A 55,635-nucleotide genomic window follows, 5' to 3' on the forward strand; every position below is an offset into this window, starting at 1 on the left:
GCTCATCAGATGTCCTTACCGGAGCGCTTGGCCACGCGCACACGAACGGTGCGCTGGCGGCCGTCACGCTCGACCTCTTCGGTGCGGTACCCGACGCGGGTGCCCTTCTTGGTCTCCGGGTCGACGACCATCACGTTGCTGATGTGGATCGGGGCCTCGACGGTCTCGATGCCACCGGTCCGCGTGCCGCGCTGCGACTGGCCGACCTTGGTGTGCTTCGTGACGCGCTGGACACCCTCGACGATCACGCGATCGCTGTCGGTGAGCACCTCGAGCACACGGCCCTGCTTGCCCTTGTCCTTGCCGGCGATGACGACGACGAGGTCGCCCTTCTTGATCTTGGCCATGGTCAGAGCACCTCCGGAGCCAGCGAGATGATCTTCATGAACCGCTTGTCGCGCAGCTCGCGCCCGACCGGGCCGAAGATGCGGGTACCGCGCGGCTCACCGTCGTTCTTGAGGATCACGGCGGCGTTCTCGTCGAACTTGATGTAGGAACCGTCCGGACGACGGCGCTCCTTGGCGGTGCGGACGACGACCGCCTTGACGACGTCGCCCTTCTTGACGTTCCCGCCCGGGATGGCGTCCTTGACGGTTGCGACGATGACGTCGCCGATTCCGGCGTAGCGACGGCCCGAGCCACCGAGAACACGGATGCAGAGAATCTCCTTCGCACCCGTGTTGTCGGCGACACGAAGTCGCGACTCCTGCTGGATCATGTAATGAACTCCTGTCGTCGAGCCGGTTCTCGCGCGGGGCGAGCCTTGCCGAACGGATAGCTGTCAGTGCCGGGTCCCTCGCGGGTGAACCGGCCAGACCTGGCGGTGGACCCGCCGGACCTGTCCTCACTGGTTGCCGCACCGCGGTGCGGCACGAGAGGGTGCGTGGCGGGCGGACGTCGCCGCCCGCCACGAACCTGCCGTGCGGCGTGGCTTACTTGGCCTTCTCGAGGATCTCCACGAGCCGCCACCGCTTGGTCGCGGACAGCGGGCGGGTCTCCATGATGAGCACGAGGTCGCCCACGCCGGCAGAGTTCTGCTCGTCGTGCGCCTTGACCTTGCTCGTGCGGCGGATGACCTTGCCGTAGAGCGGGTGCTTGACCCGGTCCTCGACCTCGACCACCACGGTCTTGTCCATCTTGTCGCTCACGACGTAGCCGCGACGCGTCTTGCGGTACGCGCGCTGCGCGGTCGCCTCGGCGACCTCGGGCGCGTTGGTTGCGTTCTCGCTCATTCCAGCCTCACTCACTCGGCGCTCGGCGCGGTACGGATGCCGAGCTCGCGCTCACGCAGGATCGTGTAGATCCTCGCGATGTCGCGGCGGACGGCCTTGAGGCGCCCGTGGCTCTCCAGCTGGCCGGTGGCCGACTGGAAGCGGAGGTTGAAGAGCTCCTCCTTGACCTTCTTGAGCTCGGCGACGAGAGTCTCGTCGTCCATGGCGTCGAGGTCGACGGGGGCGAGCCCCTTCGTTCCGATTGCCATCAGTTGCCACCACCCTCGCGCACCACGAAACGGCACTTCATCGGGAGCTTGTGGATCGCGCGACGCATGGCCTCGCGCGCCAGGGGCTCCGGGACACCGGCCAGCTCGAAGACGATGCGGCCGGGCTTGACATTGGCGACCCACCACTCGGGCGAGCCCTTGCCGGAACCCATGCGGGTCTCGGCGGGCTTCTTGGTCAGGGGACGGTCCGGGTAGATGTTGATCCAGACCTTGCCGCCACGCTTGATGTGGCGGGTCATCGCGATACGAGCAGCCTCGATCTGCCGGTTCGTCACGTAGGCGGGCTCGAGAGCCTGGATGCCGTACTCGCCGAACGAGATCTGCGTGCCACCCTTCGCCGCGCCGGAGCGCGACGGGTGGTGCTGCTTGCGGTGCTTGAGCCTGCGCGGGATCAGCATGACTCAGGCCTCCGTTCCGGTCTCAGGGGCCTTCGCCTCGACCGCAGGAGCGGACTGCTCTGCCGCGGCCGGCGCGTCGGACCCGGGGGTCCGCTCGCCCGAACGCTCGGGACGACGGTCGCCACCGCGACGCTCGCCACCGCGACGGTCGCCGCCGCGCTCTCCCCCACGCGGGCCACCACGGCCCTGGCGCGGAGCGGCCGTGGCCTGCTGCGCGGCGAACTCCTTCTCGGTGACGTCGCCCTTGTAGATCCAGACCTTCACGCCGATGCGGCCGAAGGTCGTGCGGGCCTCGAAGAAGCCGTAGTCGATGTACGCGCGCAGCGTGTGCAGCGGGACGCGTCCCTCGCGGTAGAACTCCGAGCGGCTCATCTCCGCGCCGCCGAGGCGGCCGGAGACCTGCACGCGGATGCCCTTGGCACCGGCGCGCTGCGCGGACTGGATGCCCTTGCGCATGGCACGACGGAACGAGACACGGCTCGCGAGCTGCTCGGCGATCCCCTGGGCGACGAGCTGAGAGTCGATCTCGGCGTTCTTCACCTCGAGGATGTTGAGCTGCACCTGCTTGCCCGTGAGCTTCTCCAGCTCGCCGCGGATGCGGTCCGCCTCGGCGCCACGGCGACCGATGACGATGCCCGGGCGCGCCGTGTGGATGTCCACGCGGACACGGTCACGGGTGCGCTCGATCTCGACCTTGGAGATGCCCGCGCGCTCGAGACCGGTGCTCATGAGCTTGCGGATCTGGACGTCCTCGCGGACGTAGTCGCGGTACCGCTGTCCGGGCTTGGTGCTGTCGGCGAACCAGCGCGACCGGTGGTCGGTGGTGATGCCGAGGCGGTACCCGTGCGGGTGAACCTTCTGTCCCACTATCGGGCACTTCCCTTCGTGTTCTCGCGCGGAGCGATCACCACGGTGATGTGGCTGGTGCGCTTGAGGATGCGGTTCGCACGGCCCTGGGCGCGCGGGCGGAAACGCTTGAGGGTCGGGCCCTCGTCGACGAACGCCTCACGCACGACGAGCTCCTGCTCGTCGAACGCGACGCTCGCGCGGTCCGCCTTCACCCGGGCGTTGGCGATCGCGCTCTCCACGACCTTGCGGACGGGCTCGCTCGCCGCCTGCGGTGCGAACTTCAGCACCGCGACGGCCTCGGAGGCCTGCTTGCCACGGATGAGGTCCACGACGCGCCGGGCCTTCTGGGGCGTGACACGGACGAACCGCGCCTGCGCCTTGGCTTCCATTGCTGTCCTGCCTTCTTGTGTGTTGACCGTCATTCGACAATCCAGTCGTCATCGCGACCCTCGCGGGTCAGCGGCGACGACCCTTCTTGTCGTCCTTCACGTGGCCGCGGAAGGTCCGCGTGGGAGCGAACTCGCCGAGCTTGTGGCCGACCATCGACTCGGTGACGAACACCGGCGTGTGCTTGCGGCCGTCGTGCACGGCGAAGGTGTGACCGAGGAAGTCGGGCGTGATGACCGACCGACGGGACCAGGTCTTGATGACGTTCTTGGTCCCCTTCTCGTTCTGCACGTCCACCTTCTTCTGAAGGTGGTCGTCGACGAAGGGGCCCTTCTTCAGGCTACGAGGCATGTCTCCAGGCTCCTATCAGCGCTTCTTGCCGGTACGGCGACGACGCACGATCAGCTTGTCGCTCGGCTTGTTCGGTCGGCGGGTACGTCCCTCCGGCTGGCCCCACGGGCTCACCGGGTGACGACCACCGGAGGTCTTGCCTTCACCACCACCGTGCGGGTGGTCGATCGGGTTCATCGCGACACCGCGGACGGTCGGGCGCTTGCCCTTCCACCGCATACGGCCGGCCTTGCCCCAGTTGATGTTCGACTGCTCGGCGTTGCCCACCTCGCCGACCGTCGCGCGGCAGCGCAGGTCGACGTTGCGGATCTCGCCGGAGGGCATGCGGAGCTGCGCGTACGGCCCGTCCTTGGCGACGAGCTGCACCGACGCACCGGCCGAGCGGGCGATCTTCGCGCCGCCACCGGGCTTGAGCTCGATGGCGTGGATGACCGTACCGGTCGGGATGTTGCGCAGCGGCAGGTTGTTGCCGGGCTTGATGTCCGCGCCGGCACCGTTCTCGATGACGTCGCCCTGCTTGAGCTTGCTCGGCGCGATGATGTAGCGCTTCTCGCCGTCCGCGTAGTGCAGGAGCGCGATGCGCGCGGTGCGGTTGGGGTCGTACTCGATGTGCGCGACCTTCGCGGGCACGCCGTCCTTGTCGTGACGACGGAAGTCGATCACGCGGTACGCACGCTTGTGGCCACCACCCTTGTGACGGGTGGTGATCCGACCGGAGCTGTTGCGGCCGCCGCTCTTGGAGAGCGGGCGGACCAGAGACTTCTCCGGCTGCGAGCGCGTGATCTCGGCGAAGTCGGCGACGCTCGAGCCGCGGCGGCCGGGCGTCGTCGGCTTGTACTTACGGATTCCCATGGGGATCTGTCCTCAATCTGCTCTCGTCGGCTCAGCCGAAGATGTCGATCGTGCCCTCGCGGAGGGTGACGATCGCACGCTTGGTGTCCTTGCGCTTGCCCAGGCCGAAACGCGTCCGACGCGTCTTGCCCTTGCGGTTGATCGTGTTCACCGAAGCAACCTTGACGGAGAAGATCTGCTCGATCGCGATCTTGATCTCGGTCTTGTTGGCCCGCGGGTCCACGACGAACGTGTACTTGCCCTCGTCGAGGAGGCCGTAGCTCTTCTCGGAGACGACGGGCGAGAGGATCACGTCGCGGGGGTCCTTGGTCACGGTGGTCACTTCGCAGCCTCCTCGGCAGCAGTCTCGTCCGCCTCGGTGGAGGTGGCGACGGCCTTCGCGGAGCGACCCGTGGCCGGGCCGGTCAGGAACGCGTCGAGCGCGCCCTGCGTGAAGACGACGTCGTCGGAGACGAGAACGTCGTAGGTGTTGAGCTGGTCGGCCACCAGGAGGTGGACCTGCTCGACGTTCCGCAGCGACTTGGCGGTCAGCTCGTCACCACGCTCGGTGACGACGAGGACGTGCCTGCGCTCGGAGAGCTTGGCGAGCGTCGCGACGGCGGTCTTCGTCGACGGCAGGCCGTCGACACCGAAGCCGGTCACCACGTGCACGCGGCCGTGACGCGCCCGGTCCGAGAGGGCACCGCGCAGGGCGGCCGCCTTCATCTTCTTCGGGGTGCGCTGGTCGTACGAGCGCGGCGTCGGGCCGTGGACGACGCCACCGCCGGCGAACTGCGGCGCGCGGATCGAGCCCTGACGGGCGCGGCCCGTGCCCTTCTGCTTGTACGGCTTGCGCCCACCACCGCGGACCTCGCCGCGGCTCTTGGTGTCGTGGGTGCCCTGGCGTGCAGCAGCACGCTGGGCGACGACGACCTGGTGGATGAGCGGCACGTTCGTCTCGACGTCGAACACCTCGGCGGGGAGCTCGGCGGTGCCGGCCTTCTTGCCCTTGGGGTCAAGGACGTCAACGGTCAGAGCGGCCATGTTGTTCACGCTCCCTTCGCGGCGCTGCGCACGAGGACGACGCCGCCCTTGGGGCCGGGGACGGCGCCCTTGACGAGCAGCAGCCCCTTCTCGGCGTCGACCGCGTGGACGGTCAGGTTCTGGGTGGTCTGCTGGACGTTGCCCATGCGGCCGGCCATGCGCATGCCCTTGAAGACGCGCGACGGGGTCGATGCCCCACCGATCGAGCCGGCCTTGCGGTGGTTGCGGTGCGCACCGTGCGAGGCGCCGACGCCGGAGAAGCCGTGACGCTTCATGACACCGGCGGTGCCCTTGCCCTTGGTCGTACCGGAGACGTCGACCGTTGCGCCGGCCTCGAAGGCGTCGGCGGTGATCTCCTGTCCGAGCGTGTACTCGGACGCGTCGGTGGTGCGGACCTCGGCCACGTGACGGCGCGGCGTGACGCCGGCCTTCTCGAAGTGGCCCTTGAGCGGCTTGGTGACCTTGCGCGGGTCGATCTGGCCGTAGGCGAGCTGCACGGCGGAGTAGCCGTCGGCGTCCGTCGTGCGCACCTGCGTGACGACGTTGGTGCCGACTGCGACGACCGTGACGGGCACGAGGCGCCCGGCCTCGTCCCACAGCTGCGTCATTCCGAGCTTCGTGCCGAGCACGGCCGTGACCGCGCGGGCGTTCTGCTGGGGGGTAGTCATGATGTCCTCCAGCCTCAGAGCTTGATCTCGATGTTCACGTCCGCGGGCAGGTCGAGACGCATGAGCGAGTCGACGGCCTTCGGCGTGGGATCGATGATGTCGATCAGCCGCTTGTGCGTGCGCATCTCGAAGTGCTCGCGGCTGTCCTTATACTTGTGAGGCGACCGGATGACGCAGAAGACGTTCTTCTCCGTCGGCAGCGGCACCGGACCCACGACCGTTGCACCAGCGCGCGTCACCGTGTCGACGATCTTGCGCGCCGAGCTGTCGATGACCTCGTGGTCGTAGGACTTGAGCCGGATGCGGATCTTCTGTCCCGCCATGGCGTCGTCTGACTCTCTCTCTCGAACCGCTAGCTGTCCGACCCCCGCGCTCGGGCGTGTCGCGTATTCGCGACGCACCAGGGCGCACACGCCCTGAAGGCGTAGGGGCCGTTGGATATGTGACCACCACCCGCGCACCGTGCTCACGCACGACGCCGCGGTACCGGACCACAACGTTTGTCGAGCCTGGCCGGAACGTGTGTTCCGCGGGGACTCGATCCGTATCGACACAGAGAGCTCAACCCGCAGACCCGGGAGAGGTCCCGGGGTCCTGGCCCTCGCCGAGCGAGGGTCGGTTCAACACACTGTTCGACACATGAAAGAGCGCACCCGTAACAGGCAACCTGAACAGTCTGCCACACGTACCGCCGTCCGTCCAAGTCGGGCCCCACCTGGCCCCGTGACGTGCGCGACCCCGCCGCGCCGTCGACCCTGCCCGCGCGCGCCTACGCGCGGGCAGGTCACGCCTACGCGCGGGCAACACGCGGGGGAAGTACCCACGCGCCGGGCACGACGGTACGCATGACACGCCGGACGCGGGCCGCTCGTCTCAGCCCTCGCACGGTCGCATCTGCTCAGGCCAGCGGGACGCCCGCGCGCTCCAGCAGCCGGGCGAACCTGACCAGGTCGAGCGCGTCGTCCCAGGTCCAGCGGAGCATCCCGAGCCCGAGCCGCCGGACGCGGTCCTCCCGACGCTTCTCGTCCCAGACCACGTCGCCGGGCTCGCGCGCTCCGAGAACCACCCCACGTGTGTACTTGACCCTGCCGTCGAACTCACCCACGAGACCGAGCTCGTGCCAGAGGAAGTCGACCCGTCCGATGTGCCCCTCGCTGTCGCTGAGGTCCACCTGGAGATCGGGCAGGAGCGCTCCGAGCTCGATCATGCGTGCCCGGCTCAGCGACTCACCCGGCGACTCGAGCCGGGGGTCGACGTACGCGAGCACCCGCGCCACGTCGTTCCGACCCGATCGTGCCGGGTGCTCGTCGAGCGCTCGTGCGAGGGACGATCCCGTCGCGAGGTCAGAGCGAACCGCATGGTCCGCGGCGACGAGCGCCGTCGCGAACCGCTCCGTCCGCGCGAGGTCGACGACGGTCCGAGGTCCGTCCGTCGTCGTGCACTCCCCCACGACGAGCGTCCCCGGCTCCCCGCCGTCGCAGTGACGGACGATGCCGGCCGTCGAGCGGCCGCCCGTCGCACGCTCCCGGTAGGTGTGCACGGCGTGCGGCCACGCCCCGACGCGCGGCAGTCGCAGGAGTGCCCCGGCGGACGCGTGCGAGAAGACCTGTCCCTCCAGCGTCAGGGCGGCCGCCCGGACGCGCAGGAGGTGTCGCGTGGCATCGTCCGCGCGCTGCCAGGCCTCGGCGGTCGCGTAGGCACCCCAGCGCAGACGGACGAGCCGTCCGCGCCGGCATGCCCGGGAGATCACCTTGCGACCGGCACCGAGCCTCTCGATGTCGCGGGTGAGCACGATCCCGTCGCGGAGGCCGGCGCACACCGAGAGGATCTCGTCGTCCGCCGCCGCCGTCCCCGCCCGGTCGCTCCGGGACAGAGACCGGACGTCGGGCCGGTCCCGGGCCTCGCCGCCCACCGGCGAGACTCTGGACCGTCCATCCGCGAGGGTGCGTGTATGCGTCATGAACCCACTGTGGCCGAGGCCGGGAACCACCCCGCGGTTTTCCACATCCCGGGCGTATCGGTCGCTGGATCAACGCACGACGACGCACGCGCACCTTTGTGCCCGACGCCCGGGGACGTCCCTCCGCGCCGGGCGCGCGCGTAGGCGCGTGGCGGCCACGCGTAGGCGCGCACAGCCCGAGCACGGACGAAGGCCCGGCCCCGCGAACGGGACCGGGCCTTCGACGAGATGCTGCGCAGCAGCGTCAGATCACTTGAGGATCTTGGTGACGCGGCCCGAGCCGACGGTGCGGCCACCCTCGCGGATGGCGAAGCCGAGGCCATCCTCCATGGCGATCGGCTGGATCAGCTCGACCGTCATCTCGGTGTTGTCGCCGGGCATGACCATCTCGGTGCCCTCGGGCAGCGTGATGACGCCGGTGACGTCCGTCGTGCGGAAGTAGAACTGCGGACGGTAGTTCGAGTAGAACGGGTTGTGACGGCCGCCCTCGTCCTTGCCCAGGATGTAGACCTGCGCCTCGAACTGCGTGTGCGGGGTGATCGAGCCCGGCTTCACGACGACCTGGCCGCGCTCGACGTCCTCGCGCTTGATGCCGCGCAGGAGCAGACCGGTGTTGTCGCCGGCCTGAGCCTGGTCCATCTGCTTGTGGAACGTCTCGATGCCCGTGACCGTGGTCTTCTGGGGCGCGCGGATGCCGACGATCTCGACGTCCGAGTTGAGGTCGAGCGTGCCACGCTCCACCTTGCCGGTGACGACCGTGCCACGACCGGTGATCGTGAAGACGTCCTCGACCGGCATGAGGAACGGCTTGTCGAGCTCGCGGACGGGCTCGGGGACGTTCTCGTCCACGGCCTCCATGAGCTCGACGACCTTCTGGGTCCACTCGGGGTCACCCTCGAGGGCCTTGAGGCCGGACACGCGCACCACGGGGGCGTCGTCGCCGTCGTAGCCCTGGGCGGAGAGGAGCTCGCGCACCTCCATCTCGACGAGCTCGAGGATCTCCTCGTCGTCGACCATGTCGGACTTGTTGAGCGCGACGAGCAGGTACGGCACGCCGACCTGGCGGGCGAGCAGGACGTGCTCGCGCGTCTGGGCCATCGGACCGTCGGTCGCGGCGACCACCAGGATCGCGCCGTCCATCTGGGCGGCACCGGTGATCATGTTCTTGATGTAGTCGGCGTGACCCGGGGCGTCGACGTGCGCGTAGTGGCGCTTCGGCGTCTCGTACTCGATGTGCGCGATGTTGATCGTGATACCGCGCTGCTTCTCCTCGGGAGCCGCGTCGATCTCGTCGAAGTTGCGCTGCACGTTCGCCGGCAGGTCCGGGTACGTGTCCGCAAGCGTCTTCGAGATGGCCGCCGTCAGCGTCGTCTTACCGTGGTCGACATGACCGATGGTGCCGATGTTGACGTGCGGCTTGGTCCGCTCGAACTTGGCCTTAGCCACTGGGGTCCTCCTGGGACTTGGGTAGATGTGCCGAACGTTGCGAATGTCGACCGAGAGATCCTACATCCGCGGGGCGTTGCGGTTTCCTACAGGTTGATGGTTGTGCGGGTCTTCGACCTGTGGGGACTCACTCGCCCCGGGTCTTCTTGATGATCTCTTCGGCAACGTTCCGAGGAACCTCGGCGTAGCTGTCGAACTGCATCGAGTACACGGCGCGACCCTGGGTCTTGGACCGGAGGTCACCGATGTACCCGAACATCTCTGACAACGGTACGTGGGCCCGGACGACCTTCACACCCGTCGCGTCCTCCATGGACTGGATCATTCCACGACGTGAGTTCAGGTCGCCGATGACGTCGCCCATGTACTCCTCGGGCGTACGCACCTCGACCGCCATCACCGGCTCCAGCAGAACCGGGTCCGCCCGCTTGACGCCCTCCTTGAGGACCATCGAGCCGGCGATCTTGAACGCCATCTCCGAGGAGTCGACCTCGTGGTAGGCGCCGTCGAGCAGCGTCGCCTTGACCCCGACCAGCGGGAAGCCGGCGAGCACGCCGAGCTCCATCGCGGACTGGATGCCGGCGTCGACGCTGGGGATGTACTCACGCGGGATGCGACCACCGGTGACGGAGTTGGTGAACTCGTAGAGCTCGCCCTCGGAGGTGTCGAGCGGCTCGAAGGTCACCTGGACCTTGGCGAACTGCCCGGAGCCACCGGTCTGCTTCTTGTGCGTGTAGTCGATCTTCTCGGTCTTGCGACGGATCGTCTCGCGGTAGGCGACCTGCGGCTTGCCGACGTTCGCCTCGACCTTGAACTCGCGACGCATGCGGTCGACGAGGATGTCGAGGTGGAGCTCGCCCATGCCGCCGATGACGGTCTGGCCGGTCTCCTGGTCCAGCTTCACGCGGAAGGTCGGGTCCTCCTCGGCGAGCTTCTGGATCGCCGTCGAGAGCTTCTCCTGGTCGGCCTTCGTCTTCGGCTCGATCGCGACGTCGATGACGGGCTCGGGGAAGGTCATGGACTCGAGGATCACGGGCGCGTCGAGCGCGCTCAGCGTGTCACCGGTCGTGGTGTCCTTCAGGCCGATGAACGCGTAGATGTGACCCGCGGCGGCCTCGTCGACCGGGTTCTCCTTGTTGGAGTGCATCTGGAAGAGCTTCCCGATGCGCTCCTTCTTGCCCTTGGTCGAGTTGAGCACCTGAGCGCCCTGCGCGACCTTGCCGGAGTAGACGCGGACGTAGGTGAGCTTGCCGAAGAACGGGTGCGTCGCGACCTTGAACGCGAGCGCGGAGAACGGCTCGGTCGCGTCGGGGTGACGCTCGACGATCTTCTCCGCGTCCTTCACGTCGTGACCCTCGATCGCGGGGACGTCGAGCGGCGACGGCAGGTAGTCGATGACCGCGTCGAGCATGGGCTGCACGCCCTTGTTCTTGAACGCCGAGCCGCACAGCACGGGGAAGGCCTCGCCCGCGATGACGAGCTTGCGGATCCCGGACTTGATCTCCGCGACCGTCAGCTCCTCGCCCCCGAGGAACTTCTCGAGGAGGTCGTCGTCGGCCTCGGCGACGGCCTCGACCAGCTCCGCGCGGTACCGCTCGGCCTTCTCCTGGAGATCGGCGGGGATCTCCTCGGTGTCGTACGCCTCGCCGAGCTTCGTCTCGCCGTGCCAGACGAGCGCCTTCATCTCGAGCAGGTCGACGACGCCCGTGAAGTCGTTCTCGGAGCCGATCGGCAGCTGGATGACCAGCGGCTTCGCCTTGAGGCGGTTGATGATCGTGTCGACGGTGAAGTAGAAGTCCGCACCGAGCTTGTCCATCTTGTTGACGAAGCAGATGCGCGGCACGTTGTACTTGTCCGCCTGGCGCCACACCGTCTCCGACTGCGGCTCCACACCCTCCTTGCCGTCGAAGACGGCGACGGCGCCGTCGAGCACGCGCAGGGAGCGCTCGACCTCGACCGTGAAGTCGACGTGGCCCGGCGTGTCGATGATGTTGATCTGGTTGTTCTTCCAGTAGCAGGTCGTCGCGGCCGACGTGATCGTGATGCCGCGCTCCTGCTCCTGCTCCATCCAGTCCATCGTCGACGCGCCGTCGTGCGTCTCACCGATCTTGTAGTTCACACCCGTGTAGAACAGGATGCGCTCGGTGGTCGTGGTCTTACCGGCATCGATGTGGGCCATGATGCCGATGTTGCGGACCTTGTTCAGGTCGGTCAGCACGTCAAGTGCCACGGTCTGTTTCCCTCGCTAGGTGGGTTGAGTCGGGGGCGCTGCTCGGACCGGGGTGGCCGGCCGGAGACCCGCCGACGGCCCCGGGGACCCGGAGGTCCCCGAGGCCGGTCGGGCGGACTACCAGCGGTAGTGGGCGAAGGCCTTGTTGGACTCCGCCATCTTGTGCATGTCCTCGCGACGCTTGACCGCGGCACCGAGGCCGTTGCTCGCGTCGAGGATCTCGTTCATGAGGCGCTCGGTCATGGTCTTCTCGCGACGGGCGCGCGAGTAGTCCGTGAGCCAGCGCAGCGCGAGGGTCGTCGAGCGCGCGGGACGCACCTCGACGGGGACCTGGTAGGTCGCGCCACCGACACGGCGCGAGCGGACCTCGAGCGCGGGGCGCACGTTCTCGAGCGCACGCTTGAGGACGACGACCGGGTCGCCGTCGGTCTTCGCCCGGACACCCTCGAGGGCGCCGTAGACGATCGACTCGGCGGTGGACTTCTTGCCGTCGAGCAGCACCTTGTTGATGAGCTGCGTGACGACGGGCGACCCGTAGACGGGGTCGATGATGAGCGGCCGCTTCGGGGCCGGGCCCTTGCGAGGCATCAGCTCTTCTCCTTCTTGGCGCCGTACCGGCTGCGGGCCTGCTTGCGGTTCTTCACGCCCTGCGTGTCGAGCGCGCCGCGCACGATCTTGTAGCGCACACCCGGGAGGTCCTTCACACGACCGCCGCGCACGAGCACGATGGAGTGCTCCTGGAGGTTGTGGCCGACGCCGGGGATGTAGGCCGTGACCTCGACCTGGGAGGAGAGCTTCACGCGAGCGACCTTGCGCAGCGCGGAGTTCGGCTTCTTCGGGGTGGTGGTGTACACGCGGGTGCACACACCGCGCCGCTGCGGGGAACCCTTGAGGGCGGGAGTCTTGGACTTCCCCACCTTCGAGGTCCGCCCCTTGCGGACGAGCTGCTGGATCGTAGGCACTACGTCTCCGTGTCTTCTCGAGCTGTACCGGGGCTATCCCCGATGGTGGTCGTGCTGGCTCCTGGAGCCGATCGCACGAGGCACCCGCAGCGCTCGACACGCTGCAGCAGCCACCTACCACCGGCTCGATGGTCCGTGCCCGTCCTCGCGCGCTGTGCGCCGCGAGAACCGGATCCGGAGTGCCCGGGCACACACATCGGCCCGTCCGGAGACCGCCACGCGGCGGTGCGACGATCGCTCGCTTGCACCGTCCCGCCAGGGACATCACGGAGGGCCCGACGGCGCGGGCACGGTTTATCAGGCTACCTGCCGCCCGGCAGGTAGTCAAAGGTGCAGGTCGGACGACCGCGGACGGTCCGCCCGGACGCCGGATGCCCGACGGCGGACCCGCGCACGAGGTGCGGGCCGCCGTCGGGCATCCGTGGGAGCGGGGACGTCAGCGGTAGTCGCCGAAGTCCAGGTCCTCGAGCGGGATCGCCTCGCCGGAGCCCATGCCGAGCGCCGGGAAGTCGATCTCGTCGTAGCCGAAGCTCGGGTAGAGCTCCGTCTTCGCCTGCTCGGTCGGCTCGACCTGGACCTTGGTGTACCGGGGCAGACCGGTGCCCGCCGGGATGAGCTTACCGATGATGACGTTCTCCTTGAGCCCGAGGAGCGGGTCGCGACGACCGCTCATCGACGCCTCGGTGAGCACGCGCGTCGTCTCCTGGAAGGAGGCCGCGGAGAGCCACGAGTCCGTCGCGAGCGACGCCTTCGTGATGCCCATCAGCTCCGGACGGCCGGAGGCCGGCTGGCCACCCTCCGCCACGGTCCGGCGGTTGGCGTCCTCGAACCGGCCGCGCTCGGCCAGCTCGCCCGGCAGCAGCGGGGCGTCGCCGGAGTCGAGGACCGTGATCCGGCGCAGCATCTGCCGGACGATGACCTCGATGTGCTTGTCGTGGATGTCCACGCCCTGGGAGCGGTAGACCTCCTGGACCTCGTCCACCAGGTGCTTCTGCGTGGCGCGCGGGCCGAGGATGCGCAGGACCTTCTTGGGGTCCACCGCACCCTGCACGAGCTGCGTGCCGACGGAGACCTGGTCCCCGTCCTGCACGAGCAGGCGCGCACGCTTGGTCACCGGGTAGGCGATCTCCTCGGAGCCGTCGTCCGGCGTGAGCACCAGACGGCGCGAGCGCTCGCTGTCGTCGATCGCGATGCGGCCGGAGAACTCCGCGATGGGCGCCTCACCCTTGGGGGTGCGGGCCTCGAAGAGCTCCGTGACACGCGGCAGACCCTGCGTGATGTCGTCCGCGGACGCCACACCACCGGTGTGGAAGGTACGCATCGTCAGCTGGGTGCCCGGCTCACCGATCGACTGGGCCGCGATGATGCCGACGGCCTCGCCGATGTCGACGAGCTTGCCCGTCGCGAGCGAACGCCCGTAGCACTTGGCGCACGTCCCGACGCGCGACTCGCAGGTCAGCACGGAGCGGACCTTCGCGTCGCGCACGCCCGCCGCGATGGCGGCGTCGATGAGGACGTCTCCCGCGTCGTCGCCGGCCTTGCCGATGACGTTGCCGTCGGCGTCGACCAGGTCGGACGCGAGGGTGCGCGAGTAGACGCTCGTCTCCACCTTCGGGTGGCGCACGAGCTTGTCCCCGAGCTCCTCGGCGATCGGCATCATCAGGCCACGCTCGGTGCCGCAGTCCTCCTCGCGGATGATGACGTCCTGCGACACGTCCACCAGACGACGCGTGAGGTAGCCCGAGTCGGCGGTCCGCAGCGCGGTGTCCGCCAGACCCTTGCGGGCACCGTGCGTCGCGATGAAGTACTCGAGGACGGACAGGCCCTCGCGGTAGTTGGACTTGATCGGGCGCGGGATGATCTCGCCCTTCGGGTTCGCCACGAGACCGCGCATACCGGCGATCTGACGGACCTGCATCCAGTTACCACGAGCGCCCGAGCCCACCATGCGGTACACGGTGTTGCGGTCGTTCGACTCCAGGTTCGCGCGCATGACCGACGCGACCTTGTCCGTCGCCTGGGTCCAGATCTCGATGAGCTCCTGACGGCGCTCGTCGTCCGTGATGAGACCACGGTCGTACTGCTGCTGGACCTTGAGCGCACGCTCCTCGTGCTGCTCGAGGATCGCCGCCTTCTCCTTGGGCGTCGCCACGTCGGAGATCGCGATCGTCACGCCGGAGCGGGTCGCCCAGCGGAAGCCCGCGGCCTTGAGCGCGTCGAGCGACGCCGCGACCTCGACCTTCGGGTACCGCTCCGCGAGCTCGTTGACGATGGCCGAGAGGCGCTTCTTGTCGACGACCGAGTTCACGTACGGGTAGTCGACCGGGAGCGTCTCGTTGAAGAGCGCACGACCCAGCGTGGTGTCGAACAGGATCGGCTGTCCCTGCTCCCAGCCCTCGGGCGCCTCGAAGCCGGAGACCGGCGGCACGAGGTCGGTCGTGCGGATCTTCACCTCGGCGTTCAGGTCCAGGGTGCCCTGGTCGAACGCCATGATCGCCTCGGCGACCGAGGCGAACGACCGGCCTGCGCCCTCGGCATCCTTCTTGTCGCTCGTCAGGTGGTACAGGCCGATGATCATGTCCTGCGAGGGCATGGTCACCGGACGGCCGTCCGACGGCTTGAGGATGTTGTTGCTCGAGAGCATGAGGATGCGGGCCTCGGCCTGCGCCTCCGCGCTCAGGGGCAGGTGGACGGCCATCTGGTCGCCGTCGAAGTCCGCGTTGAACGCGGCGCAGACGAGCGGGTGCAGGTGGATCGCCTTGCCCTCGACGAGCTGCGGCTCGAAGGCCTGGATGCCCAGGCGGTGCAGCGTCGGCGCGCGGTTGAGCAGCACGGGGTGCTCGGTGATGACCTCCTCGAGCACGTCCCACACGACCGGGCGCGCACGCTCGACCATGCGCTTCGCGCTCTTGATGTTCTGCGCGTGGTTGAGGTCCACGAGCCGCTTCATGACGAACGGCTTGAACAGCTCGAGCGCCATCTGCTTGGGCAGGCCGCACTGGTGGAGCTTGAGCTGCGGGCCGACGACGATGACCGAACGGCCCGAGTAGTCGACGCGCTTGCCGAGCAGGTTCTGACGGAAACGACCCTGCTTGCCCTTGAGCATGTCCGAGATCGACTTGAGCGGGCGGTTGCCCGGTCCCGTGACCGGGCGACCACGACGGCCGTTGTCGAACAGCGAGTCCACGGCCTCCTGGAGCATCCGCTTCTCGTTGTTGACGATGATCTCCGGCGCACCCAGGTCGAGCAGACGCTTGAGGCGGTTGTTCCGGTTGATCACGCGGCGGTACAGGTCGTTGAGGTCGCTCGTCGCGAAGCGGCCACCGTCGAGCTGCACCATGGGGCGCAGGTCCGGCGGGATGACCGGGACGGCGTCGAGCACCATGCCCGTGGGCGAGTTCGTCGTGGTGAGGAACGCGTTGACGACCTTGAGGCGCTTGAGAGCGCGCGTCTTGCGCTGGCCCTTGCCCGAGCGGATGGTCTCGCGCAGGGACTCGGACTCCGCGACCAGGTCGAAGTCCTGGAGGCGCTTCTGGATCGCCGCTGCGCCCATCGAGCCCTCGAAGTACGTCCCGTAGCGGTCCTGGAGGGCGCGGTACAGCATCTCGTCGCCCTCGAGGTCGGCGACCTTGAGGTTCTTGAACCGGTCCCAGACCTGGTCGAGGCGGTCGAGCTGCGCGTCCGCGCGCTTGCGGATCTGCGTCATCTCGCGCTCGGCCGAGTCGCGCACCTTGCGGCGCGCGTCGGCCTTGGCACCCTCGGCCTCGAGCTCGGCCAGGTCGGCCTCGAGCTTCTGGGCGCGGTTGTTGATGTCGTTGTCGCGGGCGTCCGCGATCTCCTTCTTCTCCAGGTCGATCTCGTTCTGGAGGTTGGGGAGGTCTTCCTGACGGCCCTCGACGTCGACCGACGTGATCATGTACGCCGCGAAGTAGATGACCTTCTCCAGGTCCTTCGGGGCGAGGTCGAGCAGGTAGCCGAGGCGCGACGGCACACCCTTGAAGAACCAGATGTGCGTGACGGGCGCGGCGAGCTCGATGTGGCCCATGCGCTCACGACGCACCTTCGAGCGCGTCACCTCGACGCCGCAGCGCTCGCAGATGATGCCCTTGAAGCGCACGCGCTTGTACTTGCCGCAGTAGCACTCCCAGTCCCGGGTGGGGCCGAAGATCTTCTCGCAGAAGAGTCCGTCCTTCTCGGGCTTGAGGGTGCGGTAGTTGATGGTCTCGGGCTTCTTGACCTCACCGTGCGACCACGCACGGATGTCGTCGGCCGTTGCGAGGCCGATGCGCAGCTCGTCGAAGACGTTGACGTCGAGCAAGGTGTCCTACTTCCTTCGTCTGCCGGGCGTCCGGTCCTGGGGCGGGACCGGTGCCGGCGCGGTGGAGACGGGGTGGTGAGGGGACGTGGTGGGAGCGGTGCCCGGCCGCCAGGGCCGGGCTGCCGCTCCCACCCGCCCGAGATCAGATCTCGTCGACGCTGGAGGCAGCGTTGGGACGGCGGGACAGGTCGATCCCGAGCTCCTCGGCGGCGCGGTACACGTCGTCGTCGGACTCCTTCATCTCGATCTGCACGCCGTCGCTCGAGAGCACCTCGACGTTCAGGCACAGAGACTGCATCTCCTTGAGGAGCACCTTGAAGGACTCCGGGATGCCCGAGTCGGGGATGTTCTCGCCCTTGACGATGGCCTCGTAGACCTTCACGCGGCCGGGGACGTCGTCGGACTTGATCGTGAGGAGCTCCTGCAGCGTGTAGGCCGCGCCGTAAGCCTCGAGAGCCCACACCTCCATCTCGCCGAAGCGCTGACCGCCGAACTGCGCCTTACCACCCAGCGGCTGCTGCGTGATCATCGAGTACGGGCCGGTCGAGCGCGCGTGGATCTTGTCGTCGACCAGGTGGTGGAGCTTGAGGATGTACATGTAGCCCACGGCCACCGGGTCGGGGAACGGCTCGCCGGAGCGGCCGTCGAACAGCAGCGCCTTGCCGTCGCCGCCGACCGTCCGCACGCCGTCGCGGTTCGGGATGGTCGACGAGAGCAGACCGGTCAGCGCGTCCTCGTGGACGCCGTCGAACACCGGGGTGGCGACGGGACGGCCGGGCTCGGACGACGCCGCGATCTCGGGGACGTTCTCCTTCCAGGAGAGGTCCTTGCCCTCGGCCAGCGAGATGTCCCAGCCCTGCTTGGCGACCCACCCGAGGTGGGTCTCGAGCACCTGGCCGACGTTCATGCGGCCGGGCACGCCGAGCGGGTTGAGGATCACGTCGACGGGCGTCCCGTCCGCGAGGAACGGCATGTCCTCGACGGGCAGGATCTTCGAGATGACGCCCTTGTTGCCGTGACGGCCGGCGAGCTTGTCGCCGTCCGTGATCTTGCGGCGCTGCGCGATGTAGACGCGCACCAGCTGGTTCACGCCGGCGGGCAGCTCGTCGCCGTCCTCACGGTTGAACTCGCGCACGCCGATGACCGTGCCGGACTCGCCGTGGGGCACCTTGAGCGAGGTGTCGCGCACCTCGCGCGCCTTCTCGCCGAAGATGGCGCGCAGCAGGCGCTCCTCCGGGGTGAGCTCGGTCTCGCCCTTGGGCGTGACCTTGCCGACCAGGACGTCGCCCGCGCCGACCTCGGCGCCGATGCGGATGACGCCGCGCTCGTCGAGGTCCGCGAGGACGTCCTCGGAGACGTTCGGGATGTCCCGCGTGATCTCCTCCGGGCCGAGCTTGGTGTCGCGCGCGTCGACCTCGTGCTCCTCGATGTGGATCGAGGAGAGCACGTCGTCCTGCACGAGACGCTGGCTGAGGATGATCGCGTCCTCGTAGTTGTGGCCCTCCCACGACATGAACGCCACGAGGAGGTTGCGCCCGAGGGCGAGCTCGCCCTCGTCCGTCGCCGGGCCGTCCGCGAGGACGGAGCCGACCTCGATGCGCTGGCCCTCGTCGACGAGCACGCGCTGGTTGTAGCTCGTGCCCTGGTTCGAGCGGCGGAACTTCGCGATGCGGTAGCTGCCGGTCGTGCCGTCGTCGTTCGCGGCGAGCACGAGGTCGGCCGAGACCTCGGTGACGACACCGGGCTTCGTCGCGACGACGACGTCGCCCGCGTCGACCGCCGCGCGCCACTCCATGCCGGTCCCGACGAGCGGGGCCTCGGAGCGGACCAGCGGCACGGCCTGGCGCTGCATGTTCGCACCCATGAGGGCGCGGTTGGCGTCGTCGTGCTCGAGGAACGGGATGAGCGCCGTCGCGACCGAGACCATCTGGCGCGGCGAGACGTCCATGTAGTCGACCTGCGCGCCGGGGACGATCTCGACCTCGCCACCCTTCGTGCGCACGAGCACGCGCTCGTCCGCGAAGGTGCCGTCGGCGGTGAGCACCTGGTTCGCCTGGGCGATGACGTGGCGGTCCTCGTCGTCGGCCGTGAGGTACACGACCTCGTCCGTGACCTTGCCGGCCGTGACCTTGCGGTACGGCGTCTCGATGAACCCGAACGGGTTGATGCGCCCGTAGGAGGCGAGCGAGCCGATCAGACCGATGTTCGGGCCTTCCGGCGTCTCGATCGGGCACATGCGGCCGTAGTGCGACGGGTGGACGTCACGGACCTCCATGCCGGCGCGGTCGCGCGACAGACCACCCGGGCCGAGGGCCGAGAGGCGACGCTTGTGCGTCAGGCCCGCGAGCGGGTTGTTCTGGTCCATGAACTGCGAGAGCTGCGACGTGCCGAAGAACTCGCGGATGGACGCCACGACCGGGCGGATGTTGATGAGCGTCTGCGGCGTGATCGCCTCGACGTCCTGCGTCGTCATGCGCTCGCGCACGACGCGCTCCATCCGGGACAGGCCCGTGCGGACCTGGTTCTGGATGAGCTCGCCGACGGCGCGGATGCGACGGTTGCCGAAGTGGTCGATGTCGTCGGTCTCGACGCGGACGTCGATCGCCTCGCCGGCGCGCTGACCGGGCATGGTGGCGTGGTCGGCGTGCAGCGCGGCGAGGTACTTGATCGTCGCGACGACGTCGGAGACCGACAGCGTCGAGTCCGAGAGCGGCGCGTCGATGCCGAGCTTCTTGTTCGCCTTGTAGCGGCCGACCTTCGCGAGGTCGTAGCGCTTGGAGTTGAAGTAGAAGTTCTCGAGCAGCGCGCGGCCGGCCTCGACGGTCGGCGGCTCGCCCGGGCGGATCTTGCGGTACAGGTCGACGAGCGCCTCGTCCTGCGTGTGGACGTGGTCCTTCTCGAGCGTGTCGAGCACCGAGGGGTAGTCCGCGAACTGCTCGCGGATCTCCGACTCGGTCAGGCCGAGCGCCTTGAGCAGCACGGTGACGGACTGCTTGCGCTTGCGGTCGACACGCACGCCGACGGCGTCGCGCTTGTCGATCTCGAACTCGAGCCAGGCACCGCGCGACGGGATGATCTTCGCGGAGAAGATGTCCTTGTCGCTCGTCTTGTCGGCCGTGCGCTCGAAGTAGACGCCCGGGGAGCGGACGAGCTGCGAGACGACGACGCGCTCGGTGCCGTTGATGATGAAGGTGCCGCGCTCGGTCATGAGCGGGAAGTCGCCCATGAAGACCGTCTGGCTCTTGATCTCACCGGTGTTGTAGTTGACGAACTCCGCGGTGACGAACAGCGGCGCGGCGTACGTGAAGTCCTTCTCCTTGCACTCGTCGGCCGTGTACTTCGGCGGCTCGAAACGGTGGTTGGAGAACGACAGGGACATCGAGGACCCGAAGTCCTCGATCGGCGAGATCTCCTCGAAGATCTCCTCGAGCCCGGACGTCGACGGGACGTCCTGGCGGCCGGCGGCGGACGCCGCGGCGACACGCGACTGCCAGGCCTCGTTGCCGAGGAGCCAGTCGAAGCTCTCGGTCTGGAGGCCCAGCAGGTCGGGGACCTCGAGGGGCTCGTAGATCTTGGCGAAGGAGACGCGACGCGACGCGGTACGGTTCGCGATGGCGTCGGCGGACGGAGCAGAAGGGGTGCGCGAGGCAGCCAAGAGGGGTCCTTCCCTGCAGATCGAAAGAACGCTGCGCCGCCGGGCTGGTCATGATCACCGCCGCCACGACACCTCGCGGACGCGCACGTACGTCGTCGAGGGGTCGGGGGTATCTGAGGTCACGGGCACAGGACAGCGCAAAGCGTGAGCATACCCCCTGCACGCACTGCAACACAACCCGGGGCGTGCGCTGCCCTCCGATCCGACGCCTGGGCGTCGGATCGGTATTCGAGCGGGCACCGTCGCCCGCCATCTGCTCGAGACCTGACCCGCACCGCGGTCCGACCTGCTGCCGTCGACCGCGCTGTCCTGCGTCGTCGACCCGCACATGGTGGCACACTCGCGGCCGTTCCGGGAAGCCGGTGCGCCCACCGGTGCCCGACGACGGACCCTGCGACGGGCGCCCGGGCGCGCCACCGCCGTCGGGAACCCCGAGACACGACGAGGCCCGCACCCCTCGCGGGGTGCGGGCCTCGTGCGGCGTGCCGACCGGTCCCGTCAGGACGGGACCGGCGAGATCACTTGACGGTGACCGTGGCGCCGGCGCCCTCGAGGGCAGCCTTCGCCTTGTCCGCGGCGTCCTTCGCGACAGCCTCGAGGACGGGCTTGGGGGCGCCGTCGACGAGGTCCTTGGCCTCCTTCAGGCCGAGGCTCGTGAGGGCACGCACCTCCTTGATGACCTGGATCTTCTTGTCGCCGGCAGCCTCGAGGATGACGTCGAACTCCGTCTTCTCCTCGGCCTCCTCGGCGGCGGCACCGCCACCGGCGGCAGCCGGGGCAGCAGCGGCGACGGGGGCGGCGGCGGTGACCTCGAAGGTCTCCTCGAAGGCCTTCACGAACTCGTTGAGCTCGATGAGGGTGAGGTCCTTGAACTGCTCGATGAGCTGCTCGGTGCTGAGCTTCGCCATGATGGCGTTCCTTTCGGTCGGTGCTCGGCATCGGCCCGTGCGGGCCTGCCAGAAGCGGGGTGTGTGCTTGCGCTGCGTCGATCACGACCCGGGACGAGCCCGGGCACGGGATCAGGCGGCAGCGCCCTCCGATTCCTGCTTCTGACGCAGGGCATCGATGACGCGGGCGGCCTGGGCGGTGTTCGCGGTGAAGACGTACGCGGCCTGGAACAGCTTGGCCTTCATCGCGCCGGCCGCCTTGGCCAGCAGGACCTCGCGGGACTCGAGGTCCGCGAGCTTCGTGACCTCCGCGGCGGTCAGGGGGCGCCCGTCGAGGACACCGCCCTTGATGACCAGCGCGGGGTTCGCCTTGGCAAAGTCACGCAGACCCTTGGCAGCCTCGACCGGGTCCCCGGTGACGAAGGCGATTGCCGACGGACCCTGCAGGTCGGCGTCGAGTCCCTCGACACCGGCCTCCTTGGCCGCGATGGCGGTCAGCGTGTTCTTCACCACGGCGTAGGTTGCGTTGCCGCTGAGCGACCGACGCAGCTGCTTGAGCTGCGCGACGGTGAGCCCGCGGTACTCGGTCAGCACGGCAGCGTTCGAGTCGCGGAACTTGTCCGAGATCTCGGCGACTGCGGCTGCCTTGTCCGGCCTCGCCATGGCAATCCTTCCGGTGGTGGTACCACCGGCGTCGTCCCGGAACGAGAAAGAGCCCCGCGCAGGCGCGGGGCTCGTAGTCGCACGCGCGGCGGGGCCGGGCGGACGTCGTCGATTCGCTACCTGCGCTGGCCTCCACCTCGGGGGTGGGACTTCGGCCTTCACGTCCCGCAGAGGAGTCTGCAGGCAGCGTCGGACGACCGGCGGTCTTGGGTACACGCCCATCGTACGGGACGACGGCGCGTGGTCCAAACCGTCGTCGTCGTGCGGTCGCGCGGTCAGAGGACCAGAGGGCCGAAGCAGACGAGCGGGACCGGCTCCGGCTCGTCGGCGACCGCACGGGCGAGCGCGATGCCCGGCATCGCGCCGTCGCGCAGCTCGGCGTGCAGCGCGGGCATGACGCGCGCCGCGACGTCGTCGCGCAGCGGGGCGACGCTCGCGATCACCGCGCGGGCACCCAGGCGCAGCAGGACGCTCGTCAGGCCGAGTGACTCCCCGCCGATGCGCGAGGTCGACAGTCCCACCTCGCACGCCGACAGCACGACGACGACACCGCGCAGGTCCGTGCCGTCGAGCTCGTGGGCGAACAGCGGGCCGTCCGCGAGCCGCAGCGACGAGAAGAGCGGGTTGTCGGACTCGTGGCTCCCGTGAGCCGCGAGGTGGACGACGCCCGCGGACGCGAGCCCGCCGAGGACCGCCGCGCACGTCGCGTCCTCGCCCGCGAGCGACTCGGACCCCGCCCAGACCGACGCGACGAGCTTTGCCTCCGCCGTCGAGAACCGCAGGCCCGGTCCGGCGACGACGAGCGCGGCGTCGGTGCGTCGCGTCGGCTCGCCGACGCGCAGGTCCACCCACGAGTTGGCCCACGTGCGCTTGCCACGCCGTGACGGGAGCGACGCCCACGGGACGGCGAGCAGGACGGCGCGCGCGGCGACGTGCAGGTCACCGTCGGCCTCGAGCGGGGCCACGAGCACGTCGTCGAGCGTGGCGAGCGTGCGGGACAGGGACCCCACCGCCGCCTCCCGCATGGGGACGGGGATGAGCACGTTCGACAGGACGGTGTAGTCGGCCCGCGCGCGTCGCACGAGCTCGGCGACAGCGTCCCGGCTGCCGAGGCGGACGAGCCGAGACCCGGCGCCGGAGACCCGGACGGCGTGGATGTCATCTCCCACGACGAGGAGTTCAGCAACGACCGCGCCAGAGTCGCTCGCGTCGAGCGCGGTTCGCACGCTGCGCTCCGTCGCGGGGTGCGGGATCGCCGCCCCTCCCCCGTGCTGCCACGCACGGCGACGTGCATCGTCCTGAAGACGACGGGCCGCCCTCAGATGACCCTGCCGTCGGGCGAGCTGGTCCGGGTCCGAGGGCGCGCCCAAAGCACGGGCTGCCTCGACCTCCTGGCGCGACGACGCGAGGAGGTCCGCGAGGACGGGGTCCGAGGGCGGGCGCACGCGCCCCGACCCCGCGAAGGCCGCGCGACCACGCTCCACGGCGTCGAAGATCGTCGCCGGACGGCGCGTACTCAGCGCCGACGCCACGTCGACGTTGCCGAGCCGGACGCCGTGCACCGCGGAGGCCGTGACCGCGTCGACCGACCCCAGCCGCGCTCGGTGCTCGGCGAGCGCCGCCTGCCCGCGGCGCACGGCCCGCACGCCGGCACGGCGGTCCCCGGCGGCAAAGGCGAGCTGGGCGAGGACGGACTCGTGCTGCAGTCGCACCGGCAGCGGAGCGCGATCGAGGTTCGCGGGCACGGCCTCGAGGACCTCTCGGGCCGCGGGCACGTCCCCCGCCATCACGAGCCACTCCACGGCGAGCAGCCGCGCCGGGATCACCACGCCCAGGCCGGCGACGTCACCCATCGTCGCGCCGTCGCGCGCGACGTCGGTCGCCCACCCCGCGTGGCGCCGCGCGGTCGCCGGGGTGACACCGGCGACGCGGTGCTCGGTCAGCGCCGCCTGCAGCTCGGCGACCCGTGCGCGGAGCATCCACGGCGTGTTGCCGAGGCGCTCGAAGCGGCGCGACGACGACCGCGCGAGACGCTTCGCATCGGCGAACCGCCGTAGGCCGAGCACCGCCCGCGACCGCACGAGCTCGACCTCCGCAAGGTCACGCACCATGCGGTAGCGGGAGAGGTGTTCCCGCGCCTCACGCAGCGCCTCGTCCGCCTCGGTGAGCAGCCCCGCGTCGAGGAGCACCTGCGCCCGGTCGATCAGCCCGACGGCGGCGTGCCGCTCCGGCGCCTGCTCAGCGGCCTCGTCCATCGCCCGCAGAGCTGCCGGCAGGTCGCCCTGCAGGTACATGACCCAGCCGAGGTTGTGCGCTGCCATCGAGGCGTACATGTCGTTCTCGATCTGGTGAGCGAGCTCGAGACACGCCCCGAAGTCGTCCGCGGCCGAGGACAGTCGGCCGAGGTCGGAGTGCAGGCTCCCCCGGTTCATGTGGACGACGGCACGGTCGCGCTCGCTCTCCGGCGGAAGGAGCTGCACGGCCTCGTCCATGGCCCCCAACGCTGCCTCGAGCGAGCCCGTCCGGTGCAGCACGAGGCCGCGCTGCCCGAGCACGACGGCCCGCAGCGCGTCGTCGTGCTCGACGGCCGACGCCGCTTCGGCCAGTAGGTCGAGCGCCCGCTCGACGTCACCGCGCGACTCGAGGTGACAGACCGCCAAGCCGATCCGAGCGCGGACGACGAGCTGGGTGAGCTCCGTCGTGCCGGAGCTCGCGGCACCCGTCGCCGCACCCGTGCACCACTCGAGCACGGCGTCGAAGTCTCGGCGTGCCGCGTCGTGGCGCCCACGGGAGTTCAGGCCGAGGGCACGCTCGAGGCGGGCAGTCGCCGCCCCGAGCGTGGAAACCCCCACCGCGCACACCCCCGTCCCCGTCGGGACGGACGACTCAGCTCTTGTCGTGCGCTCCCGGCCGCTCGATGCCTACCGTCGCCGTGACGGCCTTCCACGCCGCGTCGACGCGTTCTGCCACCCGGTCACCGAGGGTACCGCTCTCACGGCCGAGCGGACCGGTCTCGAGGATCGCACCGATCTCGGCCGCCAGCACCGGGGCCGCGAACGACGTGCCGCTCCAGGTCCCGAACCCGCCCTCGAAGCTCTCGGGGTCGATCGTCCTGCGCACACCCCCGAACCTGGTGTCCGGGAGCTGGCGCGACGGGGTGGTCGGGCCGTTCAGCGTCGTCGGGAACGTGCTGACGATCGCCGCGCCGGGGCGCAGCGTCGTCACCCACGGTCCCTCGTTGGTGAAGAGTGCGGTCGAGTCGTCCGGGTTGCACGCACCCACGGTGAGGATCGGCACGTAGTCGTGGGACAGCTGCTCGCCCTCGACGAGCACCGTGCTCGCCGTTCCCGAGACCTGCGGCGCGAAGGCCGCGGGGTACATCGGTCGCGTCGAGCCGTCGTTGCCCGCCGCCACGACGACCACCACGCCCGCCTGCCGCAGCGCACGCAGGAGCGAGCGGAGAGGACCGTCGTACGCGACGTCCTCGGGCTGCTCGTGGTAGTAGCCCATCGAGAGGACCGCGACGTCGACCGGGAAGTACCCGTCGATGCCTCGCATCCCTCGCAGGTGGAACCTGAGGAGCCTGCGCAGGGACTGCAGCACGTCCCACTCGGGGACCGTGCCGGAACCACCGAAGATCCGGAGCGGCAGGATCGCCGCGTCGGGCGCCATCTGGTGGACGACGCCGGCGATGAAAGTGCCGTGCCCGGCGATCGGGTCCAGCGGACCGGTCAGCGGCGCAGAGGACGCTCCGCCGTGCTCCGCGTCGTCGGCCGGACGCGGAGCGATCGGGTACGTCCCGATCGGGCGGCCGTCGAGCGTCGCGGACCGCAGCACGACGCCGTTGCCGTCCCCGCGGGTCGGGTCCTCGGGGAAGTAGTCGCCGAACCACGGGTGGGAGCCGACACCGGTGTCGAGCACGGCGACGACCGGCCGGCGACGACCGGACTCGTCCACCAGAGGGGAGTCGCCCGCGGGCCGCCGGACCGGGGGGCCGCCGAGCCGGCGCACGGGGGAACGGCCTCCGGTTCCCGCCTGGCCGTACTCGGCGAGCCCTCGCACGGGAAGGGGCGTCGAGTAGGGCAGCGGCGTCGAGTACGGGAGCGGCGTGGAGTACGGCAGCGGGGTGGAGTACGGCAGCGGCGTGGAGTACGGCAGCGGGGTCGAGTACGGCAGCGGCGTCGAGTAGGGCGTCGCCGTCATGACGTGGTCGAGCGTGATCGTGGGACCGTCCGGGTCGTCCGGGTCGAGAAGGCCACCGAGCTGCTCGACGAGCTTCCAGGCGTCGGGCACCTCGTCGTGGTCGTCCGGGACGAGCCGCAGCGCGAATCCGTACGCGTCGTCGTCCGCGTGCTCCGGTCCCTCGTCCGCCACGTCGCCCAGCGCGCGGGCGACGGAGAGCGGGGCCCGGTCGCCCGCCGTGTCGAGGGCGACCGACCACCCGCGCCCCCGAGCAGCATGCTCGACGGGATGCGGTGCGCCGTCGCTCTCGGCGAACCCGACGAGCTCGTCGACGTCCGCGCGGCCTGCGATGCGCTCACGCAGCGCTCGGGGCGGCGGACCCTGCACGATCAGCCGGTCGGCGACGTACCAGGTCGGGCTGAGCGGCGGACGCCCACGGCGCGGACGGACGTCGATCGGGTCGAGGAACCGCATCGCGCGGCCGGCGTACGCGTCGCCGCCGGGGACGGGAAGGTCGGAGGACTGGCTCACGGGTTGACTCCAGGATCGTCGGTGTGGATGCGTGCCGACGTGTGACGACGTCGTCGCGCGCTCGGGAGGTCGTACGGCAGGTCGTCGCGGCGGCAGACCGGGGGGACGTCATCGTGCCGCGGACGACGGGTCGCCCGCGGCACGACGGTGCTACAGCTCGACGACCGGGGTGCTCACGGCGCCGCCGGTGCCGTCGGCGCGGCGCACGACGAGGCTCGCCGGCCCACGGTCGACGGCCTCGAAGACGAACCGGCCGTCGTCGTCGCTCGCGATCTCGCTCACGGTGCCGGGCCGGTGCAGCTCGACGCGCAGCGCCGTCGCCGGGGCAGCCCAGCCGTCGATGCGGATGCGCCCGTCGTCGGTCGCGGACAGCGAGATCATCACCGTGACCGACTCGGACGTGAACGTGATGGTGCGCGCCTCGACCGGCGGCGCGTCGCCGCGCACCGACATGGCGGGGACCTGGACGTACTCCAGCTCCATGACCTCGGCCTCGAGGCCGGCGAGCGTGATCGCGAACAGCGACCGCTCGACGAGGCCGGCGGGCACGGGGTCGATCTCGTCCGTGATCCGTGCGAGGTCGGCGAGGAGCGCGAGGTCGACGGCGTCGAGAGGCTCGTCGGGGCTGTGCTGCGGCTCTGTGCTCATGATTGTTCCCACGATTCCCCCTGGACGTCGATGATGTCGCGCAGCTTGGCCAGGCAGCGGCCGCGCGTGGATCCGATGCTGCCGACCGGCATGCCGATCGCGGCCGAGATGGCCTTGTAGTCCGGTCGGTCGGCGAGCGACACGAGGCGCAACAGCTTCTGGCAGCGCTCGGGCAGCTGCTCGAGGGCGTGCCAGAGCCCTCGGTCCCGCTCGTTGCGCAGCACCTCGACGTCCGGCGTCGGGTCGCCCGACGGGAGCTCCGGGACGCCCTCGTCGGTGTCGTCGGGGAGCTCGGTGCGCCGTCGGGCCTCGTCGCGGTGCTTGCGCACGGCCTCCCAGGCCGCGCGCTTGGCCGTGATGAGGAGCCACTTGAGGACGGCGTGGGGTTCCTTGATCGTCAGGGCGTTGCGGACGAGCGCGACCCACACCGTCTGCACGATGTCGTCCGCCTGCTCGCGCTCCACGCCCTGGGCCCGCACCGTGTGCCACAGCAGCGGCGTCGCCTCGCGGACGAAGTCACCGAGCGCGTGCGGGCGGCCGTCGCGGTACTCCAGCAGGGCGAACGCGCCCCGGTCACCGAGGCTCAGCTCGGGTTCACCGGTGTCCGCGAGCTCGTCGGTCGGTCTCGTCATGGGGGGCACTGTCCTCGGCACGCTCGTCCGGTCAGGCATCAGCGGGGGATCCCCGGAAACTCCTGATCCTACGGCGGGGCCGGTCGGGTCGACAACCATCGTCACTGGTCACACCCCTCGCGGCTCGCGCGGCTGGGTCCCATCTCGCTCCTTCGGCGGTACGGAGGGGAGTGCCGTCCGACACTCCTCCACCGGGACGAGAGGGACATGCCGCGCGTCTGATACATCCTGGTGCCACCCACTTTCACCGGCTTGCGTACCCGGGCCCTGGTATCGCGACCCATCCACCGGCGCGGCCGTTCCGAACCTCGACCGACGCGCGGACCTCCCGCGCACCGGAAGAGAGCGGGTAGCACCATGTCCTCGTCCCCGAACCGACTTCTCGCCGCCGTCTTCGGCACCGTCTACCTGCTGGTGGGCGCCGCCGGTTTCGTCGTCACGGGCGGGGTGGGCTTCGCCGAGACCGAAGGCAAGAACCTCCTCCTGTTCGAGGTGAACCCCCTGCACAACATCGTCCACCTCGGGATCGGCGCGGCTCTCCTGCTCGCGTCCCGCTCGGTCGCGGCAGCCAAGGCAGTCAACGTGTCCGTCGGCGCGGTCTACCTGCTGGTCGGCGTCGTGGGCCTGTTCCTGGTGGGCACGGGCGCGAACATCATCGCCCTCAACGGCGCAGACAACGTGCTGCACCTCGCCAGCGCGATCCTCCTGCTGGGGGTCGGCCTCGCCGCCGACAAGGCGGGAGACCGCACGTCGAGCTCGTCGAGCGCGGCGACGGCCTGACGGTGTCGGCGTTCCTGCCCCGCGTCCTGCTCGCCTTCGGGCTGCTGGGCGCGGGGCTCGTCAATCTCGGCCTCGTCCGGGGGACGCTCCCGGCGCCGGCGGGCGTCCTCGCACTCCTGCTCGGCGCCGCGGAGGTCAGCGGGGCGCTCCTCGTGCTCGCCCGGTCCGAGCTCGTGCACCGCGCGGCGACGGCACGGGTCGTGACCGGGGGCCTGGTGGTGGCGAGCGTCGCGCAGGTGGCGCTCGCCGTCGGGCCGGGGAGCCGGTTGGGGCCCGCCGTCGCGGCTGTCGCGATACTCCAGCTCGCCGCAGCGAGCGCGGTCGGGGTCGTGGGTCGGCCGCCGCCCGACGACGTCCCTGCGACCCCCGGCTCCTCCGCACCTCCCGCGCCCCGCGCCGACGGCAGGCCGCGAGCGGCGACGGCCCTGGCGGTGCTGTTCGTCGGCGCGATCGCGGTCTCGGCGGTCACGACGGTCGGCCTCTCGGCGACGGAGGCCGGCGAGCACGCCGTCCCGCACGGCGACCACGACCTCCCGGACCTGCCAGGTCTCCACGGGCACCGGCCCTGAGAGCGTGCGCCGCGACGACGTACGCGTTCTCCCGTAGGCGAGACCGCCGAAGTACCGGGGTTCCCCTCATGCCGCACGGGGGCACGGGCTCCTAGCGTCGAGGCGACCCCTGCACCCACCGCGGGTGCGGACCGGCGTGCCGCGACGTCGCGGCACGCCCGAGCACGAGGAGCACCTCCGTGAGAACTCATCCCTCCGGCCGCGCGCGCGGCCGCTCCGGCGCCCGCCGCAGCGTCGACCACCGTGGCCGCCGCCGCGCCGTCGGGCACGCAGTGGCTCACCGGCTACTGGCACAACTTCGACAACGGGTCCGTGACGATGCGCCTGTCGGAGATCCCGCAGGCGTACAACCTCGTCGCCATCGCGTTCGCCGACAACCTCGCCGGGACCCCTGGCGGCATCACGTTCAACCTCGCGAGCGCCGAGCTCGGCGGGTACACCGAGGCGCAGTTCAAGGCCGACGTCGCGACGATCCGCTCGCAGGGCCGCAAGGTCGTGCTCTCGGTGGGCGGCGAGAAGGGCAACGTCGTCGTCTCCAACGCGACCGAGGCGAAGAACTTCGCCGACACCGCCTACGCGCTCATGCAGGAGTACGGCTTCGACGGCGTCGACATCGACCTCGAGCACGGCATCAACGCGACGCACATGTCGAGCGCGCTGCACCAGCTCTCCGCCAAGGCGGGGCCCGACCTCATCCTCACCATGGCGCCGCAGACCATCGACTACCAGGCCACGAGCATGGGCTACTACCAACTCACCCTGGCGATCAAGGACATCCTCACGATCGTCAACACGCAGTACTACAACTCCGGCTCGATGATGGGCTGCAACCAGCAGGTCTACTCCCAGGGCACGGTCGACTTCCTCACCGCGCTCTCGTGCATCCAGCTCGAGATGGGCCTGCGACCCGACCAGGTGGGGATCGGCGTCCCGGCCGTCCCGCGCGCGGCGGGCGGCGGCTACCAGCCCCTGGCGAACGTCGTGAAGGCCGTGGACTGCCTCGAGGTCGGTACCGGGTGCGGCGCCTTCACGCCGACCACGCCGTACGGCAAGATCGGCGGCGTCATGACCTGGTCGATCAACTGGGACAAGACGAACAACTTCGAGCTCGCGTCCGTCATCGGCGCGCGCCTCGCGAGCGGTCCGACCGACCCCACGGATCCCACCGACCCGACCGATCCCACGGATCCCACGGATCCCACCGACCCCGGTGACTGCACGGCGGCCGCATGGTCGGCGTCGGCGATCTACACCGGCGGCAACCGTGTCTCGTACCAGGGCCACACCTACGAGGCCAAGTGGTGGACCACCGACGAGAACCCCACGCAGAGCGGCCAGTGGGGCGTCTGGAAGGACCTCGGCGCCTGCTGAGGCTGGCGCCTGACAACGACGACGGCGCGGCTCCCCGGGTGGGGAGCCGCGCCGTCGTGCCTGGTGCGATCGGGCAGGGCCCGGTCGCGGCGAGGGACGCTACCGTCAGGCGGCGTCGTCCTCGAGGAGCTTCGTCGTCTTGGACTGGTCCAGCGGGATGCCGGGGCCCATCGTCGTCGCCAGCGTGGCCTTGGTGATATACCGGCCCTTCGAGGACGACGGCTTGAGGCGCAGGACCTCTTCGATCGCCGCGGCGTAGTTCTCCACGAGCGACGTCTCGTCGAACGAGACCTTGCCGATGATGAAGTGCAGGTTCGAGTGCTTGTCGACGCGGAACTCGATCTTGCCGCCCTTGATCTCGGTGACGGCCTTGGTCACGTCCATCGTCACGGTGCCGGTCTTGGGGTTCGGCATGAGACCACGGGGGCCGAGCACCTTGCCCAGGCGGCCGACCTTGCCCATGAGGTCCGGCGTCGCCACGGCGGCGTCGAAGTCGGTGTAGCCGGCGGCCACCTTCTCGATGAGCTCGTCGCCACCGACCTCGTCGGCACCGGCCGCACGGGCCTCCTCCGCCTTCGCCGCGTTCGCGAAGACGATGACGCGGGCCGTCTTGCCCGTGCCGTGGGGCAGGTTGACCGTGCCACGGACCATCTGGTCCGCCTTGCGCGGGTCGACACCCAGGCGGAACACGACCTCGACGGTCGCGTCGTACTTCACGGTCGACGTCTCCTTGGCGAGACGGACCGCCTCGAGCGGCGCGTAGAGACGCTCGCGGTCGATCTTCTCCTCGGCGTTGCGGTACGCCTTGCTGCGCGTTGCCATCTGCTTCTCCTCTGCAGTCGTGGTCAGCGGGTCCGCGCGGACCCTGCCACTGCCGCCCACGGTCGTGGACGGCGGTCTTTCATCAGCCCTCGACGGTGATGCCCATCGAGCGGGCCGTGCCGGCGATGATCTTCGACGCGGCGTCGATGTCGTTCGCGTTGAGGTCCTCGAGCTTGGTCGTGGCGATCTCGCGCACCTGGTCGGCCGTGATCTTCGCGACCTTGACCGTGTGCGGCGTCGCCGAGCCCTTCTGGACGCCCGCGGCCTTCTTGATGAGCTCCGCGGCCGGCGGGGTCTTCGTGACGAAGGTGAAGGAACGGTCCTCGTAGACCGTGATCTCCACGGGGATCACGTTGCCGCGCTGCGACTCGGTCGCCGCGTTGTAGGCCTTGCAGAACTCCATGATGTTGACACCGTGCTGACCGAGCGCGGGGCCGATCGGCGGCGCGGGCGTCGCCGCACCGGCCTGGATCTGGAGCTTGATGAGGCCGGAGACCTTCTTCTTGGGAGGCATGACTCTTCCCTGACTTTCTTCTCGTGGACCGACGCCGTGGGCGATGACCCGGTTGCAGTACTGCGCTCACGCGAGGCGGCCAGGTGCCGCCCGGACGTCAGATCTTCGCGACCTGGTTGAACGACAGCTCGACCGGGGTCTCCCGGCCGAAGATGGAGACGAGGACCTTGAGCTTCTGGTTCTCGACGTTGATCTCGGAGATCGTGGCGGGCAGCGTGTCGAACGGGCCGTCCGTGACGGTGACCGACTCGCCGACGATGAAGTCGACCTCGATCGGAGCCCTGGTGGCCGCCGTGGCGGGCTTGCCGGGCTCCGGGGTGGGGGCCAGCATGGGCGCGAGCATCGAGAAGACCTCGTCGAGCGTCAGCGGCACCGGCTGGTGGGTGTGCCCGACGAAACCGGTGACACCGGGCGTGTGACGCACGGCGCCCCACGACTCGTCGGTGAGGTCCATGCGGACGAGGACGTAGCCGGGGATCCGGACGCGTCGGACGATCTTCTTCTGCGCGTTCTTGATCTCGGCCACCTCCTCCATGGGGACCTCGATCTGGAAGATGTAGTCCTCCATGTTCAGGCTCTGGATGCGGTTCTCCAGGTTGGCCTTCACACGGTTCTCGTAGCCCGCGTAGGAGTGGATGACGTACCAGTCGCCCGGCAGCGAGCGCAGCGTGCGCTTGAACTCCGCGACGGGGTCCTCGATGACGTCGCCGTCCTCGTCCTCCGCGCGCGTCTCGTCCTGCGGCTCGACGTCCTGCGGCTCGGCGTCCGACGACTCGTCGTCCGCGTCGGCCTCGGGCTCAGCAGCCTCGTCGGTCGCGGGGGCGTCCGTGGTCTCGTCGACCTCGTCCTGGGCACCCTCGGGCTGCGTCGGGTCGACGTTCTCCGTCTGGTCCAGCGACTCCTGGGACACGAACGAACCTGCTTTCTGCTGAACTGCTCGATGACTGCTTCTGGAAGCGCCGGAGGCGCCCCGAGGGGCGCCGGGTGCCGATCAGGCCGGCACGGCGGGTGCGACGACGCGGGCTAGTCCCCGAAGACCCACAGGGTGGCCTTGCCGATCCCGAGGTCGAGCACCGTCACGAAAGCCATGACCACGACCACGAAGACCAGGACGACCATGGTGTAGCTGAGGAGCTCGGACCGGGTCGGCGTGACGACCTTCCGCAGCTCGGCGACCACCTGGCGCACGAACAGGGCGATGCGCGCGAAGACGTTGGGCTTCTTGTCCGAGACCGGACGACCCTTCTTCTGCACCTCGTCGGCGCGTGCGTCGTCCGCACCCACGGCCTCTGACGGCGATTCGCTCACTCGTTCTTCCCCATCGCTGACGTGCGGGACCTGCTGAACCCTCGGTGTGGCCCGTGACCGGGCCACGCGCAGCTCGCGAGAGCCGCGCCGTGCAGGGTAGACAGGACTCGAACCTGCAACCTGCGGTTTTGGAGACCGCTGCGCTACCAATTGCGCCACTACCCTTCGCGACCGACGCCTCCAGGGTCTGGTCCGATCCCGTCGCACGGGCGCGGTCCAGCATGGTGGACGTCAACCACCGAGGGACCACTGTACGCGACGGGGCGCCCACGGTCGAACCCGTCGTCGAACCTGTCCACCGATCGGTGGACACCGCGCCCGGACGACCGGTCGTCGCGGCGGACCCGCCCACGGGACCAGGCTCGTCGTATGACACCGACACCGCTCCAGCAACCGGGCACCCCTGGCGCGACGCCCCGCGAGGTGCCCGCCGTCGAGGTCCGCGGGCTCCGCAAGCGCTACGGCACCAAGCAGGCCGTCGACGGGATCGACCTGCGCGTCGAGCGCGGCGAGATCTTCGCCGTCCTGGGCCCCAACGGCGCGGGCAAGACGACGACCGTCGAGATCCTCGAGGGTTTCCGCCGCCGGGACGCGGGCGAGGTCCGCGTCCTGGGCACCGACCCGCAGACCGCGGGACGCGCATGGCGCGCCCGCATCGGCGTCGTCCTGCAGGACTCGCGCGACCAGGCCGAGCTCACCGTGACCGAGATCGTGCGGCACTTCGCGACGTTCTACCCGGCGCCGCGCGACGCCGACGAGGTGATCGACGCCGTCGGGCTGCGCGAGAAGGCCCGCACGCGCACGCGGCAGCTCTCGGGTGGTCAGCGCCGCCGGCTCGACGTCGCGCTCGGCATCGTCGGGCGCCCGGAGCTGCTGTTCCTCGACGAGCCCACCACCGGCTTCGACCCAGAGGCGCGCCGCTCGTTCTGGGACCTCGTGCTGTCGCTGCGCGCGGACGGCACGACGATCCTCCTCACGACCCACTACCTCGACGAGGCGGCCCACCTGGCCGACCGGGCCGCCGTCGTGCGCGACGGGCGCGTCGTCGCGCTCGACGCGCCGGACCGCCTCGGCGGGCCGGCCGCCCGCCGTCCCGTCGTCCGCTGGCTCGAGGGCACCTCGTGGCGCTCCGAGCAGACCGACGACCCCACCGCGCTCGTCGCGTCCCTCTCGCGCACGCTCGGCGTGCCCGGCGGCGGGATCCCGGGCCTGCAGGTCGCGCGCCCGAGCCTCGAGGACGTCTACCTCGAGCTCATCGGAACCCCGGCCGACACGCCGGTCACGCCCGACGGCGCGTCCGCCGTCGTCACCCAGGAGGCCCGCCCGTGAGCACCGCACCGACCCTTGCCCGCGCCCCCCGCCCGACCGCCCTGCCCAGCGCCGCGCGCCTCGGTCTCGAGCGGACCGGCGCCGAGCTGCGCGCGTTCTTCCGCGAGCGCGACGCGGTGATCTTCATCTTCACCTACCCGCTCCTCATGCTCGCGATCTTCGCGACGGTGTTCGGCGGCGACGACCAGTCCACCGCCGACTTCTCCGTGCCGTTCGCGCAGTACTTCCTGCCCGGCATGGTCGCCACCGGCATCATGCTCACGAGCTTCCAGTCGCTCGCGATCTCGATCGCGGTCGAGCGCGACGACGGCACGCTCAAGCGCCTGCGCGCCACCCCGCTGCCGTCGTCGGCGTACTTCTACGGCAAGGTCGGTCTCGTCCTCGCGACGTCCGTCGTGCAGACCGGGCTCCTCCTCGTGCTCGCCGCCACCGTCTACGACGTCCCCATGCCGTGGGAGATGCCCGACGGCGGAGCGCGGCTCGCGACGTTCGCCTGGGTCTTCGTCCTGGGCTGCGCCACCGGGGCCGTGTGCGGCGTCGGGTTCTCGTCGCTGCCCCGCTCGGGGAAGTCCGCGTCGGCCGTCGTGACCCCCTTCGTCCTGGTGCTGCAGTTCATCTCGGGCGTCTTCTTCGCGTTCTTCGCCCTGCCGTCGTGGATGCAGACCGTGGCGTCGGTCTTCCCCCTCAAGTGGATGGCGCAGGGCATGCGCTCGGTGTTCCTGCCGGACGGGGCCGCGGCGCTCGAGCCGTCGGGGTCGTGGCAGCACGGCGCGACCGCTGCTGTACTGGTCGCATGGCTGGTGGTCGGACTGGTGGTGGGCGCGCGCACGTTCCGGTGGCGGCGCCGTGACGACGGCTGAGCCGTCGTCGACCGACGTGCCCGGTGCGGCCAGCGCCGAGATCGACGGCACGTGGGCGCGCGACGTGCGCTGGTGGGACGCGGCGTTCTACGTCATCGCCCTGCTCAGCGCGCTCTCGCTGCTCACCGCCGGCGTCGACGGGACGGCGCTGGCCGTGTCGCTCGCAGCGATCGGGGTCATCGTCCTCGGGTACGTGGGGTGGGGCCGGCGGGCCGCCCGGTCGCGTGACCAGGTGACCGCCCACCTGTACCTCGTCGTCGCGATCGCGTGCACGGTGGTCGTCGTCGCGCAGGACGCCCTCGGCACGCTCCTGCTGTTCGCGGTCTTCACGCAGGTCTGGATGCTCTCGGAGCACCTGTGGGCGCAGGTCGTGCTGAGCACCGTGCTCGCGGCCGGGACGGCCCTCGCCCTCGCCTTCGACCCCACGACAGGCCGCGTGGTCCCCGAGGTGCTCGCGAGCTCGGCCCCGCAGATGGGCGTCGCGCTGGCGTTCTCGATCAGCCTGGGGCTGTGGACGGCCCACACGATGCGGCAGGCCGAGCGGCACGCGCGGCTCGTCGACGAGCTCCGCGCGACCCAGGCAGAGCTCGCCCGCACGCACCACGCGGCGGGGGTGCTCGCCGAGCGCGAGCGCGTCGCCCAGGAGATCCACGACACGCTCGCGCAGGGGTTCACGAGCGTCGTCATGCTCGCGCAGGCCGCGAGCGCCGACCTGGCCCGGGACGCGCCGGACGCCGCGCGCGAGCGGCTCGTGCTCGTCGAGTCGACCGCGCGCGACAACCTCGCCGAGGCGCGGGCGCTCGTCGCGGCGACGTCGCCCGCCCCGCTCCAGGGCAGCACGCTGGGCGAGGCGCTGAAGCGCCTCACGGCCCGGTTCGCCGAGGAGACCGGGGCGCGGGTCGAGCTCACGGACACCCACGCGCCCGGGCTGGCGAGCGCCGAGGAGGTCGTGCTCCTGCGCTCCGCCCAGGAGGCGCTGACGAACGTGCGGCGGCATGCGGCCGCGCGCACGGTCCGGGTCGCGCTCCGCCAGGACCGGGACGGCACGGTGCTCGAGGTGTCCGACGACGGCCGCGGACTGCCCGGCGACGCGGGCTTCACCGAGGGGTACGGTCTGCGGGGCATGCGCGAGCGCGCGGCGGCGGAGGGCGGCACCCTCGAGGTCGGGCCGGGGCCGAACGGCGTCGGGACCCGGATCGCGGTGCGGCTGCCCGCCGCCGGCGCCTCCGTCGGCCGGCACGAGACGGGGACGGGAGGCGGTCGGTGAGCGCGTCGGGAGACGGCACGGTGCGGGTGCTCGTGGTGGACGACCACCCCGTGGTGCGGTCGGGAATCGTGGGGATGCTCGCCGCCGAGCCTGATCTCGAGGTCGTCGGCGAGGCGGGCGACGGCGCGCAGGCGGTGGATCTCGCCGCCGAGCTGGCCCCCGACGTCGTGCTCATGGACCTGCGCATGCCCGTGCTCGACGGCGTGGGCGCGACGGCGGCGATCACCGCGCGCGCCGCGGGACGGCAGGCGCCGCGCGTCGTCGTGCTCACGACCTACGAGACGGACACCGACATCCTGCGGGCGGTCGAGGCGGGCGCGACGGGCTACCTGCTCAAGGACACGCCGCGCGAGGAGCTCGTCGCGGGCGTGCGCGCCGCGGCGCGCGGCCAGACAGTGCTCGCGCCGAGCGTCGCGACGCGGCTCGTGACGTCCGTGCGCGGCGCGGAGCGCCTCACCGACCGCGAGGTCGAGGTGCTGCGGCTCGTCGCGCGGGGCGCGTCGAACGCGGCCGTCGGACGCGAGCTGTTCATCACGGAGGCGACCGTCAAGACGCACCTCCTGCGGGCGTTCGCCAAGCTCGGTGTCGACGACCGCACGGCCGCCGTGACGGTCGCCATGGAGCGCGGGTACCTGCCGGGCGCGTGAGCCGACGGCGCGTGACAGACTCCCGCGCATGCGAGACCTGGCGACGCTCCCCAAGGCCCACCTGCACCTGCACTTCACCGGGTCGATGCGTCCCGAGACGCTGCAGGACCTCGCCGCGCAGTACGGCGTGAGCCTCCCCCACGCGCTGACCGACGGCGACCCGCTGCGCCTGCCGCCGACGGAGCGTGGCTGGTTCCGGTTCCAGCGGCTGTACGACGCGGCGCGCGCGTGCGTGCGCTCGGAGGCCGACATGCGGCGCATCGTGCTCGAGGCGGCCGAGGACGACGCCGTCGAGGGTTCCGGACGTCTCGAGATCCAGGTGGACCCGACGTCGTACGCGCCGTTCGTCGGCGGCCTCACTCCGGCGGTGGAGATCGTCCTCGACGCGGCACGGTCCGCGAGCGCCGCGACGGGGACCGAGGTCGCGGTGGTCGTCGCGGCGTCCCGCATGCGGCACCCGCTCGACGCGCGCACGCTGGCGCGTCTCGCGGCGCGGTACGCGGGCGAGGGCGCCGGCGAGGTCGTGGGGTTCGGGCTGAGCAACGACGAGCGGCGCGGGGACACCGCCGAGTTCGCGCGCGCGTTCGCGATCGCCCGGCGGGCCGGGCTCGCGTCCGTGCCGCACGGCGGCGAGCTGCTCGGCCCCGCCCACGTGCACGAGGTGGTGCGCGAACTCGTGCCGGACCGGCTGGGCCACGGCGTGCGGTCGGCGGAGGACCGGCGCGTGCTCGACGACGTCGTGGACCGCGGCATCGCGCTCGAGGTCTGCCCGGCGTCGAACGTCTCCCTCGGGGTCTACCACGACGCGGCGCAGGTCCCGCTGGGGACGCTGGTCGACGCCGGGGCGCGCGTCGCGCTCGGCGCGGACGACCCGCTGCTCTTCGGCTCCCGCCTCGTCGCGCAGTACGAGACGGCGCGCCACGAGCACGGGTTCTCCGACGAGGAGCTGGCGGATCTCGCACGGTCGTCGATCCGGGCGAGCCGCGCGTCGTCCGCCACGAGGCAGCGCCTGCTCGCCGGCGTCGACGCCTGGCTCGCCGTGGGCTGACGGGGTCAGGCCCGCGTCGCCACGACGAAGACGCGGCGGAAGGGCAGGGGCGTCCCGTACGGGCGTTCGGGGTACGCCTCACGCAGAGCCGCGGCGTACTCCGTGACGAACGCGGGACGCAGGTCGTCGGGAAGCGCCTGGAGGACGGGCCGGGCACCGGTCGCGGAGATCCAGCGCAGGACAGGATCCGGACCATGGAGCACATGGACGTACGTCGTCTCCCAGGCGTCGACGACCCACCCGAGAGCGGCGAGCGCGGCGAGGTAGACCTCGGGGTCGTGCGCCCCGGGTCGGTCGACGCCCGCGGTGCGCTCGCCGTACGGTGCCCGCGCCGCTACCTCGCGCAGCAGCCGGTGGCTGGGTGCGTCGTGGTTGCCGGGCACGGAGAACGCGAGTGCGCCCGAGTCGGCGACGTGCCCTGCCAGACCGGCGAGGAGGTCGAGGTGCCCCGGGACCCACTGAAGGGTCGCGTTGCTCACGACGACGTCGGCCGGGACGGACGGCGTCCAGGACCGCACGTCCGCCAGCTCGTACCGCACCCACGGTGCGGAAGCATCGCGCCGCGCGCGGTCGACCATCGCGGGCGACGCATCCACGCCCGTGATCGCCGCGTCGGGCCAGCGCGCGTGCAGCACGGCGGATAGGTGCCCCGGCCCCGAGCCGAGGTCGACGACCGTTCGGGCGTCGACGGGCACCCGGGCGACGAGGTCGGCCATCGGCCTCGAGCGCTCGTCGGCGTGGCTGAGGTACAGGGCGGGGTCCCAGTCGTGCGGCATCGGCGGGCCCACCTCTCGTCGTAAGTGATTCGATGTCAACACTCTTGACATCAAGATATCCTAGCCTCGCGCCGAGCTCTCATGTGCGTCTCATCCGGCTCTCGGATACTGAGGGCCATGACTCGCCGGACCGTCGCCTGGATCGTCGGCGTGCCGCTCGTCGCCCTCGCGGGCGTCGCGACCGCCGCCGCCGTCGCGTCCCGCCCCGACGACCGCGACGTCGGCGGCGCCGCCTGGTTGCTGCAGCGCGAGCAGGTCGACGCACGCATCGAGGAGAGCCTCGCGCGTAGCGCGGCCGAGCTGGAGACGCTCGCGTCGTCCGGCGTGAACCCCGTCTCGGGCGAGCCGTTCGGCAGGCGGGCGCCCGGACGCGGCCGAGAACGCGGCCGCCCGCGGGGGACGACGCCGGCCGGAACAGCTCGTGGCGCCGCACGAGCGACCGCACACGGTCCGGGCGCACGACCTTGACGTAGAGCGCGCGGTGCGAGGTGCGCACGCGCAGCACGGCGCGGCGCAGCGGGCGGTACGCGACCGTCTCGACGGCGTCGACCGTCTCCACGGGCAGGAGGGCGCCCGCCGAGGCGAGCAGGCGCGCGAGCTCGGCCGTGTCGCACGCGGCGGCCAGCCCGGGCAGCAGCGGGTCGGCCGGGTGGCGCCACACGTGCAGGACACGCGGCCCGTCGGCGAGACGGACCACGCCCGGCCCGACGGCGTCCGGCGAGAGCGGAGCGGTGGTGGCGAGCAGGTACTCGGTGGCGTCGACGGACGTGCCTCCGTGCGCCGCGGCGGTGGCGCGTTCGAGCGTGCGGCGCGCGACGACGTCGTACGCGACCGCGACCTCCGCACCCGGGCGAGCGTGCACCTGGTGGACGCGCCACGTGTCCAGGCTCGCGCCGTCGGCTCCCAGCGCGACGGCGAGCAGCTCCCCCGCCACGGGTGCGGTGAGCAGGTCGAGCCACGTCCGCTGGTCGGGGGGTCGGGTGGTGGTCGCGGTCATGGACCCAGGGGACCGCGGCGTGGTGGGGTCGACGTGAGACCCCGACGAGAGCTCTCATCCTTTCGCGCACGGGGGTCCCGGCCTCTTGACCCCCATCCCGCCCGGTGCCATTGTATTAGCGTGCTGATACAAAATGACGCCGTGCCCGGCGGGGCCGGGTCGTCGCGCGAGCTGCGCGTCGAGATCGACCCCGGCTCGGGCCTCGCGCCCTACGAGCAGATCCGGGCGCAGGTCGTCGCGCACGTCGCGACGGGCCGGCTCCGCGTCGGCGACCGGCTCCCGACGATCCGGGCGCTCGCGACCGAGCTCGGTCTCGCCCCGGGGACCGTCGCGCGGGCCTACCGTGAGCTCGAGGCGGCAGGGGTCGTCACGACGCGCCGCCGCGCGGGCACCGTCGTGTCCGACGGCGCGTCCCCCGCCGACGTCGTCGCGCGCGAGGCCGCGGGCCACCTCGTCCGGACCGCACGCCAGGCGGGCCTCACGGACGACGCGATCCTCGATGTCGTCCGCGGGGCGCTGCTGCACGAGCCCTCGCCCGGGCGGCGCGACGCACGCGAGCACCCGCGCCGACCCAACGATCCGGACGCGTCGATCGTCTCAGGGTGAGAAGGGCTCGGTGCGGCACGTCCGCCGCGTCACGACCGGGTCACGATCCGCCGGAGATCCGTGGCGCGGCACCGCCTCGACCCAGGTCCGGGCGCATGATGGTCCTCCGCGGCGCGGGCCGCGGCAGGTGAGGAGGGGGCTCAGGTGGAGGAACTCCGGACGCGACGCGAGGCGTCGCGCACGCGGCACGGGTCACGCGGCGTGCTGCGCGGGGTCGTGCCCGTGCTCACGGCGGCGCTGGTGCTCGCGGGCTGCCAGGCCGGGCTGCCGGACATGGAGCCCGGCAGGTCACCGTCCGCGACGGCGGAGACCTCCGCGAGCCCCCCGCCGGAGCCCCCGCCCAGCGAGCCGGAGGAGCCCTCGGCCGCTCCGGAGGCGACCGGGACGCCTGCGCCCGAACCCGCGCCCGCCGAGACGCCGGCACCCGCTGCCGAGCCGAGCACCCCGCCGCCTCCCGCGGAGGCGACGCCCGAGCCACCTCCGCCGCCCGCCGAGCCGGCCGAGCTCGCGCGCGGGGCGACCGGCGAGCGGGTCGTCGCCCTCCAGCAACGGCTCGCCGACCTCGGGTACTTCATCGGCGCGCCCGACGGTGACTTCGGCGGCGGCACGCAGCAGGCGGTCTGGGCGTTGCAGAAGGCCGCCGGGCTGTCGCGCGACGGCGTCGTCGGGCCGGCGACGCAGGCCGCGCTCGACCAGGGCGTCACCCCGCAGCCCCGCAGCGGGTCGGGCAAGGTCATCGAGATCGACCTCGACCGCCAGCTGCTGCTCGCCGTCGAGGACGGGCGGGTCGTCACGGTGGTCAACGCGTCGTCCGGAAACGGCGAGCGCTTCGAGACCCAGGGCCGGAGCTACCGGGCGAGCACGCCGCGCGGCACGTTCCAGGTGGGGCGCCAGGTCGACGGCAACCACGCGTCGAGCCTCGAGCTGGGCGACATGTGGCGACCGAAGTTCTTCACCGGCGGCATCGCCGTCCACGGCTCGGGATCGATCCCGCCGTGGCCCGCGTCGCACGGCTGCATCCGCGTGGCGAACTCGGCGATGAACTGGCTCTGGGACACCTGGCACGCCGACCCCGGCACCACGGTCGTCGTCTACTGACCCCGGCCCTCGCTGAGTGCATGAAATAGTCGCGCCGGCAGGGCCTGAACGCGACTATTTCATGCACTCAGCGAGGGGTCAGAGGGCGACGCCGACCAGGACCGGCTCCGGGACGAGCTCGATGCCGAACGCGTCCAGGACGCCGTCCCGGACCGCCCGGGCGAGCTCGACGACGTCGGCCGCGCTCGCGCCGCCGCGGTTGGTGAGCGCGAGCGTGTGCTTCGTCGAGAGCGTCGCGAGGCTCGATTCGCCGTGCACCCCGAAGCCCTTGGTGAAGCCCGCGTGCTCGATGAGCCACGCCGCCGACGTCTTGACGAGGGTCGGGTCGATCTCGCCGAGACTCGGGCCCGTCGTGCTGCTCGGGGTGGACGACCGCACCGGGTAGCGCGGGGCCTCGACCGGGAGCAGGTCCGCCTGCCCGGCAGGAACGACGGGGTTCGTGAAGAACGACCCCGCGCTCCAGCGGTCGCGGTCCGGGCCGCCGGTCGTGGCGACCGCCGGGTCGGCCGCGGGGGCCGGGAACCCGGGTGCGGCGACAGCGCCCTCCGGCCCGACGCCGTCGAGCAGCATGCCCTTGCGCGCGCGCAGCGCGAGGACGGCCTCGCGCACGTCGGCGCTCGGGGCGCGGTCGCCGACCTGGACGCCGAGGGCCCGCGCGAGCTCGGGGTAGGCGACCGGGGCCGACAACGACCCGAGACGCGACTGGAACCCCACGTCGAGGACCACGTACCGCGGCGAGGGGTACCACGGGCCACCGGCCTCGCCGTCGCCGCCGTCCTGCAGGGCCGCGTGCATGCTGCGCTTGAGCACCGACGTGCGGTACCCGAACCCGAGCTCGCCGAGCGCGAGCGTGCGCACGCGCGAGCGCTCACGGTCCCAGACCCGGACGGTCGAGACGACGCCCGCGACCTCCTGGCCGTAGGCGCCGATGTTCTGCACCGGCGCCGCACCGACCGTGCCCGGGATCCCCGACAGCGCTTCGACCCCGACCCACTCCTCCGCGACCGCGCGGGCGACGAGCGCGTCCCAGTCCTGGCCAGCGGGGGCGTGGAAGCTCGCGCCGCCGCACGAGTCCTGCGCGTCGACCGTGACCCCCTGGCGCAGGTCGCGCACGACGACGCCGCCGAACCCCTCGTCGCCGACGAGCAGGTTCGACCCGCCGCCGAGGACCAGGAGCGGCTCGCCGGCCTCGTCGGCCGCGCGGACCGTCGCGACGAGCTCCTCCTCGCTGTGCGCCTCGACATACTGGTCGACGGGCCCCCCGACGCGCAGGGTCGTCAGCTCGGCGAGCGCGGGCGTCCCGACGGCCTCGGGGCGCAGGCCCGGCGCGGTCGCGGCGAGGTCCGGTCGTCCGAGCGATGCGGTCGGGGCTGAGGGTTCGCAGGTCACCCGACCAGCCTAGGTCGTCAGGCACCGAGCTCGTCGCCGCGCGCGGCGAGCTCGCGCGCGAAGCCGTCCAGCAGCTGGTTCGCCAGCGCGACGTCGGTGCGCCCTTCCCAGCCGAGGCCGACCGCCTGACCCGTCGCGTCCGACCACCCCGGCTCGTACCGCGCGACGACCTGTGCCATGACACGGGGGTCGCTCGACCAGCCGCCCCACTGCGGCACCACCCAGGTGAACGCGACGCGTGCGAGCCGCCGTCCGACTGCCCGGCAGAACGTCGCGGGATCGTCGGGTCCCGGCCCGGCGCCCCGTCCCCGCAGCCGCTCGAACGCGGTGCGCCAGTCTCCCTGGACGTTGCGGGCCAGCTCGAGGTCGGGCAGGTGCGGCGCCACCTCGACGCCCGCGTCCGCACCCCAGACCGGGGTGCACAGGACCCTGAGCTGGAAGCCCTCGTCGTGCCGGCGGGACGGGTCCACCATCCGGTCGCGCGCGTCGAGCAGGACGCCGACCCCGATGACCTCGGGGTGGGCCGCGGCCACGACCGCCTCCGCGCGGCGCACCGCCGCCCGGTCCTCGTCGTCGGGCTCACGGCGCAGGAGCACCTGCGCGTCGAGGTCGGAGCGCCCGACCCGGGCGGTCCCGCGCGGGACGCTCCCGTAGAGGTAGACGCCGTCGAGCGCGTCGGTGCCGAGCTCGCGCCGGACCGCCGCGACGAGGTCGGCCACGAGCGGCCGGAACGGCTCCTGCACGCGACCCGCGTCCCCCTCGCGACGGACATACCCCTGCTCGTCGAGCCCCCGGTCCTCCATGGCGGAAGTACACCATGCACCCACCCGCGCCCCGGCCGCCCCTCCGCTTGCGGACCCCGGATCAGCCCTGCCCCGCGTCGCCGTAGGCGCAGCACCATGGTGTCAGCTCTGCTGGTCCGCCGTGGCGAGAACCGCGGTCACGCCCGACGGCGGTCGGGTCACCCTCCACGGTCGGGTCGCCGAGCCGAGTCCCCGCGGGCAGGTCGCCCGGCTGAGGGCAGACCAGGGCGAGGCGACGCAGGGCGGGGTGGGTGGGGGCGCCGCGTCGTGGACGGGCCTGGCGGGAGCCGCGAGGAACGAGCGGCGGATGGTAGACGCGGCGCCCCCCACCCACCCCGACCACCCAGGGCGACCGACCGCCGTCCGACACAAGAACCACGGTTCTACAGCGGCGGACCACGGTTCTACCTCGGCGTTCAGCGACCGGCCGACTCTTCCGAGCTTCGGACGGCCTGCTCGCCCGCCGACCCGGCCGCCGTCGGCAGCGGGCGCGTCACCCCGACGACGAGCAGCCCGACGACCACCGGGATCGCGATGACCAGCAGCGCACCGCGGTACCCGACGTGCTCGGCGAGGAAGCCGATGAGGGGCGGGCCCATGAAGAACGCCGAGTAGCCGATCGTCGCGACGACGCTCACGCGCACGGCGGCGCGGGCCGGGTCGTCGGACGCGGCGCTCATCCCGACCGGGAACCCGAGCGCGGCGCCCATGCCCCATGCGACCACGCCGACCAGGGCGACCCACAGGTTCTGCGAGAGCGTGAAGACGAGCAGGCCGACGAGCGCGAGCGCCCCGGACAGGCGCAGCACGACGACGCGGCCGTACCGGTCGAGCAGGCCCGTCCCGAGCAGGCGCATCCCGGTCATGGCGGTGAGGAACACCGCGAGCCCGACGGCACCGAAGGCGTCGGACGTGCCGAACCCGTCGACGACGGCGAGGCTCACCCAGTCGTTCGCGGCACCCTCCGTGAGCGCCGCCGCGAGCACGACAAGCCCGATGAGGAGCGTGCGCGGCTCGGTCCAGGCGCTCAGCGCGCCGCGCGCGCCCCCGGACGCGGTGAGCTGCGCGCCGCTGCCCGCCGCGGACGCGGGGTCGGCGCCCGTGGCGTCGTGCGCGGTGGCCCCGACCGGGGTGTCCGTCGGCCCGTTCGCCGCGGCGACGCCGTCGTGCCCGACCTGGCCGGCCGGCAGGAAGAACCGCACCGACCACAGGACGCCGACGAGGCTGAGCAGGACGGCGGCGGTGAGGTGCGCCTGGACGGGCACGTGCAGCGCCGCCGCGAGCGCGCCGACGCCCGCGCCGGCCATGGTGCCGAAGGAGAACCCGGCGTGGAACCGCGGCATGATCGCCTTGCCGAGCCGCTGCTCGACCGCCGCGCCCTCGAGGTTCATCGCGGCGTCCCAGACGCCCGTGCCGATGCCGGCGAGGAAGAGCCCGGCGCGGACCATGAGGTCCTCGCCCAGCGCGACGCCCGTCACCGCCGTCACGAGCCCGACGACGTTCGCGACCGCGAAGATCGTCACCGCCTTCGACGCCCCGAGCCGCTGCACGACGATCCCCGACAGCGGGAGCGACAGGAGCGACCCGACGGCCATGAAGAGCAGGAGCAGGCCCATCTGGCCCTCGGTGAACCCGAGCGCGTCGCGTACGGCGGGCAGTCGCGAGGCCCAGGTCGCGAAGTTGAAGCCGTTGAGGAAGAACACCGCGAACACGGCCCAGCTGGCGAGGGCGACGCGGCGGTCGACGGGTGCGGCGGTCATGCGGAGGTCTCCTCGCGACGGTGCGACGGGCGGGTACGACGACGGCGGCCGGTGGCGCGGGTGCTGCCGTGCGGTGCGGCGGTGGCGCGGGTCGCGCCGACGCGTGGGCGGCGCGACCCGCGGGCCTGGTGCGCGTCGTCGGCGGTGGTCGGAGCGACGTCCGCAGCGCCCGCCCCCACGGTCGCGACCGGAGCCGTCGCCCCATCCTCTCCCACGGCCCGCGCGCCGTCGGCCGGGAGCTCGCGGCGGGCCGCGAGCGCCGCGGGCGTGCGCAGCGGCGCGACCTGGGGGGCGAGCAGGACGCTGAGCACCATCGCGGCGACGATGAGCACGAGCGCGTGGCGCGCGCCCATCGCCTCGGCGGCCAGACCGAGCAGCGGCGGCGCCGCGAGGGACGCCATCGAGGAGAACGCGGACACGACGGACACGCGGCCCGCGGCGCGCAGCGGCTCGTCGGACGCGGCAGCGATGCCGACGGGCACGGCGAGCGCCGCGCCGAGTCCCCACAGCACGACGCCGACGCCGGCGAGCAAGAGGGTGGGGGCGAAACCGAAGAGCACGAGGCCGGCGATCGACGCGACGCCGGAGGCGCGCAGCACGGTGACGCGGCCGAAGCGGTCGATGAGGCGCGTGCCGGCGAGGCGCATGACGGTCATGGCCGCGACGAACGTGCCGAACACGACGGCGCCGACGGCCTCGGTCTGCGCGAACCCGTCGACGACGGCGAGCGACAGCCAGTCGTTCGCCGAACCTTCGGAGAGGGCGGCGGACAGGATGACGAGGCCGATGAGCAGCGTGCGCGGCTCGCGCCAGGCCGAGAGCGCGGCGCCCAGCCGCGCGCCGCGGCGTGCGACGCGTGCGCGCAGGCCTGCCGTCTCGACGTCGACGACGGCGTCGCCCAGCGCGTCGAGGTGGCCGTCGAGCGCTGCGGCAGGGACGCGGCCGGCCGTCGAGCGGGGGTCCGGCGCGCGGACGGGCAGCGTGTCGTGGACGGTCGACGGGATGGCCAGCAGGCGCCACACGGTCGCGACGGCGCCCGTCGCGACGAACTGCACGAGGACCGGGACCTCGAAGTGCGCGCACGCCGCCCCCACGAGCGAGCCGACGACGGCGCCGATCGAGAACGCCGCGTGGAACTGCGGCAGGATCGTGCGCCCGACGCGGCGCTCGATGCCGGCGCTCTCGACGTTCATGGGCACGTTGCCCAGCGAGAACGCCATGCCGTTGAGGAAGATCCCGGCGGCGAGCAGGGCGACGGACCCGGTCGCGGGGCCGAGGCCGAGCAGGAGGAACGCGGCGCCGAACAGCAGCGCGGACACGCCGAACGCCAGGCGCCCGCCGAAGCGCGTGACGAAGGGGCCGGCGGCCGTGACCGTGAGGAGCGCGCCGACGGCGCCCGCGAGGAGGACGATGCCGAGGTCGGCGGGGCTGAGCCCGAGCGCGTCGCGCACCGAGGGGATGCGCGCGAGCCAGCTCGACATCATGACGCCGTTGAGCGCGAAGATGCCGAGGAGCGCCCTGCGGGCGCGGGAGAGCTCGGCGGGAGAAGACTGCGCAGCGCCCTCTCGAATCGATTCGATCCGACGGACGAGGCTGCGCTTCGAATCGATTCGAGGCATGGTGACAAGTGTGCGGGTACGCTGGCCGCGCGTCAATCGAGAATCCCGCGCCCGCGGGAAGCAGGGAGCGTGATGAGCGACACCCCAGGGAGCCGGGACACCTCGACCGGTGCACCGGCCCACCGTCCGACGCTCGCCAAGGTCGCCGAGCTCGCCGGCGTGTCCGTCTCGACCGCGTCCCTCGCCTTCTCCGGGGCCGGCCCGATCACGCCCGAGACCCGTGCCCGTGTCCACGACGCCGCGAAGCAGCTCGGGTACACCGGCCCCAACCCGCTCGGACGCCAGCTCCGCTCCGGCCGGTCGGGCGTCGTCGGGGTGGTCGTCGGCGACCAGCTCCGCCGCGCGTTCCGCGACCCCGTGGCCGTGCAGGTGCTCGACGGGCTCGTCTCGACCCTCGGCGAGAACGGGCTCGGCGTGCTGCTCATCCCCGGCATCCCGTCCGACGACCCCGCGCGCGCCGTCGACCCGCTCGTGGAGAGCGCCGCGATGGACGTCGCGGTGCTCGTGTGGGGCGTCGGCTCCCACGACGCGACGCTCGCCGCGCTCCAGCGTCGCGGCGTGCCCGTGGTCATCGGCGAGGGTCGCGCGGTCGAGGGTGCGCCGCTCGTCGCGATCCGCGACCGCGCGGGCACCGCCGACGTGGTGCGACACCTGGTGGACCTCGGCCACACGCGCGTCGCCGAGGTGTCGCTCCCCTTCGACAACTCCGACCGCAGCGGGCCGATCGAGGCGGCACGGCTCGCCGAGGTCGACCGCACGCCCACGGCCAACCGCCTCGCGGGCGTGCGCGACGTCGTCGAGCCCGTCGCGAGCTGGGAGACCGAGGCCTCGCTCGTCGAGCACGGTCGCTCCGCGACCCTCGCCCTGCTCGGCCGGCCCGGTCCCGACGGCGCCACCGAGCCTGCGGACCCCGCCACGCGCCCGACGGCGATCATCGCCCACTCGGACCTTCTCGCCGCCGGCGCGCTGCTCGGTGCCCGCGAGCTCGGCCTGCGCGTGCCCGACGACGTCTCGGTCGCCGGGTTCGACGGCCTCGACCTGCCGTGGCTCGCCCCCGACGTCCTCACGACCGTGCACCAGCCGCTCGCGCGCAAGGGCGCGGAGCTCGGCCGCGCCGTGATCCGCCAGCTCGCGGGCGAGGAGCCGACGACCGTCGAGCTCGACGTCGAGCTGGTGGTGGGGACGACCACCGGACCCGTCCCCACCACCTGACGATCAGCCGATCCGACGCGGCTGCAGCGGGTTCGCGCGCGCTGCCGCCATGAGGTACCACGACGTCGCGCCGACGTGCTGGACCTGGAAGTAGCCGAACCCGAAGCCCGAGTCGACGAGGCTCGACGCCGCGACCACGCCCCCGCGCTCGGCCAGCGGCACGCCCCCGAGCGTCTGTCCCGCGCCGACCGACTCCTGTGCCCCCTGCACCTCCCGCAGCAGGCCCTCGGCGCGGTCGCGGTCGTCGTCACGCTCGCACCCGCGGCGAGCTGGGCGGTGCCCTCGAGCCACACGCCCTGGGGGTGGACGGGCAGCCCGTCGTACTGCGCCGCCGACGTCAGGCTCGCGCTCGAGAACGTCACGCCCTCGACGACCCCGGCGGGGAGCTGGGACACCCCGTCGCCCGCGACGTCGCGCGCCGCGAGCGCGTCGTCGGCCCAGTCGAGCGCGCGGGTGCGCGCCGCGCCACTCGCCCCCTGCCCGACGGCGCGGGTCGCCCCGGGAAGGGTGGCGCCCGCATGCGCGGCGGCTGGACGCGGCGGCCGAGACTCAACCTTCCGGTGGGCCCGTGCGTGTGACAGTCATGAGCGTGAATGCGATCGCCCTTTCCGCCGCCGACGACCCGGACGGGAGGGAACCACCCGACGACCTGCTCACCATGGTGCGCGTCGTCACGTCGCACGAGCAGGAGTTCGCCGACTTCATGACCGGGGCGGCCCCGCGTCTGGCACGCACCGCGTGGCTCCTGTGCGGGGACGAGCACCTGGCCGACGAGCTCGTCCAGCAGGCGCTCACCCGCACCTACCTGCACTGGCGCACGGCCCGCGAGCGGGACCCGTACGCCTACGCCCGACGCACGCTCGCCAATCTTCGGGTCGACACGTGGCGACGGCGACGACGCGAGGTGCTGGTCGCTCCTCCCGACCTCCCCGAGACCACCAGCGACGGCGGCGCCGACCGGCACGCCGAGCGGGACGTCCTCGTCCGCGCGCTCGCGACCCTCACGGCGCGCCAACGTCGGATCGTCGTCCTGCGCCACCTCGTCGGGCTCAGCGAGAGGGAGGTCGCCGACGACCTCGGCGTCTCCGTCGGCACCGTGAAGTCCACGGCCTCGCGCGGGCTCGCGCAGCTTCGCTCGGTCCTCGGTGCGGCGGACGCCGTCCGCACGCGGGCCGACGCACCGACGGCCGCACGAGGTCCGTACCAACCCACGCACGCCCGGACCGACAGGAGGCAGTCATGACCGGCACCCTTCCGACCGACGACGAGACGTTCGTCCGCGTGCTGCGCGAGCAGGTCGACGCCGTCGCACCCCGCATCGACGTCGACACCGATCGAGTGCTCCCGACGGCCCGCCGTCGCCGTGGACGGCGGCGCCTCCTCGTCACGGGCGCGTGCGCACTGGTCCTCGTCACCGGCGGGGCCGGAGCGGTCTCCTTGTGGACGGAGCCCACCCCCACCCAACCGTCCGAGGTCGTCCCGGCGAGCGGCATCACGCCGGCCCCGGAGCCCGTCCCGACCCTGGCAGACGACGTCCCGGACGCCGGACAGTACTGGCGCGTACGGACCATGACCCATACGACAAAGACGGGCGCGGACGGCCAGGTCCAGGAGAGTTCGCAGGGCGTCACCTACTGGACCGCGCGCGACCCCGAGGGCGACTCGTACCGGGCCTTCGAGGGCACCGAGGGCCTCGAGCCGTCGCCCGGCTCGACCTTCGGCTCGCTCGTCATCGCCGGGGAGTTCGTGCCGCTCAGCTGGGACGAGCTCGCCGCGCTCCCGACGGGACCCGCGGAGCTGGACAGGCTCCTGCGCGAGAGCGTCGAGGCACAGATCGGGTCGGTGAACGAGGACGCGCTCGCCCAGACGACGTGGAACCTCCTGCACAACCGCCCCACCACGCCCGCCGTCCGCGACGGGCTCTGGGCGACGATGACGAACTTGTCGGGCAGCACCGCCCTGGGCCCCGTCCAGGACGCGAAGGGACGCACCGGCGAAGGCGTCGAGTGGACCGGCGAGGAGCAGAGCAACAGGATCGTGCGCCTCGTCTACGACACCACCGCACACCGCCTGCTCGAGGTCACCATGGAGTACGACCTCGGCACGCCCGTGCCCGACGCCGAGCCCACGGCCTCCGACGCGACCCAGGAGCCGGACGACGGAGACTTCGGGACGCCCACGTACGTCGTGGAACGCACGACGTACCTCGACGAAGGAGCAGTCGACGCGCCGCCTCACGACGGGGGCGCCGACTGCTGGGAGACCTGCTGAACTCCCGCGAGACGACGAGGGCGCCGCACCCGGCCGGGTGCGGCGCCCTCGTGGCGTCAGGAGCACGGGGTCGCCCGGGGCGACCGCGGGTCAGAGGCGGACGAGCGCCTGCGTCTTGCCGAGCACCCGCGAGCCCTCGAACGTGACCAGGAGGTCGACGCGGACCGCGCCGGCGTCGGCGTCGAGCGCCCCCACCGTCCCGGTGACCTCGAGCGTCGCGACGCCCGGGTTCGGCACGGGCACGGGGCGTGTGAAGCGCGTCTGGTAGTCCACGACGGCGCCGGGGTCCCCGGCCCAGTCCTCGACGAGCGCGACGGCGGCGCCCATGGTGAACATGCCGTGCGCGATGACGCCGGGCAGGCCGACCTCGGCCGCGAAGGTGTCGTTCCAGTGGATGGGGTTGAAGTCGCCGCTCGCGCCCGCGTACCGGACGAGTCGTGCACGGTCGACGTCGACCGTGCGCGTGCCGATCAGGTCACCGACGCTCAGGTCGGCGAGCACGGGCCGCTGGTGCGTCGCGCCGCCCTGAGTCTCGGCGCTCATGCGTCCTCCCCGCGGACGGCGAGGGTGGAGGTGACGGTCGCGACCGGCTCGCTGTCGCCGTCGGGCAGGACCGCGGCGATCTCGCAGCGCGTGGTGACCATCGCGAGCCCGGCGCGCTCGACGATCGAGTCCACGTGCAGCACGGTCACGAGATCGTCGCCGGCGACGATCGGCCGGTGGTGCACGAAGCGCTCGTCGGCGTGGACGACACGCGAGAAGTCGATGCCCGCCTCGGGGTCCTCGATGAGCTGCGCCTCGGCGCGCTGCGCGACGACGACCGCGAAGGTCGGGGGTGCGACCAGGTCCGGGTAGCCGACACCCCGCGCCGCCACGAGGTCGTGGTGCACGGGGTGCGTGGAACCGACAGCGGCGGCGAACTCGCGCAGCTTCTCGCGCCCGACGGAGTACGGCGCGTTCGCGGGGTACTCACGGCCGGCGAAGCCGGCGTTGATCGCCACGGGTCGTCGGTGGGTGGACCGCTGGGTCAGCGGGTCTCGCGGTGCGCGGTGTGCTTGCCGCAGCGCGGGCAGAACTTCGCGAGCTCCAGGCGGTCCGGGTCGTTGCGACGGTTCTTCTTCGTGATGTAGTTGCGCTCCTTGCAGTCCACGCAGGCCAGCGTGATCTTGGGGCGAACGTCAGCGCTCTTGCTTGCCACGGTAGTGAGCCACCTCTCGCGCCTCCGGAGGGCGCATGTGCTGTGCAGGTCGCACGGCGGCCGCCGTGCGAGGTTGTCGAAAGTGGTAGCGGAGGCGGGGATCGAACCCGCGACCTCACGATTATGAGTCGTGCGCTCTAACCATCTGAGCTACCCCGCCGCGTGACCGAACGCGAGGCCGTCCCGCCAGTATTCCAGCGAGACGACCCCGCGTCATCACAGAGCCCCGAAAGGGAATCGAACCCTTGACCTTCTCCTTACCATGGAGACGCTCTGCCGACTGAGCTATCGGGGCAGCGCGGAAAACTCTACACGGACTCTGGCCGCCGACGAAATCGGCACCGTTCCGCCGTTCCCGGCATCCGCAAGTGCCTGGAACGACACCCCCCGAGGGCACCCACGCCGTCCGGCGCGAGCACGACCCCTGCGCGACGACGGGGCGTCACCCTGCAGGATGACGCCCCGTCGCTCCGGTGGCAGGTGAGGGATTCGAACCCCCGAAGGCTGAGCCGTCTGATTTACAGTCAGATCCCTTTGGCCGCTCGGGCAACCTGCCGTGTGGAGTTGTCACGCGCGATCGACCCTGCACATCGTGCGGGGTGGGCCACGCGGGCGAGCCAACGATACAGCCCACCCGGGCCGGGTGCGAAATCGGCATCGGTCGGCGCCGGTCCGCGCCGGTCGGTGGGTCCCCGGCCCTCCGTACAGTGGTGCGGTGACCCACCCCTCCCCCGCGCCGGACCACCCCTCCGGCACCGGGACACCCGATCCCGCCGGCACCCCGTCGGCCTCGCCGACCGCGAGAGCCGCCGCCACCCCGAACGACCGCTGGGGCCTGCTGCTCGGCACCGGCGCGTTCTTCCTGTGGGGCGCCATGCCCCTCTACTTCCCGCTGCTCGAGCCGGCGAGACCGCTCGAGATCATCGCGCACCGCGTCGTCTGGAGCCTGCTCTTCTGCCTCCTGCTGCTCGCCGCGACGCGCCAGATCCGCGGCTTCACGACGGCGCTTCGCACCCCGCGCACCCTCGGCGTCCTCGCGGTCGCCGCCGTCCTCATCGTGACCAACTGGACCGTCTACGTGTACGGCGTCCTCTCCGGTCACGTGCTCGACGCGGCGCTCGGCTACTTCATCAACCCGCTCGTCACGGTCCTGCTCGCGGTCACCGTGCTGCGTGAGCGTCTGCGGGTCGCTCAGTGGGTGGCCGTCGGCATCGGCGCGGCGGCCGTCGTCGTCATCAGCACGGGCGCGGGCGGGCTGCCCTGGATCGCGCTCGTGCTCGCGGCGTCGTTCGGCCTCTACGGACTCGTGAAGAACCGCGTCGGGCGCACGGTCGAGGCGCTCCCGGGCCTCGCGGTCGAGACCGCCGTGCTCGCACCCCTCGCGCTCGGCTACCTCGTCTGGCTCGGAGCGACGGGTGCCGGCACGTTCGGCACGGAAGGGGTCGGGCACGCCCTGCTGCTCGCGTCCGCGGGGATCGTCACCGCGCTCCCGCTGCTGCTGTTCAGCGGCGCGGCACGACGGCTGCCCCTGAGCGTCGTCGGGCTCCTGCAGTACCTCGGCCCGGCCCTGCAGTTCCTCTTCGGGCTGCTCGTCTTCCACGAGCACATGTCGCCGACGCGCTGGGCGGGCTTCGGGCTCGTGTGGCTCGCCCTCGTCGTGCTCTCGGTCGACGGGCTGCGAGCGGCACGCGCGACACGGCTCGCGACCCGCACCTGAGCGCGCTCGACTACGGTGGACCCAGCACCCGTTCCCGGCCCGAGAGAGGACCACCCATGGCCGACTCCTCGTTCGACATCGTCAGCAAGGTCGACCGCCAGGAGGTCGACAACGCGCTGAACCAGGCCGCCAAGGAGGTCGCCCAGCGCTACGACTTCCGCAACATCGGCGCGTCGATCGCCTGGAGCGGCGAGAGCATCCTCATGGTCGCGAACTCGGCAGAGCGCGTCCTCGCGATCCTCGACGTGCTCGAGACCAAGCTCGTCAAGCGCGGCATCTCCCTCAAGTCCCTCGACACGGGCGACAAGGAGCCCCAGGCGTCGGGCAAGGAGTACCGCCTCGCGGCGACCCTCAAGGAGGGCCTGTCGAGCGAGAACGCCAAGAAGATCACGAAGATCATCCGCGACGAGGCGCCCAAGGCCGTCAAGACTCAGATCACCGGTGACGAGGTGCGCGTGACGAGCAAGTCGCGCGACGACCTGCAGACCGTCATCGCCTTGCTCAAGGCCGCCGACCTCGACGTCGCGTTGCAGTTCACCAACTACCGGTAGATCCCAGGGCCGTGTACGTGCAGGAGTGTCACGTCGTCCTGACACCAGGAAGATCGCCGAAGCGTGCGCCGGCGTCACGGCTGTGGATCAGGCGTCGGCTCTCGGCGGCGTGCGCGGCGATGATCAGGTCGTGAGCACCCCGGGGCGTCCCGGCGTGCCGGACGTGCGCCAGCAGGCGCGCGTGGTGGTCGGCGGTGCGAGGCGTGTAGTCGAGCGTGTCCACCGCGCCGAGGATCGTCCGGACCGCCTGTTCTCGCGTGGCCGCGACCGTCGGATCCCCGGCCAGCTCGACACCGACGAGAAGCTCGGCACGGGTCACCGCCGCGATGGCGATCTCGTCGTCGTCCCGGAGTCCTCGGATCGCGTCGTCCATGCCGCGCTCGATCGCGATCAGCACGTTGGTGTCGACGATCAGGAGTCGGCCCATGGGTCCGAGATCTCGTCGTCGACCATCGCGAGGGCGGCTGTCACATCACGCTCGAAGCCCTCGTCGAGGGCAGGAGCGTTGGCCAGGCTCGCACGCAGCGCGCCGACGGTGTGCCGCCGCACCGGGCGAAGCTCAGCGATCGCATGCCCGCCGCGCGTGATGGTCACTGTGTCGCCGTGCTCGACGGCGTCGAGCAGGTCGGAGAATCCTCGTGACGCCGAGGTCGCGGTGATCGTTCGCATGATCAGAGTGTCTCTGACTATCTGATTTCTGTCGAGAGCCTGGACGGAGGCGCCGAAGCTCCCGTGATATCGGGGCTCCGACCTTCTCCCCCGGTTGCCGTCGATAGACTCTCCCGCATGCCCGCACCCCGATCGACGAACGACCGGTGACTCTCCCGCGCGTCGTCGCGACGGACCTCGACGGCACGCTCCTGCGCTCGGACGGCACCGTGTCGTCGCGGACGCGGTCCGCTCTGCTGGCCGCCGAGGAGGCGGGCGTCGAGGTCGTGTTCGTCACGGCCCGGCCGCCGCGCTGGCTCGACGTGCTCGCC

At 71.6% G+C, this 55,635-nt stretch carries 59 protein-coding genes and 4 tRNA genes (2 of these 63 only partly in view); 17 read left to right on the forward strand and 46 right to left on the reverse strand.

The window, feature by feature from the left end; translation table 11 throughout:
* The 27 genes from rplE to AC4H2H_RS05700 all read right to left on the reverse strand — a co-directional run.
* A protein-coding gene (gene rplE / locus AC4H2H_RS05570; protein ID WP_494369818.1) for a 50S ribosomal protein L5 crosses the window boundary here: on the reverse strand, positions 1-6 show its beginning. The gene continues 573 nt to the left of window position 1, outside the view; only the first 6 of its 579 coding nucleotides appear in the window; the start codon lies at positions 4-6; its stop codon lies off the left edge, out of view.
* A complete protein-coding gene (gene rplX / locus AC4H2H_RS05575; protein WP_483775920.1) occupies positions 6-347 on the reverse strand; it encodes a 50S ribosomal protein L24 in 342 nt (113 codons plus the stop codon). The genes rplE and rplX overlap by 1 nt, the downstream gene beginning before the upstream one ends.
* A 2-nt stretch (positions 348-349) precedes the next feature.
* Positions 350-718 (reverse strand): 50S ribosomal protein L14, encoded by a 369-nt coding sequence (rplN, locus tag AC4H2H_RS05580; protein WP_021480431.1) that lies wholly within the window; start codon positions 716-718, stop codon positions 350-352.
* Positions 719-932: 214 nt separating this feature from the next.
* Positions 933-1,232 carry a 30S ribosomal protein S17 gene (rpsQ, locus tag AC4H2H_RS05585; RefSeq protein WP_483775919.1) on the reverse strand — a complete coding sequence of 100 codons (300 nt, stop codon included), beginning with the start codon at positions 1,230-1,232 and terminating at the stop codon, positions 933-935.
* 11 nt (positions 1,233-1,243) lie between these two features.
* Complete coding sequence (gene rpmC, locus AC4H2H_RS05590; protein WP_021480429.1) at positions 1,244-1,480, reverse strand: 50S ribosomal protein L29; 237 nt, start codon at positions 1,478-1,480, stop codon at positions 1,244-1,246.
* A complete protein-coding gene (rplP, locus tag AC4H2H_RS05595; RefSeq protein ID WP_069386374.1) occupies positions 1,480-1,899 on the reverse strand; it encodes a 50S ribosomal protein L16 in 420 nt (139 codons plus the stop codon). The genes rpmC and rplP overlap by 1 nt, the downstream gene beginning before the upstream one ends.
* 3 nt (positions 1,900-1,902) lie before the next feature.
* Complete coding sequence (rpsC, locus tag AC4H2H_RS05600) at positions 1,903-2,766, reverse strand: 30S ribosomal protein S3 (RefSeq protein WP_494369819.1); 864 nt, start codon at positions 2,764-2,766, stop codon at positions 1,903-1,905.
* Positions 2,766-3,137, reverse strand: a complete 372-nt coding sequence (rplV, locus tag AC4H2H_RS05605; protein ID WP_251153538.1) for a 50S ribosomal protein L22 — start codon at positions 3,135-3,137, stop codon at positions 2,766-2,768. The genes rpsC and rplV overlap by 1 nt, the downstream gene beginning before the upstream one ends.
* Before the next feature lie 67 nt (positions 3,138-3,204).
* Entirely contained in the window at positions 3,205-3,486 is a 282-nt protein-coding gene (gene rpsS / locus AC4H2H_RS05610) for a 30S ribosomal protein S19 (RefSeq protein ID WP_123307980.1), read from the reverse strand.
* Between the two features lie 15 nt (positions 3,487-3,501).
* Positions 3,502-4,338 (reverse strand): 50S ribosomal protein L2, encoded by an 837-nt coding sequence (rplB, locus tag AC4H2H_RS05615; protein ID WP_191612722.1) that lies wholly within the window; start codon positions 4,336-4,338, stop codon positions 3,502-3,504.
* Positions 4,339-4,369: 31 nt separating this feature from the next.
* Positions 4,370-4,660: a 50S ribosomal protein L23 gene (gene rplW, locus AC4H2H_RS05620; protein ID WP_251153537.1), complete on the reverse strand. Its 291-nt coding sequence runs from the start codon at positions 4,658-4,660 to the stop codon at positions 4,370-4,372.
* On the reverse strand, positions 4,657-5,361 hold the full coding sequence (gene rplD / locus AC4H2H_RS05625; RefSeq protein WP_494369820.1) for a 50S ribosomal protein L4: 705 nt from the start codon (positions 5,359-5,361) through the stop codon (positions 4,657-4,659). The genes rplW and rplD overlap by 4 nt, the downstream gene beginning before the upstream one ends.
* 5 nt (positions 5,362-5,366) lie before the next feature.
* Positions 5,367-6,029, reverse strand: a complete 663-nt coding sequence (gene rplC, locus AC4H2H_RS05630) for a 50S ribosomal protein L3 (RefSeq protein WP_494369821.1) — start codon at positions 6,027-6,029, stop codon at positions 5,367-5,369.
* Positions 6,030-6,043: 14 nt separating this feature from the next.
* The gene (gene rpsJ / locus AC4H2H_RS05635; protein WP_012867945.1) at positions 6,044-6,352 is read right to left on the reverse strand and encodes a 30S ribosomal protein S10; all 309 of its coding nucleotides are present in this window, start codon (positions 6,350-6,352) and stop codon (positions 6,044-6,046) included.
* A 575-nt stretch (positions 6,353-6,927) separates the two neighbouring features.
* Complete coding sequence (locus AC4H2H_RS05640) at positions 6,928-7,989, reverse strand: hypothetical protein (RefSeq protein ID WP_494369822.1); 1,062 nt, start codon at positions 7,987-7,989, stop codon at positions 6,928-6,930.
* A gap of 249 nt (positions 7,990-8,238) precedes the next feature.
* The gene (tuf, locus tag AC4H2H_RS05645; RefSeq protein WP_494369823.1) at positions 8,239-9,435 is read right to left on the reverse strand and encodes an elongation factor Tu; all 1,197 of its coding nucleotides are present in this window, start codon (positions 9,433-9,435) and stop codon (positions 8,239-8,241) included.
* Between the two features lie 127 nt (positions 9,436-9,562).
* Complete coding sequence (fusA, locus tag AC4H2H_RS05650; RefSeq protein ID WP_494369824.1) at positions 9,563-11,665, reverse strand: elongation factor G; 2,103 nt, start codon at positions 11,663-11,665, stop codon at positions 9,563-9,565.
* Positions 11,666-11,782: 117 nt separating this feature from the next.
* Positions 11,783-12,253, reverse strand: coding sequence for a 30S ribosomal protein S7 (rpsG, locus tag AC4H2H_RS05655; protein WP_087471309.1), 471 nt, complete (start codon positions 12,251-12,253; stop codon positions 11,783-11,785).
* Complete coding sequence (gene rpsL / locus AC4H2H_RS05660) at positions 12,253-12,627, reverse strand: 30S ribosomal protein S12 (protein ID WP_021479869.1); 375 nt, start codon at positions 12,625-12,627, stop codon at positions 12,253-12,255. Before rpsL ends, rpsG begins: the two co-directional genes overlap by 1 nt.
* 436 nt (positions 12,628-13,063) lie before the next feature.
* On the reverse strand, positions 13,064-16,945 hold the full coding sequence (locus AC4H2H_RS05665; protein WP_494369825.1) for a DNA-directed RNA polymerase subunit beta': 3,882 nt from the start codon (positions 16,943-16,945) through the stop codon (positions 13,064-13,066).
* Positions 16,946-17,087: 142 nt separating this feature from the next.
* Positions 17,088-20,600, reverse strand: coding sequence for a DNA-directed RNA polymerase subunit beta (gene rpoB / locus AC4H2H_RS05670; RefSeq protein ID WP_494369826.1), 3,513 nt, complete (start codon positions 20,598-20,600; stop codon positions 17,088-17,090).
* A 518-nt stretch (positions 20,601-21,118) separates the two neighbouring features.
* Positions 21,119-21,508: a 50S ribosomal protein L7/L12 gene (gene rplL, locus AC4H2H_RS05675; RefSeq protein ID WP_494369827.1), complete on the reverse strand. Its 390-nt coding sequence runs from the start codon at positions 21,506-21,508 to the stop codon at positions 21,119-21,121.
* 111 nt (positions 21,509-21,619) lie between these two features.
* Positions 21,620-22,150, reverse strand: coding sequence for a 50S ribosomal protein L10 (gene rplJ / locus AC4H2H_RS05680; RefSeq protein WP_021483443.1), 531 nt, complete (start codon positions 22,148-22,150; stop codon positions 21,620-21,622).
* Positions 22,151-22,425: 275 nt separating this feature from the next.
* Positions 22,426-25,002 carry a CHAT domain-containing protein gene (locus tag AC4H2H_RS05685; protein ID WP_494369828.1) on the reverse strand — a complete coding sequence of 859 codons (2,577 nt, stop codon included), beginning with the start codon at positions 25,000-25,002 and terminating at the stop codon, positions 22,426-22,428.
* A 34-nt stretch (positions 25,003-25,036) separates the two neighbouring features.
* Complete coding sequence (locus AC4H2H_RS05690) at positions 25,037-26,863, reverse strand: S8 family serine peptidase (protein WP_494369829.1); 1,827 nt, start codon at positions 26,861-26,863, stop codon at positions 25,037-25,039.
* Between the two features lie 150 nt (positions 26,864-27,013).
* The gene (locus AC4H2H_RS05695; RefSeq protein WP_494369830.1) at positions 27,014-27,511 is read right to left on the reverse strand and encodes a hypothetical protein; all 498 of its coding nucleotides are present in this window, start codon (positions 27,509-27,511) and stop codon (positions 27,014-27,016) included.
* A complete protein-coding gene (locus tag AC4H2H_RS05700; protein WP_494369831.1) occupies positions 27,508-28,143 on the reverse strand; it encodes an RNA polymerase sigma factor in 636 nt (211 codons plus the stop codon). The genes AC4H2H_RS05695 and AC4H2H_RS05700 overlap by 4 nt, the downstream gene beginning before the upstream one ends.
* Positions 28,144-28,500: 357 nt before the next feature.
* Here AC4H2H_RS05700 and AC4H2H_RS05705 point away from each other — a divergent pair, with 357 nt between their 5' ends.
* From AC4H2H_RS05705 to AC4H2H_RS05715, 3 genes are all read left to right on the forward strand, one after another.
* A complete protein-coding gene (locus AC4H2H_RS05705; protein WP_494369832.1) occupies positions 28,501-28,923 on the forward strand; it encodes a DUF4383 domain-containing protein in 423 nt (140 codons plus the stop codon).
* A gap of 2 nt (positions 28,924-28,925) precedes the next feature.
* Entirely contained in the window at positions 28,926-29,492 is a 567-nt protein-coding gene (locus AC4H2H_RS05710) for a hypothetical protein (RefSeq protein ID WP_494369833.1), read from the forward strand.
* A 243-nt stretch (positions 29,493-29,735) separates the two neighbouring features.
* Positions 29,736-30,863: a glycosyl hydrolase family 18 protein gene (locus AC4H2H_RS05715; protein WP_494369834.1), complete on the forward strand. Its 1,128-nt coding sequence runs from the start codon at positions 29,736-29,738 to the stop codon at positions 30,861-30,863.
* A 105-nt stretch (positions 30,864-30,968) separates the two neighbouring features.
* Here the strand turns inward: AC4H2H_RS05715 and rplA are convergent, their stop codons facing one another.
* The 5 genes from rplA to AC4H2H_RS05740 all read right to left on the reverse strand — a co-directional run bounded on the left by rplA (position 30,969) and on the right by AC4H2H_RS05740 (position 33,672).
* Entirely contained in the window at positions 30,969-31,685 is a 717-nt protein-coding gene (gene rplA / locus AC4H2H_RS05720) for a 50S ribosomal protein L1 (RefSeq protein ID WP_494369835.1), read from the reverse strand.
* Between the two features lie 82 nt (positions 31,686-31,767).
* A complete protein-coding gene (gene rplK, locus AC4H2H_RS05725) occupies positions 31,768-32,199 on the reverse strand; it encodes a 50S ribosomal protein L11 (RefSeq protein ID WP_494369836.1) in 432 nt (143 codons plus the stop codon).
* Between the two features lie 97 nt (positions 32,200-32,296).
* On the reverse strand, positions 32,297-33,109 hold the full coding sequence (gene nusG, locus AC4H2H_RS05730) for a transcription termination/antitermination protein NusG (protein WP_494369837.1): 813 nt from the start codon (positions 33,107-33,109) through the stop codon (positions 32,297-32,299).
* 113 nt (positions 33,110-33,222) lie between these two features.
* Positions 33,223-33,507 (reverse strand): preprotein translocase subunit SecE, encoded by a 285-nt coding sequence (gene secE, locus AC4H2H_RS05735; RefSeq protein WP_494369838.1) that lies wholly within the window; start codon positions 33,505-33,507, stop codon positions 33,223-33,225.
* Positions 33,508-33,599: 92 nt separating this feature from the next.
* A tRNA-Trp gene (locus AC4H2H_RS05740) sits at positions 33,600-33,672 on the reverse strand.
* A gap of 204 nt (positions 33,673-33,876) precedes the next feature.
* Here AC4H2H_RS05740 and AC4H2H_RS05745 point away from each other — a divergent pair.
* From AC4H2H_RS05745 to AC4H2H_RS05765, 5 genes are all read left to right on the forward strand, one after another.
* Positions 33,877-34,836 (forward strand): ABC transporter ATP-binding protein, encoded by a 960-nt coding sequence (locus tag AC4H2H_RS05745; protein WP_494369839.1) that lies wholly within the window; start codon positions 33,877-33,879, stop codon positions 34,834-34,836.
* Positions 34,833-35,696 carry an ABC transporter permease gene (locus AC4H2H_RS05750; RefSeq protein ID WP_494369840.1) on the forward strand — a complete coding sequence of 288 codons (864 nt, stop codon included), beginning with the start codon at positions 34,833-34,835 and terminating at the stop codon, positions 35,694-35,696. Before AC4H2H_RS05745 ends, AC4H2H_RS05750 begins: the two co-directional genes overlap by 4 nt.
* Positions 35,683-36,963 (forward strand): sensor histidine kinase, encoded by a 1,281-nt coding sequence (locus AC4H2H_RS05755; RefSeq protein WP_494369841.1) that lies wholly within the window; start codon positions 35,683-35,685, stop codon positions 36,961-36,963. The genes AC4H2H_RS05750 and AC4H2H_RS05755 overlap by 14 nt, the downstream gene beginning before the upstream one ends.
* A 74-nt stretch (positions 36,964-37,037) precedes the next feature.
* A complete protein-coding gene (locus AC4H2H_RS05760; RefSeq protein ID WP_494369930.1) occupies positions 37,038-37,610 on the forward strand; it encodes a response regulator in 573 nt (190 codons plus the stop codon).
* 28 nt (positions 37,611-37,638) lie between these two features.
* Positions 37,639-38,658 (forward strand): adenosine deaminase, encoded by a 1,020-nt coding sequence (locus AC4H2H_RS05765; protein WP_494369842.1) that lies wholly within the window; start codon positions 37,639-37,641, stop codon positions 38,656-38,658.
* Positions 38,659-38,663: 5 nt separating this feature from the next.
* Here AC4H2H_RS05765 and AC4H2H_RS05770 read toward each other — a convergent pair whose 3' ends face one another.
* Positions 38,664-39,434, reverse strand: coding sequence for a methyltransferase domain-containing protein (locus tag AC4H2H_RS05770; protein WP_494369843.1), 771 nt, complete (start codon positions 39,432-39,434; stop codon positions 38,664-38,666).
* A gap of 117 nt (positions 39,435-39,551) precedes the next feature.
* Here AC4H2H_RS05770 and AC4H2H_RS05775 point away from each other — a divergent pair, with 117 nt between their 5' ends.
* The 3 genes from AC4H2H_RS05775 (at position 39,552) to AC4H2H_RS05785 (ending at position 42,135) form a co-directional block, all read left to right on the forward strand.
* Complete coding sequence (locus tag AC4H2H_RS05775; RefSeq protein WP_494369844.1) at positions 39,552-39,902, forward strand: hypothetical protein; 351 nt, start codon at positions 39,552-39,554, stop codon at positions 39,900-39,902.
* Between the two features lie 670 nt (positions 39,903-40,572).
* A complete protein-coding gene (locus tag AC4H2H_RS05780; protein ID WP_494369845.1) occupies positions 40,573-41,037 on the forward strand; it encodes a GntR family transcriptional regulator in 465 nt (154 codons plus the stop codon).
* A gap of 144 nt (positions 41,038-41,181) precedes the next feature.
* Positions 41,182-42,135, forward strand: a complete 954-nt coding sequence (locus tag AC4H2H_RS05785) for a L,D-transpeptidase family protein (protein WP_494369846.1) — start codon at positions 41,182-41,184, stop codon at positions 42,133-42,135.
* A gap of 78 nt (positions 42,136-42,213) precedes the next feature.
* Here the strand turns inward: AC4H2H_RS05785 and AC4H2H_RS05790 are convergent, their stop codons facing one another.
* The 4 genes from AC4H2H_RS05790 to AC4H2H_RS05805 form a co-directional block, all read right to left on the reverse strand.
* Positions 42,214-43,524: a UDP-N-acetylmuramate dehydrogenase gene (locus tag AC4H2H_RS05790; protein ID WP_494369847.1), complete on the reverse strand. Its 1,311-nt coding sequence runs from the start codon at positions 43,522-43,524 to the stop codon at positions 42,214-42,216.
* Positions 43,525-43,541: 17 nt separating this feature from the next.
* Positions 43,542-44,327 (reverse strand): hypothetical protein, encoded by a 786-nt coding sequence (locus tag AC4H2H_RS05795; protein ID WP_494369848.1) that lies wholly within the window; start codon positions 44,325-44,327, stop codon positions 43,542-43,544.
* A gap of 416 nt (positions 44,328-44,743) precedes the next feature.
* The gene (locus AC4H2H_RS05800; RefSeq protein ID WP_494369849.1) at positions 44,744-46,087 is read right to left on the reverse strand and encodes an MFS transporter; all 1,344 of its coding nucleotides are present in this window, start codon (positions 46,085-46,087) and stop codon (positions 44,744-44,746) included.
* Positions 46,084-47,706 carry an MFS transporter gene (locus AC4H2H_RS05805; protein ID WP_494369850.1) on the reverse strand — a complete coding sequence of 541 codons (1,623 nt, stop codon included), beginning with the start codon at positions 47,704-47,706 and terminating at the stop codon, positions 46,084-46,086. The genes AC4H2H_RS05800 and AC4H2H_RS05805 overlap by 4 nt, the downstream gene beginning before the upstream one ends.
* A 72-nt stretch (positions 47,707-47,778) precedes the next feature.
* On the opposite strand from AC4H2H_RS05805, the gene AC4H2H_RS05810 reads away from it, so the two are divergent.
* Positions 47,779-48,918, forward strand: coding sequence for a LacI family DNA-binding transcriptional regulator (locus AC4H2H_RS05810; RefSeq protein ID WP_494369851.1), 1,140 nt, complete (start codon positions 47,779-47,781; stop codon positions 48,916-48,918).
* Between the two features lie 3 nt (positions 48,919-48,921).
* Here AC4H2H_RS05810 and AC4H2H_RS05815 read toward each other — a convergent pair whose 3' ends face one another.
* On the reverse strand, positions 48,922-49,209 hold the full coding sequence (locus AC4H2H_RS05815; protein ID WP_494369852.1) for a hypothetical protein: 288 nt from the start codon (positions 49,207-49,209) through the stop codon (positions 48,922-48,924).
* Between the two features lie 298 nt (positions 49,210-49,507).
* Here AC4H2H_RS05815 and AC4H2H_RS05820 point away from each other — a divergent pair, with 298 nt between their 5' ends.
* Positions 49,508-50,161: a SigE family RNA polymerase sigma factor gene (locus tag AC4H2H_RS05820; protein ID WP_494369853.1), complete on the forward strand. Its 654-nt coding sequence runs from the start codon at positions 49,508-49,510 to the stop codon at positions 50,159-50,161.
* Positions 50,158-51,189 carry a hypothetical protein gene (locus AC4H2H_RS05825; RefSeq protein WP_494369854.1) on the forward strand — a complete coding sequence of 344 codons (1,032 nt, stop codon included), beginning with the start codon at positions 50,158-50,160 and terminating at the stop codon, positions 51,187-51,189. Before AC4H2H_RS05820 ends, AC4H2H_RS05825 begins: the two co-directional genes overlap by 4 nt.
* Before the next feature lie 90 nt (positions 51,190-51,279).
* Here the strand turns inward: AC4H2H_RS05825 and AC4H2H_RS05830 are convergent, their stop codons facing one another.
* From AC4H2H_RS05830 to AC4H2H_RS05855, 6 genes are all read right to left on the reverse strand, one after another.
* On the reverse strand, positions 51,280-51,732 hold the full coding sequence (locus AC4H2H_RS05830) for a MaoC family dehydratase (RefSeq protein WP_494369855.1): 453 nt from the start codon (positions 51,730-51,732) through the stop codon (positions 51,280-51,282).
* A complete protein-coding gene (locus tag AC4H2H_RS05835) occupies positions 51,729-52,190 on the reverse strand; it encodes an FAS1-like dehydratase domain-containing protein (protein WP_494369856.1) in 462 nt (153 codons plus the stop codon). The genes AC4H2H_RS05830 and AC4H2H_RS05835 overlap by 4 nt, the downstream gene beginning before the upstream one ends.
* Positions 52,191-52,216: 26 nt before the next feature.
* Positions 52,217-52,387, reverse strand: a complete 171-nt coding sequence (gene rpmG, locus AC4H2H_RS05840; RefSeq protein WP_021482899.1) for a 50S ribosomal protein L33 — start codon at positions 52,385-52,387, stop codon at positions 52,217-52,219.
* A gap of 83 nt (positions 52,388-52,470) precedes the next feature.
* A tRNA-Met gene (locus AC4H2H_RS05845) sits at positions 52,471-52,547 on the reverse strand.
* 62 nt (positions 52,548-52,609) lie between these two features.
* A tRNA-Thr gene (locus AC4H2H_RS05850) sits at positions 52,610-52,682 on the reverse strand.
* Positions 52,683-52,861: 179 nt separating this feature from the next.
* A tRNA-Tyr gene (locus AC4H2H_RS05855) sits at positions 52,862-52,943 on the reverse strand.
* 159 nt (positions 52,944-53,102) lie between these two features.
* On the opposite strand from AC4H2H_RS05855, the gene rarD reads away from it, so the two are divergent.
* Both rarD and AC4H2H_RS05865 read left to right on the forward strand, forming a co-directional pair.
* A complete protein-coding gene (gene rarD, locus AC4H2H_RS05860; protein WP_494369857.1) occupies positions 53,103-54,104 on the forward strand; it encodes an EamA family transporter RarD in 1,002 nt (333 codons plus the stop codon).
* Positions 54,105-54,160: 56 nt separating this feature from the next.
* Positions 54,161-54,655, forward strand: coding sequence for a YajQ family cyclic di-GMP-binding protein (locus AC4H2H_RS05865; RefSeq protein ID WP_494369858.1), 495 nt, complete (start codon positions 54,161-54,163; stop codon positions 54,653-54,655).
* A gap of 28 nt (positions 54,656-54,683) precedes the next feature.
* Here AC4H2H_RS05865 and AC4H2H_RS05870 read toward each other — a convergent pair whose 3' ends face one another.
* Positions 54,684-55,082: a PIN domain-containing protein gene (locus tag AC4H2H_RS05870; protein ID WP_494369859.1), complete on the reverse strand. Its 399-nt coding sequence runs from the start codon at positions 55,080-55,082 to the stop codon at positions 54,684-54,686.
* A complete protein-coding gene (locus AC4H2H_RS05875) occupies positions 55,067-55,324 on the reverse strand; it encodes a type II toxin-antitoxin system Phd/YefM family antitoxin (protein ID WP_494369860.1) in 258 nt (85 codons plus the stop codon). The genes AC4H2H_RS05870 and AC4H2H_RS05875 overlap by 16 nt, the downstream gene beginning before the upstream one ends.
* Before the next feature lie 146 nt (positions 55,325-55,470).
* Here AC4H2H_RS05875 and AC4H2H_RS05880 point away from each other — a divergent pair, with 146 nt between their 5' ends.
* Positions 55,471-55,635, forward strand: the 5' portion of a protein-coding gene (locus AC4H2H_RS05880; protein WP_494369861.1) for an HAD family hydrolase. Its footprint extends 732 nt past the window's final position; the window shows 165 of its 897 coding nt (coding positions 1-165); the start codon lies at positions 55,471-55,473; its stop codon lies beyond the right edge, outside the window.

It is taken from the genome of Cellulosimicrobium sp. BMG9.22, assembly GCF_059159975.1.

Bases quoted from the DNA above. Each gene is read 5' to 3' on its own strand.
- rplX (WP_483775920.1), bottom strand. From the start codon at position 347: ATGGCCAAGATCAAGAAGGGCGACCTCGTCGTCGTCATCGCCGGCAAG.
- rplN (WP_021480431.1), bottom strand. From the start codon at position 718: ATGATCCAGCAGGAGTCGCGACTTCGTGTCGCCGACAACACGGGTGCG.
- rpsQ (WP_483775919.1), bottom strand. From the start codon at position 1,232: ATGAGCGAGAACGCAACCAACGCGCCCGAGGTCGCCGAGGCGACCGCG.
- rpmC (WP_021480429.1), bottom strand. From the start codon at position 1,480: ATGGCAATCGGAACGAAGGGGCTCGCCCCCGTCGACCTCGACGCCATG.
- rplP (WP_069386374.1), bottom strand. From the start codon at position 1,899: ATGCTGATCCCGCGCAGGCTCAAGCACCGCAAGCAGCACCACCCGTCG.
- rplV (WP_251153538.1), bottom strand. From the start codon at position 3,137: ATGGAAGCCAAGGCGCAGGCGCGGTTCGTCCGTGTCACGCCCCAGAAG.
- rpsS (WP_123307980.1), bottom strand. From the start codon at position 3,486: ATGCCTCGTAGCCTGAAGAAGGGCCCCTTCGTCGACGACCACCTTCAG.
- rplB (WP_191612722.1), bottom strand. From the start codon at position 4,338: ATGGGAATCCGTAAGTACAAGCCGACGACGCCCGGCCGCCGCGGCTCG.
- rplD (WP_494369820.1), bottom strand. From the start codon at position 5,361: ATGGCCGCTCTGACCGTTGACGTCCTTGACCCCAAGGGCAAGAAGGCC.
- rplC (WP_494369821.1), bottom strand. From the start codon at position 6,029: ATGACTACCCCCCAGCAGAACGCCCGCGCGGTCACGGCCGTGCTCGGC.
- rpsJ (WP_012867945.1), bottom strand. From the start codon at position 6,352: ATGGCGGGACAGAAGATCCGCATCCGGCTCAAGTCCTACGACCACGAG.
- AC4H2H_RS05640 (WP_494369822.1), bottom strand. From the start codon at position 7,989: ATGACGCATACACGCACCCTCGCGGATGGACGGTCCAGAGTCTCGCCG.
- rpsG (WP_087471309.1), bottom strand. From the start codon at position 12,253: ATGCCTCGCAAGGGCCCGGCCCCGAAGCGGCCGCTCATCATCGACCCC.
- rplL (WP_494369827.1), bottom strand. From the start codon at position 21,508: ATGGCGAAGCTCAGCACCGAGCAGCTCATCGAGCAGTTCAAGGACCTC.
- rplJ (WP_021483443.1), bottom strand. From the start codon at position 22,150: ATGGCGAGGCCGGACAAGGCAGCCGCAGTCGCCGAGATCTCGGACAAG.
- AC4H2H_RS05695 (WP_494369830.1), bottom strand. From the start codon at position 27,511: ATGAGCACAGAGCCGCAGCACAGCCCCGACGAGCCTCTCGACGCCGTC.
- AC4H2H_RS05700 (WP_494369831.1), bottom strand. From the start codon at position 28,143: ATGACGAGACCGACCGACGAGCTCGCGGACACCGGTGAACCCGAGCTG.
- AC4H2H_RS05705 (WP_494369832.1), top strand. From the start codon at position 28,501: ATGTCCTCGTCCCCGAACCGACTTCTCGCCGCCGTCTTCGGCACCGTC.
- rplA (WP_494369835.1), bottom strand. From the start codon at position 31,685: ATGGCAACGCGCAGCAAGGCGTACCGCAACGCCGAGGAGAAGATCGAC.
- rplK (WP_494369836.1), bottom strand. From the start codon at position 32,199: ATGCCTCCCAAGAAGAAGGTCTCCGGCCTCATCAAGCTCCAGATCCAG.
- AC4H2H_RS05745 (WP_494369839.1), top strand. From the start codon at position 33,877: ATGACACCGACACCGCTCCAGCAACCGGGCACCCCTGGCGCGACGCCC.
- AC4H2H_RS05760 (WP_494369930.1), top strand. From the start codon at position 37,038: ATGCTCGCCGCCGAGCCTGATCTCGAGGTCGTCGGCGAGGCGGGCGAC.
- AC4H2H_RS05765 (WP_494369842.1), top strand. From the start codon at position 37,639: ATGCGAGACCTGGCGACGCTCCCCAAGGCCCACCTGCACCTGCACTTC.
- AC4H2H_RS05770 (WP_494369843.1), bottom strand. From the start codon at position 39,434: ATGCCGCACGACTGGGACCCCGCCCTGTACCTCAGCCACGCCGACGAG.
- AC4H2H_RS05775 (WP_494369844.1), top strand. From the start codon at position 39,552: ATGACTCGCCGGACCGTCGCCTGGATCGTCGGCGTGCCGCTCGTCGCC.
- AC4H2H_RS05795 (WP_494369848.1), bottom strand. From the start codon at position 44,327: ATGGAGGACCGGGGGCTCGACGAGCAGGGGTATGTCCGTCGCGAGGGG.
- AC4H2H_RS05800 (WP_494369849.1), bottom strand. From the start codon at position 46,087: ATGACCGCCGCACCCGTCGACCGCCGCGTCGCCCTCGCCAGCTGGGCC.
- AC4H2H_RS05805 (WP_494369850.1), bottom strand. From the start codon at position 47,706: ATGCCTCGAATCGATTCGAAGCGCAGCCTCGTCCGTCGGATCGAATCG.
- AC4H2H_RS05810 (WP_494369851.1), top strand. From the start codon at position 47,779: ATGAGCGACACCCCAGGGAGCCGGGACACCTCGACCGGTGCACCGGCC.
- AC4H2H_RS05825 (WP_494369854.1), top strand. From the start codon at position 50,158: ATGACCGGCACCCTTCCGACCGACGACGAGACGTTCGTCCGCGTGCTG.
- AC4H2H_RS05830 (WP_494369855.1), bottom strand. From the start codon at position 51,732: ATGAGCGCCGAGACTCAGGGCGGCGCGACGCACCAGCGGCCCGTGCTC.
- AC4H2H_RS05865 (WP_494369858.1), top strand. From the start codon at position 54,161: ATGGCCGACTCCTCGTTCGACATCGTCAGCAAGGTCGACCGCCAGGAG.
- AC4H2H_RS05870 (WP_494369859.1), bottom strand. From the start codon at position 55,082: ATGGGCCGACTCCTGATCGTCGACACCAACGTGCTGATCGCGATCGAG.
- AC4H2H_RS05875 (WP_494369860.1), bottom strand. From the start codon at position 55,324: ATGCGAACGATCACCGCGACCTCGGCGTCACGAGGATTCTCCGACCTG.